The sequence below is a fragment of the Mesorhizobium sp. WSM4816 genome, from assembly GCF_055811535.1.
In genome coordinates this window covers 56130-111143 of record NZ_JBVVQR010000016.1, presented here as the reverse complement: position 1 = coordinate 111143, position 55014 = coordinate 56130, and the positions used below count along the sequence as shown (strand labels likewise).

Annotated in this window: 58 protein-coding genes (2 of these 58 running past the window's edge); 36 read left to right on the top strand and 22 right to left on the bottom strand. The window is 62.9% G+C overall.

Annotated features, from left to right (window positions below; genetic code table 11):
• Nucleotides 1-636: the 5' portion of a carbohydrate kinase family protein gene (locus AC0L3H_RS18585; RefSeq protein ID WP_473586420.1), read on the bottom strand. The gene continues 297 nt to the left of window position 1, outside the view; only the first 636 of its 933 coding nucleotides appear in the window; the start codon lies at nucleotides 634-636; its stop codon lies off the left edge, out of view.
• A 273-nt stretch (nucleotides 637-909) separates the two neighbouring features.
• Between AC0L3H_RS18585 and recA the strand changes: the two genes are divergently transcribed.
• Nucleotides 910-2007: a recombinase RecA gene (gene recA / locus AC0L3H_RS18580; protein WP_023798282.1), complete on the top strand. Its 1098-nt coding sequence runs from the start codon at nucleotides 910-912 to the stop codon at nucleotides 2005-2007.
• A 287-nt stretch (nucleotides 2008-2294) separates the two neighbouring features.
• Complete coding sequence (alaS, locus tag AC0L3H_RS18575) at nucleotides 2295-4961, top strand: alanine--tRNA ligase (protein WP_091591414.1); 2667 nt, start codon at nucleotides 2295-2297, stop codon at nucleotides 4959-4961.
• A 74-nt stretch (nucleotides 4962-5035) separates the two neighbouring features.
• Here the strand turns inward: alaS and AC0L3H_RS18570 are convergent, their stop codons facing one another.
• Nucleotides 5036-5662 carry a glutathione S-transferase family protein gene (locus tag AC0L3H_RS18570; protein ID WP_473586419.1) on the bottom strand — a complete coding sequence of 209 codons (627 nt, stop codon included), beginning with the start codon at nucleotides 5660-5662 and terminating at the stop codon, nucleotides 5036-5038.
• 8 nt (nucleotides 5663-5670) lie between these two features.
• The gene (locus AC0L3H_RS18565; protein WP_128168446.1) at nucleotides 5671-6882 is read right to left on the bottom strand and encodes an NADP-dependent isocitrate dehydrogenase; all 1212 of its coding nucleotides are present in this window, start codon (nucleotides 6880-6882) and stop codon (nucleotides 5671-5673) included.
• Nucleotides 6883-7099: 217 nt separating this feature from the next.
• Between AC0L3H_RS18565 and AC0L3H_RS18560 the strand changes: the two genes are divergently transcribed.
• The 6 genes from AC0L3H_RS18560 to AC0L3H_RS18535 all read left to right on the top strand — a co-directional run bounded on the left by AC0L3H_RS18560 (nucleotide 7100) and on the right by AC0L3H_RS18535 (nucleotide 11976).
• Nucleotides 7100-7948 carry an RNA methyltransferase gene (locus tag AC0L3H_RS18560; protein ID WP_287061876.1) on the top strand — a complete coding sequence of 283 codons (849 nt, stop codon included), beginning with the start codon at nucleotides 7100-7102 and terminating at the stop codon, nucleotides 7946-7948.
• A 147-nt stretch (nucleotides 7949-8095) separates the two neighbouring features.
• Entirely contained in the window at nucleotides 8096-8908 is an 813-nt protein-coding gene (gene murI / locus AC0L3H_RS18555) for a glutamate racemase (RefSeq protein WP_473586418.1), read from the top strand.
• 62 nt (nucleotides 8909-8970) lie between these two features.
• Complete coding sequence (locus tag AC0L3H_RS18550; protein ID WP_023717374.1) at nucleotides 8971-9159, top strand: DUF3008 family protein; 189 nt, start codon at nucleotides 8971-8973, stop codon at nucleotides 9157-9159.
• Nucleotides 9160-9517: 358 nt separating this feature from the next.
• The gene (gene rpsD, locus AC0L3H_RS18545; RefSeq protein ID WP_023798277.1) at nucleotides 9518-10135 is read left to right on the top strand and encodes a 30S ribosomal protein S4; all 618 of its coding nucleotides are present in this window, start codon (nucleotides 9518-9520) and stop codon (nucleotides 10133-10135) included.
• A 135-nt stretch (nucleotides 10136-10270) separates the two neighbouring features.
• A complete protein-coding gene (ttcA, locus tag AC0L3H_RS18540) occupies nucleotides 10271-11152 on the top strand; it encodes a tRNA 2-thiocytidine(32) synthetase TtcA (protein ID WP_473586417.1) in 882 nt (293 codons plus the stop codon).
• Nucleotides 11149-11976, top strand: a complete 828-nt coding sequence (locus AC0L3H_RS18535) for an inositol monophosphatase family protein (RefSeq protein WP_473586416.1) — start codon at nucleotides 11149-11151, stop codon at nucleotides 11974-11976. Before ttcA ends, AC0L3H_RS18535 begins: the two co-directional genes overlap by 4 nt.
• Before the next feature lie 72 nt (nucleotides 11977-12048).
• Here the strand turns inward: AC0L3H_RS18535 and AC0L3H_RS18530 are convergent, their stop codons facing one another.
• Both AC0L3H_RS18530 and AC0L3H_RS18525 read right to left on the bottom strand, forming a co-directional pair.
• The gene (locus AC0L3H_RS18530; protein WP_473586415.1) at nucleotides 12049-13593 is read right to left on the bottom strand and encodes a GMC family oxidoreductase; all 1545 of its coding nucleotides are present in this window, start codon (nucleotides 13591-13593) and stop codon (nucleotides 12049-12051) included.
• 46 nt (nucleotides 13594-13639) lie between these two features.
• Nucleotides 13640-14317 (bottom strand): FadR/GntR family transcriptional regulator, encoded by a 678-nt coding sequence (locus AC0L3H_RS18525; protein WP_473586414.1) that lies wholly within the window; start codon nucleotides 14315-14317, stop codon nucleotides 13640-13642.
• A 211-nt stretch (nucleotides 14318-14528) separates the two neighbouring features.
• Here AC0L3H_RS18525 and AC0L3H_RS18520 point away from each other — a divergent pair, with 211 nt between their 5' ends.
• The 9 genes from AC0L3H_RS18520 to AC0L3H_RS18480 all read left to right on the top strand — a co-directional run bounded on the left by AC0L3H_RS18520 (nucleotide 14529) and on the right by AC0L3H_RS18480 (nucleotide 23607).
• The gene (locus AC0L3H_RS18520; protein ID WP_473494232.1) at nucleotides 14529-16157 is read left to right on the top strand and encodes a GMC family oxidoreductase; all 1629 of its coding nucleotides are present in this window, start codon (nucleotides 14529-14531) and stop codon (nucleotides 16155-16157) included.
• 277 nt (nucleotides 16158-16434) lie between these two features.
• On the top strand, nucleotides 16435-17586 hold the full coding sequence (locus AC0L3H_RS18515; protein WP_287193486.1) for a cupin domain-containing protein: 1152 nt from the start codon (nucleotides 16435-16437) through the stop codon (nucleotides 17584-17586).
• 72 nt (nucleotides 17587-17658) lie between these two features.
• Nucleotides 17659-18792 (top strand): LVIVD repeat-containing protein, encoded by a 1134-nt coding sequence (locus AC0L3H_RS18510; protein WP_473586413.1) that lies wholly within the window; start codon nucleotides 17659-17661, stop codon nucleotides 18790-18792.
• 9 nt (nucleotides 18793-18801) lie between these two features.
• Entirely contained in the window at nucleotides 18802-19209 is a 408-nt protein-coding gene (locus AC0L3H_RS18505; RefSeq protein WP_027154168.1) for a RidA family protein, read from the top strand.
• 25 nt (nucleotides 19210-19234) lie between these two features.
• Complete coding sequence (locus AC0L3H_RS18500) at nucleotides 19235-19855, top strand: glutathione S-transferase family protein (RefSeq protein ID WP_473586412.1); 621 nt, start codon at nucleotides 19235-19237, stop codon at nucleotides 19853-19855.
• Nucleotides 19855-20784 carry a 5-formyl-3-hydroxy-2-methylpyridine 4-carboxylate 5-dehydrogenase gene (fhmpcd1, locus tag AC0L3H_RS18495; protein ID WP_473586438.1) on the top strand — a complete coding sequence of 310 codons (930 nt, stop codon included), beginning with the start codon at nucleotides 19855-19857 and terminating at the stop codon, nucleotides 20782-20784. The genes AC0L3H_RS18500 and fhmpcd1 overlap by 1 nt, the downstream gene beginning before the upstream one ends.
• Before the next feature lie 124 nt (nucleotides 20785-20908).
• The gene (locus AC0L3H_RS18490) at nucleotides 20909-21751 is read left to right on the top strand and encodes an ABC transporter ATP-binding protein (RefSeq protein ID WP_128182156.1); all 843 of its coding nucleotides are present in this window, start codon (nucleotides 20909-20911) and stop codon (nucleotides 21749-21751) included.
• A 14-nt stretch (nucleotides 21752-21765) separates the two neighbouring features.
• Nucleotides 21766-22563, top strand: a complete 798-nt coding sequence (locus AC0L3H_RS18485; RefSeq protein WP_473586411.1) for an ABC transporter permease — start codon at nucleotides 21766-21768, stop codon at nucleotides 22561-22563.
• Between the two features lie 33 nt (nucleotides 22564-22596).
• A complete protein-coding gene (locus tag AC0L3H_RS18480; protein WP_128168455.1) occupies nucleotides 22597-23607 on the top strand; it encodes an ABC transporter substrate-binding protein in 1011 nt (336 codons plus the stop codon).
• Nucleotides 23608-23646: 39 nt separating this feature from the next.
• On the opposite strand, the gene AC0L3H_RS18475 is transcribed toward AC0L3H_RS18480, so the two are convergent.
• A complete protein-coding gene (locus tag AC0L3H_RS18475) occupies nucleotides 23647-24066 on the bottom strand; it encodes a hypothetical protein (RefSeq protein WP_473586410.1) in 420 nt (139 codons plus the stop codon).
• A gap of 103 nt (nucleotides 24067-24169) precedes the next feature.
• Between AC0L3H_RS18475 and AC0L3H_RS18470 the strand changes: the two genes are divergently transcribed.
• The 8 genes from AC0L3H_RS18470 to AC0L3H_RS18435 all read left to right on the top strand — a co-directional run bounded on the left by AC0L3H_RS18470 (nucleotide 24170) and on the right by AC0L3H_RS18435 (nucleotide 32220).
• Entirely contained in the window at nucleotides 24170-25198 is a 1029-nt protein-coding gene (locus AC0L3H_RS18470; protein ID WP_473586409.1) for a putative B6 ABC transporter substrate-binding protein, read from the top strand.
• Nucleotides 25199-25277: 79 nt separating this feature from the next.
• Nucleotides 25278-26846, top strand: a complete 1569-nt coding sequence (locus tag AC0L3H_RS18465) for a putative B6 ABC transporter ATP-binding protein (protein ID WP_473586408.1) — start codon at nucleotides 25278-25280, stop codon at nucleotides 26844-26846.
• Nucleotides 26843-27940: a putative B6 ABC transporter permease subunit 2 gene (locus AC0L3H_RS18460; protein ID WP_473586407.1), complete on the top strand. Its 1098-nt coding sequence runs from the start codon at nucleotides 26843-26845 to the stop codon at nucleotides 27938-27940. The genes AC0L3H_RS18465 and AC0L3H_RS18460 overlap by 4 nt, the downstream gene beginning before the upstream one ends.
• Nucleotides 27941-27944: 4 nt before the next feature.
• Complete coding sequence (locus AC0L3H_RS18455; RefSeq protein WP_473586406.1) at nucleotides 27945-28880, top strand: putative B6 ABC transporter permease subunit 1; 936 nt, start codon at nucleotides 27945-27947, stop codon at nucleotides 28878-28880.
• 48 nt (nucleotides 28881-28928) lie between these two features.
• Entirely contained in the window at nucleotides 28929-29735 is an 807-nt protein-coding gene (gene pldA / locus AC0L3H_RS18450) for a 4-pyridoxolactonase (RefSeq protein WP_027154179.1), read from the top strand.
• 25 nt (nucleotides 29736-29760) lie between these two features.
• Nucleotides 29761-30939: a pyridoxamine--pyruvate transaminase gene (gene ppaT, locus AC0L3H_RS18445; RefSeq protein WP_473586405.1), complete on the top strand. Its 1179-nt coding sequence runs from the start codon at nucleotides 29761-29763 to the stop codon at nucleotides 30937-30939.
• A 31-nt stretch (nucleotides 30940-30970) separates the two neighbouring features.
• Entirely contained in the window at nucleotides 30971-31717 is a 747-nt protein-coding gene (pldH, locus tag AC0L3H_RS18440; RefSeq protein WP_023798256.1) for a pyridoxal 4-dehydrogenase, SDR-type, read from the top strand.
• Nucleotides 31718-31818: 101 nt separating this feature from the next.
• Entirely contained in the window at nucleotides 31819-32220 is a 402-nt protein-coding gene (locus AC0L3H_RS18435) for a hypothetical protein (protein ID WP_473519574.1), read from the top strand.
• 13 nt (nucleotides 32221-32233) lie between these two features.
• Here the strand turns inward: AC0L3H_RS18435 and AC0L3H_RS18430 are convergent, their stop codons facing one another.
• The 5 genes from AC0L3H_RS18430 to AC0L3H_RS18410 form a co-directional block, all read right to left on the bottom strand.
• Nucleotides 32234-33478, bottom strand: coding sequence for a multidrug effflux MFS transporter (locus AC0L3H_RS18430; RefSeq protein ID WP_473586404.1), 1245 nt, complete (start codon nucleotides 33476-33478; stop codon nucleotides 32234-32236).
• A 110-nt stretch (nucleotides 33479-33588) separates the two neighbouring features.
• A complete protein-coding gene (gene grxD / locus AC0L3H_RS18425) occupies nucleotides 33589-33924 on the bottom strand; it encodes a Grx4 family monothiol glutaredoxin (protein ID WP_023798253.1) in 336 nt (111 codons plus the stop codon).
• Between the two features lie 174 nt (nucleotides 33925-34098).
• Complete coding sequence (locus AC0L3H_RS18420; RefSeq protein WP_023798252.1) at nucleotides 34099-34332, bottom strand: BolA/IbaG family iron-sulfur metabolism protein; 234 nt, start codon at nucleotides 34330-34332, stop codon at nucleotides 34099-34101.
• Nucleotides 34333-34412: 80 nt separating this feature from the next.
• Complete coding sequence (gene purL / locus AC0L3H_RS18415; protein ID WP_473586403.1) at nucleotides 34413-36653, bottom strand: phosphoribosylformylglycinamidine synthase subunit PurL; 2241 nt, start codon at nucleotides 36651-36653, stop codon at nucleotides 34413-34415.
• A gap of 291 nt (nucleotides 36654-36944) precedes the next feature.
• Nucleotides 36945-38357, bottom strand: a complete 1413-nt coding sequence (locus tag AC0L3H_RS18410; RefSeq protein WP_473586402.1) for an aminotransferase-like domain-containing protein — start codon at nucleotides 38355-38357, stop codon at nucleotides 36945-36947.
• Between the two features lie 93 nt (nucleotides 38358-38450).
• Between AC0L3H_RS18410 and AC0L3H_RS18405 the strand changes: the two genes are divergently transcribed.
• Nucleotides 38451-38696: a DUF1127 domain-containing protein gene (locus AC0L3H_RS18405; RefSeq protein WP_287247473.1), complete on the top strand. Its 246-nt coding sequence runs from the start codon at nucleotides 38451-38453 to the stop codon at nucleotides 38694-38696.
• 39 nt (nucleotides 38697-38735) lie between these two features.
• Here AC0L3H_RS18405 and AC0L3H_RS18400 read toward each other — a convergent pair whose 3' ends face one another.
• The 5 genes from AC0L3H_RS18400 to purC are packed head-to-tail and all read right to left on the bottom strand — an operon-like array spanning nucleotide 38736 to nucleotide 41215.
• Nucleotides 38736-39152 (bottom strand): hypothetical protein, encoded by a 417-nt coding sequence (locus AC0L3H_RS18400; RefSeq protein ID WP_473586401.1) that lies wholly within the window; start codon nucleotides 39150-39152, stop codon nucleotides 38736-38738.
• Between the two features lie 45 nt (nucleotides 39153-39197).
• Entirely contained in the window at nucleotides 39198-39866 is a 669-nt protein-coding gene (gene purQ, locus AC0L3H_RS18395) for a phosphoribosylformylglycinamidine synthase subunit PurQ (RefSeq protein WP_023798248.1), read from the bottom strand.
• Complete coding sequence (locus tag AC0L3H_RS18390) at nucleotides 39863-40117, bottom strand: hypothetical protein (protein ID WP_091591367.1); 255 nt, start codon at nucleotides 40115-40117, stop codon at nucleotides 39863-39865. The genes purQ and AC0L3H_RS18390 overlap by 4 nt, the downstream gene beginning before the upstream one ends.
• Before the next feature lie 18 nt (nucleotides 40118-40135).
• Nucleotides 40136-40378 carry a phosphoribosylformylglycinamidine synthase subunit PurS gene (gene purS, locus AC0L3H_RS18385; RefSeq protein ID WP_023798246.1) on the bottom strand — a complete coding sequence of 81 codons (243 nt, stop codon included), beginning with the start codon at nucleotides 40376-40378 and terminating at the stop codon, nucleotides 40136-40138.
• Between the two features lie 42 nt (nucleotides 40379-40420).
• The gene (purC, locus tag AC0L3H_RS18380) at nucleotides 40421-41215 is read right to left on the bottom strand and encodes a phosphoribosylaminoimidazolesuccinocarboxamide synthase (protein WP_023798245.1); all 795 of its coding nucleotides are present in this window, start codon (nucleotides 41213-41215) and stop codon (nucleotides 40421-40423) included.
• 277 nt (nucleotides 41216-41492) lie between these two features.
• Between purC and AC0L3H_RS18375 the strand changes: the two genes are divergently transcribed.
• Entirely contained in the window at nucleotides 41493-41813 is a 321-nt protein-coding gene (locus tag AC0L3H_RS18375; RefSeq protein ID WP_091591813.1) for a DUF1476 domain-containing protein, read from the top strand.
• A 212-nt stretch (nucleotides 41814-42025) separates the two neighbouring features.
• Entirely contained in the window at nucleotides 42026-42799 is a 774-nt protein-coding gene (locus AC0L3H_RS18370) for an HpcH/HpaI aldolase family protein (RefSeq protein ID WP_473586400.1), read from the top strand.
• Here the strand turns inward: AC0L3H_RS18370 and AC0L3H_RS18365 are convergent.
• Nucleotides 42796-43344 carry an RBBP9/YdeN family alpha/beta hydrolase gene (locus AC0L3H_RS18365; RefSeq protein WP_023798242.1) on the bottom strand — a complete coding sequence of 183 codons (549 nt, stop codon included), beginning with the start codon at nucleotides 43342-43344 and terminating at the stop codon, nucleotides 42796-42798. The two genes, AC0L3H_RS18370 and AC0L3H_RS18365, sit on opposite strands and share 4 nt — an antisense overlap.
• Nucleotides 43345-43650: 306 nt before the next feature.
• Here AC0L3H_RS18365 and AC0L3H_RS18360 point away from each other — a divergent pair, with 306 nt between their 5' ends.
• A complete protein-coding gene (locus AC0L3H_RS18360; RefSeq protein WP_473586399.1) occupies nucleotides 43651-44463 on the top strand; it encodes a VOC family protein in 813 nt (270 codons plus the stop codon).
• A 177-nt stretch (nucleotides 44464-44640) separates the two neighbouring features.
• Here the strand turns inward: AC0L3H_RS18360 and purB are convergent, their stop codons facing one another.
• From purB to AC0L3H_RS18345, 3 genes are read right to left on the bottom strand one after another with little or no spacing between them, the layout of a single operon-like run.
• A complete protein-coding gene (gene purB / locus AC0L3H_RS18355; RefSeq protein ID WP_473586398.1) occupies nucleotides 44641-45948 on the bottom strand; it encodes an adenylosuccinate lyase in 1308 nt (435 codons plus the stop codon).
• A gap of 59 nt (nucleotides 45949-46007) precedes the next feature.
• A complete protein-coding gene (locus AC0L3H_RS18350) occupies nucleotides 46008-46526 on the bottom strand; it encodes a hypothetical protein (protein WP_287120352.1) in 519 nt (172 codons plus the stop codon).
• Nucleotides 46523-47248 (bottom strand): DUF2259 domain-containing protein, encoded by a 726-nt coding sequence (locus tag AC0L3H_RS18345; protein ID WP_473586397.1) that lies wholly within the window; start codon nucleotides 47246-47248, stop codon nucleotides 46523-46525. Before AC0L3H_RS18345 ends, AC0L3H_RS18350 begins: the two co-directional genes overlap by 4 nt.
• A 243-nt stretch (nucleotides 47249-47491) precedes the next feature.
• Here AC0L3H_RS18345 and AC0L3H_RS18340 point away from each other — a divergent pair, with 243 nt between their 5' ends.
• The gene (locus tag AC0L3H_RS18340) at nucleotides 47492-47746 is read left to right on the top strand and encodes a DUF2171 domain-containing protein (protein ID WP_473586396.1); all 255 of its coding nucleotides are present in this window, start codon (nucleotides 47492-47494) and stop codon (nucleotides 47744-47746) included.
• A gap of 23 nt (nucleotides 47747-47769) precedes the next feature.
• On the opposite strand, the gene AC0L3H_RS18335 is transcribed toward AC0L3H_RS18340, so the two are convergent.
• Together AC0L3H_RS18335 and AC0L3H_RS18330 are read right to left on the bottom strand one after the other, a co-directional pair.
• Nucleotides 47770-48771 carry a P1 family peptidase gene (locus AC0L3H_RS18335; protein ID WP_473494275.1) on the bottom strand — a complete coding sequence of 334 codons (1002 nt, stop codon included), beginning with the start codon at nucleotides 48769-48771 and terminating at the stop codon, nucleotides 47770-47772.
• Nucleotides 48771-49850, bottom strand: a complete 1080-nt coding sequence (locus AC0L3H_RS18330) for a branched-chain amino acid ABC transporter substrate-binding protein (RefSeq protein ID WP_473586395.1) — start codon at nucleotides 49848-49850, stop codon at nucleotides 48771-48773. Before AC0L3H_RS18330 ends, AC0L3H_RS18335 begins: the two co-directional genes overlap by 1 nt.
• Nucleotides 49851-50041: 191 nt before the next feature.
• On the opposite strand from AC0L3H_RS18330, the gene AC0L3H_RS18325 reads away from it, so the two are divergent.
• The 6 genes in view from AC0L3H_RS18325 to AC0L3H_RS18300 are tightly spaced (at most 33 nt apart) and all read left to right on the top strand, a layout consistent with a single transcriptional unit that may run on beyond the window.
• On the top strand, nucleotides 50042-50536 hold the full coding sequence (locus AC0L3H_RS18325; RefSeq protein WP_023798233.1) for a flavin reductase: 495 nt from the start codon (nucleotides 50042-50044) through the stop codon (nucleotides 50534-50536).
• A gap of 33 nt (nucleotides 50537-50569) precedes the next feature.
• Nucleotides 50570-51499 carry an AAA family ATPase gene (locus AC0L3H_RS18320; protein WP_473586394.1) on the top strand — a complete coding sequence of 310 codons (930 nt, stop codon included), beginning with the start codon at nucleotides 50570-50572 and terminating at the stop codon, nucleotides 51497-51499.
• A gap of 4 nt (nucleotides 51500-51503) precedes the next feature.
• Nucleotides 51504-52754 carry a vWA domain-containing protein gene (locus AC0L3H_RS18315; protein ID WP_473586393.1) on the top strand — a complete coding sequence of 417 codons (1251 nt, stop codon included), beginning with the start codon at nucleotides 51504-51506 and terminating at the stop codon, nucleotides 52752-52754.
• Nucleotides 52755-52782: 28 nt separating this feature from the next.
• Nucleotides 52783-53121, top strand: coding sequence for an XdhC family protein (locus AC0L3H_RS18310; RefSeq protein WP_027154201.1), 339 nt, complete (start codon nucleotides 52783-52785; stop codon nucleotides 53119-53121).
• A 9-nt stretch (nucleotides 53122-53130) separates the two neighbouring features.
• A complete protein-coding gene (locus AC0L3H_RS18305; protein WP_128173195.1) occupies nucleotides 53131-53835 on the top strand; it encodes an XdhC family protein in 705 nt (234 codons plus the stop codon).
• Nucleotides 53832-55014, top strand: partial view of an NTP transferase domain-containing protein gene (locus AC0L3H_RS18300; protein WP_473586392.1) — the 5' portion only. The gene runs 440 nt beyond the window's last position; the window shows 1183 of its 1623 coding nt (coding positions 1-1183); the start codon lies at nucleotides 53832-53834; its stop codon lies off the right edge, out of view. Before AC0L3H_RS18305 ends, AC0L3H_RS18300 begins: the two co-directional genes overlap by 4 nt.

The following is a 55014-nucleotide window of genomic DNA, read 5'->3' as shown; positions in this document are numbered from 1 at the left end:
CCTCAGGCCGTCGATGATATCTTGCTCCGCAGCGTCGATACCGACAGCGGCGAGCGCGCCGGCCTCGCGCCGGTCCATGAAGGCCAGCGCCAGACTGCCCAGCACCGGCGCGAGCCGCGCCGCCTTGTCTGGTGAAGCGGCGAGGGCGAAGACAGGCTTGCCGGCGGCAAGCTCCACCAGCCGCTCGAGCGCCGCCGACGGCAGGTTTGCGTCGCAAAGGACTGCATCGGCGGTGCTGATTGCCTCGCGCACCTTGGCACGGCGGATCTGCTTGGCAAGCGCCAGGTCGCAGAGCGCCATGTCGGCAAGACCGACGATCAGCGCGCCGTCGCCGTCGAATATCGTCGTGTTGCTCGGCGTCGTGCGATCTAGGAACACCACCGACAGATCGGCAATCCCCGCCACAGCAATGGCGCGTGAAACCGTATCGGCCAGAACATCGCCGCCGCGAACCGAAAGCAGCGAGCCGGAGACGCCGCGGCGCACGGCGCAGCGCAGCGCATTGAAGACGGCGCCGCCGACTTCCTCGCGCATCGTGCCGGGGTTCGACGCCGCCGGCACGAAGGCGCCCGAAACCTGGCCGCGCCGCTCGATATAGACGCCGCCTACTGCCAGGATCGTCGGCGACTTCATCATGCCGATGAGATGACCTTTGCTGTTCCCGGTGAGACTAGGTTGCCAGGCGGAACCCGGCAACCCGAAGCGCGATTCGGAAGATGCCCAGCAGAATCCTGCGGGGGAAACGGGATACATCCTGGGGTGAAAGCGCGAAACAAAAAAAGAACAAATCCGGATATTGTTGGTTTTTCAATCGGTTGTATCCCCTTGCCAATCGAGAACAAAAAAGGTACAAATTGATAGGGATTACGGATTGTCCGGCCTTCATTGACGACCAAGGGGTGATGTATCATGGCTCAGAATTCTTTGCGGCTTGTAGAGGACAAAACGGTGGACAAATCAAAGGCTCTGGATGCGGCGCTGTCGCAAATCGAGCGTGCCTTCGGCAAGGGCTCGATCATGCGGCTCGGCGCAAACGAGCAGGTCGTCGAGATCGAAACGGTGCCGACCGGTTCGCTTGGCCTCGACATCGCGCTCGGCGTCGGCGGCCTGCCGCGCGGCCGCATCATCGAGATCTACGGGCCGGAAAGCTCGGGCAAGACGACGCTGGCGCTGCACACTGTGGCGGAGGCCCAGAAGAAGGGCGGCATCTGCGCCTTCGTCGATGCCGAGCACGCGCTCGACCCGGTCTATGCCCGCAAGCTCGGCGTCGACCTCGAAAACCTCTTGATCTCGCAGCCCGATACCGGCGAGCAGGCGCTGGAGATCTGCGACACGCTGGTGCGTTCCGGCGCCATCGACGTGCTGGTGGTCGATTCGGTCGCGGCGCTGACGCCGCGCGCCGAAATCGAAGGCGAGATGGGCGATTCGCTGCCCGGCCTGCAGGCCCGCCTGATGAGCCAGGCGCTGCGCAAGCTGACCGCCTCGATCTCGCGCTCCAACACCATGGTCATCTTCATCAACCAGATCCGCATGAAGATCGGCGTCATGTTCGGTTCGCCCGAGACCACGACCGGCGGCAACGCGCTGAAATTCTACGCTTCGGTGCGCCTCGACATTCGCCGCATCGGCTCGGTCAAGGACCGCGACGAGGTCGTCGGCAACCAGACCCGCGTCAAGGTGGTCAAGAACAAGCTGGCGCCGCCCTTCAAGGTGGTCGAGTTCGATATCATGTATGGCGAGGGCGTGTCCAAGACCGGCGAGCTGGTCGACCTTGGCGTCAAGGCTGGCGTGGTCGAAAAGTCGGGCGCCTGGTTCTCCTACAATTCGCAGCGTCTCGGCCAGGGCCGCGAGAATGCAAAACTGTTCCTGCGCGACAATCCCGATACGGCGCGCGAAATCGAATTGGCACTACGGCAGAATGCCGGGCTGATTGCGGAAAAGTTCCTCGAGAATGGTGGTTCCGAAGGCGGAGATGATGGTTTCGAGGACGAAGCCGGCGCCATGTAGGCTTCGGCAGTGGCCGGAGTTTGGCCATGATTCCCGCGCATCAGCTCCAGCCTGTGTAATCGAGTCCTGTATTGTTGCGTTCGAACCGCCGGCCTAGCGCCGGCGGTTTGCGTTTCAGCGGTGGGCGCCGAGATGACCGGCAAGCCGGCAACGAGATGACCGGCAAGCCCCGCAAATTGGCCCAATTCCGTGTTTCTGGACAGGGTGCAACGCGGCGGCTAAAAGGCCATGTCCATTTGCCGTCGGCCGCGCCGGCGGCTCTCTCTAAAAGCTAAAAGGCAGTATTCATGAGTGGCGTGAACGAGATCCGGTCGACATTCCTCGACTATTTCCGCAAGGAGGGTCACGAGGTCGTCGCGTCGAGCCCGCTGGTGCCGCGCAATGACCCGACACTGATGTTCACCAATGCCGGCATGGTGCAGTTCAAGAACGTTTTCACCGGCCTGGAAAAGCGACCCTATTCGCGTGCCACGACGGCTCAGAAGAGTGTTCGCGCCGGCGGCAAGCACAACGACCTCGACAATGTCGGCTACACCGCGCGCCACCTGACCTTCTTCGAGATGCTCGGTAATTTCTCGTTCGGCGACTATTTCAAGGAGCGCGCCATCGAGCTTGCCTGGAACCTGATCACCAGGGAGTTCGGGCTGAAGAAGGACAAGCTGCTGGTCACGGTCTATCACACCGACGACGAGGCTGCCGGCTACTGGAAGAAGATCGCCGGCTTTTCCGACGATCGCATCATCCGCATTCCGACCTCGGACAATTTCTGGGCGATGGGCGACACCGGACCTTGCGGTCCGTGCTCGGAGATCTTCATCGACCGTGGCGAGCACATCTGGGGCGGCCCTCCCGGCAGCCCCGAGGAGGATGGCGACCGTTTCCTCGAATTCTGGAACCTGGTGTTCATGCAGTATGAACAGGTGACGAAGGATGAGCGCATCGACCTGCCGCGCCCGTCGATCGACACCGGCATGGGCCTGGAGCGCATGGCCTCCATTCTGCAAGGGGTCGAGAGCGTCTTCGAGACCGACCTGTTCCGTCACCTGATCGAGGCCGCGTCATCCGCGCTCGGCCGCGGTCCGGATGCCGACACCGTCGGATCGTTCCGCGTCATCGCCGACCATCTGCGTTCGTCCTGCTTTCTGGTGGCTGACGGCGTGCTGCCGTCCAATGAGGGCCGCGGCTACGTGCTGCGTCGCATCATGCGCCGCGCCATGCGCCACGCGCAGCTTTTGGGCGCCGGTGATCCGCTGATGTGGCAGTTGGTGCCGGCGCTGGTGCGCGAGATGGGCCAGGCCTATCCGGAACTGGTGCGCGGCGAACAGATGATCACCGAGACGCTTAAGCTTGAAGAAACCCGTTTCCGCAAGACGCTGGTGCGCGGCTTGGGCCTGCTTTCGGAGGCGACGGAAAAGCTGGGTGCCGGCGACATGCTGGATGGCGAGACCGCCTTCAAGCTCTACGACACCTATGGCTTTCCGCTCGATCTGACGCAGGACGCGTTGCGTCAGCGCAACATCTCGGTCGATCTTGCCGGCTTCACCAATGCGATGGAGCAGCAGAAGGCCGAGGCGCGCAAGAGCTGGGCTGGTTCCGGCGAGGCGGCGACCGAAACAGTGTGGTTCCCGGTGCGCGAGAAGCATGGCGCCACCGAGTTCCTCGGCTACGAGACCGAGCAGGCGGAAGGCCTCATCCAGGCGCTGGTCAGGGACGGCAAGATCGTCGACAGCGCCGCCAACGGCGAGGCGGTTGCCGTGGTCGTCAACCAGACGCCGTTCTATGGCGAATCCGGCGGCCAGGTGGGTGATACCGGCGTCATTTCAGGCGAAGGGTTCTCAATCGAGATCTCCGATACGCAGAAGAAGGCCGACGGGCTTTTCGTGCATCTCGGCAAGGTGGCCGACGGCACGGTCGACACGGGCGCGACCGTCGAACTGAAGGTCGACCATGCGCGCCGCTCCAGGCTGCGCGCGAACCATTCCGCGACGCATCTGATCCACGAAGCGCTGCGCGAGGTGCTAGGCACCCATGTCGCGCAGAAGGGCTCACTGGTCGCGCCCGAGCGTCTGCGCTTCGACATTTCGCACAACAAGCCGATCTCGCCTGACGAGATCGAAGAGGTCGAGCGGATGGCGAACGAGATCGTCGTCCAGAACAGTCCGGTCACCACGCGGCTGATGTCGGTTGACGATGCCATCGCCGAAGGCGCCATGGCGCTGTTCGGCGAAAAGTATGGCGACGAGGTGCGCGTCGTTTCGATGGGCACGGGCTTGCATGGCGCCAGGGCCAACCGGCCTTATTCGGTCGAGCTATGCGGCGGCACGCATGTCAGGGCGACCGGCGACATCGGTCTGGTGCGCATCGTGTCGGACAGTGCAGTCGCCGCCGGCGTGCGCCGCATCGAGGCCTTGACCGGAGAGGCGGCCAGAAAGCATCTCGACGAGCAGGACAAACGGCTGAAGGCCACTGCGGCGGCGTTGAAGATCTCGCCGGCCGACGTGCCGGCGCGCGTCGAAGCGCTGTTGGACGAGCGCAAGAAGCTCGAGAAAGAACTGACCGAAGCGCGCAAGAAACTGGCGCTGGGCGACCGCTCGCCAGCCGGCGTGCCTGCCGAGAACGAGACCATTGCCGGTGTCGGCTTCCTCGGCAAGGCGGTATCGGGCGTCGCGCCGAAGGATTTGAAGCCGTTGGCCGATGCCGGCAAGAAGTCGCTCGGCTCCGGCGTCGTCGTCTTCGTCGGCGCCGGCGAGGACAACAAGGCCAGCGTCGTGGTCGGCGTCACCGACGACCTGACCGGCCGCTTCAGCGCTGTCGATCTGGTCCGCGTAGCGTCCGCGGCATTGGGCGGGCAGGGCGGCGGCGGTCGGCCTGACATGGCCCAGGCCGGCGGCCCGGACGCCTCGAGGGCCGAAGACGCGATCGCTGCGGTGAAGGCGGCTCTGGAGGCGGCCTGATCGGTTGCTGGGAGGCACCCCCCTCTGTCCTGCCGGACAGAGGGGGGTGCTGTCCCTCGGCCTTTCGGACTTTGTCACCCGGCCTTTTCAGTACGGGCAAAACTCTCCCGTCCGGCGATGCGAGCCCACCAGTCCCGAATATCGGCGAACTCGGCCAGCAGGTTTTGCCCCTCAGTGACCTTGACGAAATAGCCGATGATGGGTGCTGCATGCAGGTCGGCCAGCGTCAGTTGCTCGCCCAGCAGCCACGGCCCGGCGGCTTTCAGTGAGGTGAGTGCGCGAAGCACTGTCGCCGCCTGCAGAAGCCCATTGGCGATCAAAGCCTCGTCGGGCGCTGTTTTCTCCAGTCGCTCGACGGCGACATCCCAGACCATGGCCCGATAGGCATAGGCGTCGAGCATGCCGATGATCTGGTTCATACGTGCGCGAGATCGGGCTTCGGCCGGTTGCAACGTGGGGCCTTCGAAGGCTTCGTCGACATAGCGGGCGATCGCGCCGGTCTCGTGGAGGCGGAACCCGTCATGCTCGAAGGCCGGGATGCGGCCGAACGGCTGATGGTCGAGATACCAGCCCGGAATGCCGTCCGCCGCAAAGATGTCGACCGGCACGAGTTCGTAGCCGATGCCTTTTTCCTCGAGTGCGAGGCGGACGATGCGCACATAGACGCTGTAGTCCGCCCCGTAGACGACGGGCCTGCTCACAACGCTGGTCAGGCCATCGCCTTCTGCAGATTCTCGTCGATCTTGTCGAGGAAGCCGGTGGTCGAAAGCCATGGCTGGTCGGGACCGATCAGCAGCGACAGGTCCTTGGTCATGAAGCCGGCTTCGACGGTCTGGATGCAGACTTTTTCCAGCGTCTCGGCAAAACGCATCAGCTCGGCATTGTCGTCGAGTTTGGCGCGGTGCGCCAGGCCGCGTGTCCAGGCGAAGATCGAGGCGATCGAATTGGTCGAGGTTTCCTCGCCCTTCTGGTGCTGCCGATAATGACGGGTGACGGTGCCGTGCGCGGCCTCCGCCTCCACCGTCTTGCCGTCCGGCGTCATCAACACCGAGGTCATCAGGCCGAGCGACCCAAAACCTTGCGCCACCGTGTCCGACTGCACGTCGCCATCATAGTTCTTGCAGGCCCAGATATAGCCGCCCGACCATTTCAGGCTGGAGGCAACCATGTCGTCGATCAACCGGTGCTCGTACCAGAGCTTCTTGGCTTTGAACTCGGCTTCGAACTCTGCCTCGTAGACTTCCTGGAAAATGTCCTTGAAGCGGCCGTCATAGGCCTTGAGGATGGTGTTCTTGGTCGAGAGGTAGACCGGGTAGTTGCGCAGCAGGCCGTAATTGAGCGAGGCGCGGGCGAATTCGCGGATCGAGTCGTCGAGATTGTACATGGCCATGGCGACGCCGGCGGCCGGCGCCTCGAACACGTCATGCTCGATCACCTGGCCGTCCTCGCCGACGAACTTGATCGTCAGCTTGCCCTTGCCGGGGAAGCGGAAGTCGGTGGCGCGGTACTGGTCGCCGAAGGCATGACGGCCGACGATGATCGGCTTGGTCCAGCCGGGCACCAGCCGCGGCACGTTCTTCATGATGATCGGCTCGCGAAAGATGGTGCCGCCGAGGATGTTGCGGATGGTGCCGTTCGGCGACTTCCACATCTTCTTCAGCCCGAATTCCTCGACACGCTGCTCGTCGGGCGTGATCGTCGCGCATTTCACGCCGACGCCATGCTTCTTGATCGCATTGGCCGAATCGATGGTCACCTGGTCGTTGGTGGCGTCGCGGTGCTCAACGCTGAGGTCGTAATATTCAAGCTTGAGGTCGAGATAGGGGTGGATCAGCTTGTCCTTGATGAACTGCCAGATGATGCGGGTCATCTCGTCGCCGTCGAGTTCGACGACCGGGTTCGCCACCTTGATCTTCGCCATGGAAAGAATGCCTCATTGTTGGGGATCGGAACGGCCTTGCCCGCATGGCTTTGGCCGGGGATGCGGCCCGTATATCAAAGCATTTTTGGCCGCGCAAACGGCGATCCGCGCCAGCGGGCTCGCCCCTGGCATCGGGCGTTGCCTGCCAAAGCTTCATTTTCGCGGCCGGATATGGCAGGGGACGCTGAAATGCCGCAAACAGCAGTTCATTGAGACAATGCAAGCCAGCAACGACATCCTTCCTGCCACCGGCCCGGCGATCATCCTGGTCGAGCCGCAGCTCGGCGAGAATATCGGCATGGTCGCGCGCGCCATGGCGAATTTCGGTCTGTCCGAACTGCGCCTCGTCAATCCGCGCGACGGCTGGCCGAGCGAAAAGGCGCGCGCTGCCGCGAGCCGCGCCGACCACGTCATCGATGCCGCTGGAGTGTATGACGATCTGGCCTCGGCGGTCGCCGACCTGAACTTCGTCTTCGCCACCACGGCGCGCGCGCGCGATAATTTCAAACCGGTGCGCGGACCGGTCGAGGCGGGCAGGGCGCTGAGAGCGCGGCAGCGATCCGGACAGCGCACCGGCATTCTGTTCGGCCGCGAGCGGTTCGGGCTCTACAATGACGAGGTCGGCCTCGCCGACGAGATCGTCACCTTCCCGGTCGATCCCGCCTTCTCCTCGCTCAACATCGCCCAGGCCGCCTTGCTGATGTCCTATGAGTGGATGAAGTCGGGCCTGGAAGACGAGACCAAAACCAATTTCTCCAGTCCCGACATGATGCCGGCGACCAAGGAACAGTTGCACGGCCTGTTCGCCTATCTGGAAGGCGCGCTCGAAGCGCGCGGCTATTTCCGCCCGGCGGCGAAGAAGCCGAAAATGGTCGACAACCTGCGCGCGGTGCTGACGCGCGCCGGCTTCGCCGAACCGGAGCTCAAGGTGCTGCGCGGCATAATATCATCGCTGGACAGGTTTTCGCCGGCCATGCCGCGCGGCGACGGATCGCCGGGCGATGATCCAAGGCGGCTTCCGGCAGCGGCCCGCGCCGCCAAAGCGACAGACAAGGACCAGGCCTGAGAGACAGGCTCTAGCCGTAACCGAATGTTATTTGCTGTGGTCCATCATCCCAAAAATGATGGATCAGGCCTAAAATGATGAATAGAGATTTGTGATCATCTTCCCGGGGCCCGCAGCCTTCTCCGCCTTCTCCTGTAGACGATGACAATGACCGATCCTTCAAGCACCCGCCCGATCCTGATGTTCGATTCCGGCATCGGCGGCCTGACGGTGCTGCGCGAAGCGCGGGTGCTGATGCCCGACCGCCGCTTCGTCTATGTCGCCGACGATGCGGCTTTCCCCTACGGGGCATGGGAGGAAGCGGCACTGAGGGCACATGTGCTGGAGCTGTTCGGCAAGCTGCTCGATCGTTTTTCGCCGGCCATTTCGGTCATCGCCTGCAATACCGCCTCGACTCTGGTCATCGATGCGCTGCGCGAAAGATTTCCCGGTCATCCTTTCGTCGGCACGGTGCCGGCGATCAAGCCGGCGGCGGAACGCACGCGCTCGGGGCTGGTGTCGGTGCTGGCGACGCCCGGCACCGTCAAACGCCAGTATACCCGCGACCTGATCGGCAAATGGGCGCAGAAATGCCATGTCCGCCTGGTTGGCAGCGACAGTCTGGCGGGACTGGCCGAGGTCTATATGCGCGATGGCTTTGTCGATGAAGAGGCGGTGCGTACCGAGATCGCGCCGTGCTTCGTCGAACGTGACGAATTGCGGACCGACATCGTCGTGCTTGCCTGCACCCACTATCCCTTTCTGGCCAATCGCATGCGCAAGACGGCACCCTGGCCGGTCGATTGGCTCGATCCCGCCGAGGCGATCGCGCGACGGGCGCTCTCGCTGCTCGCGCATGCCGAGGCCAGCCACCGCGGCGAGACGTTGCCGGAAGGCGCCGACCTTGCTGTCTTCACCTCGAAGCGGGTCGATTTCCCGACCCGCCGCCTGATGCAGGGGTTCGGGCTGGCGATTTCCTGATATCTGGGAACATCACCCCGACCGGTGCGTTTTTCCCGCATCGCAAGACGGGAGAAACGATCATGCCAGCCACTTCAAAAGCCCAGCAGAAAGCCGCCGGCGCGGCATTGTCCGCCAAGCGTGGCGAGACCAAGAAGAGCGAGCTGAAAGGCGCTTCGAAGGGAATGTACAAGTCGATGAGCGAAAAGCAGCTCGAGGAGTTCGCCGAGACCAAGCGCAAGGGCCTGCCGGAGAAGAAATCGAAACACTAGCCGCTCGTCCGCAGCCGAGGTCCGGTCCCATGGTTGGATAGCCGCGATCAGCACGTCCGCGCGGGGGAACTGCGGCTGTTATCACTGACGCCAGTGGCGAGCTTGACACCAGTTGAATCTCCGTCTAATCAGCCCACCAACACCGGGCCGCAATGTCCGGTGGTCCTTTATGTGTGCAAGACATTTGGGAAGCCGCTATATTCTTCCGGAGTCTTGTCTAGAATGACGTGTCCCGTGGGTTTTCCGCCGCGTTGCGTGGGAGAACCCTGTCAGGTCTCGAAAACGGGGGCCAGAGGAGGGCGCGTTTCCTTCACCCGGACCATGAGGTGCCGGGTGTGTCTTTTTGAAAGGGAATGCGATGAGCAAGCGCGAATCCGCGAAATACAAGATCGACCGCCGTCTCGGCGAAAACATCTGGGGCCGCCCAAAATCCCCGGTCAACAAGCGCGAATACGGTCCCGGCCAGCACGGCCAGCGCCGCAAGGGCAAGCTTTCCGATTTCGGGCTGCAGCTGCGTGCCAAGCAGAAGCTGAAGGGTCACTACGGCGACGTGTCGGAAAAGCAGTTCCGCAAGGTCTATGAAGAGGCGAACCGCCGCAAGGGCGACACCTCGGAGAACCTGATCGGCCTGCTCGAGTCGCGTCTCGACGCGGTCGTCTACCGCGCCAAGTTCGTGCCGACCATTTTTGCCGCTCGCCAGTTCGTCAATCACGGCCACATCAATGTCAACGGCAAGCGCGTCAACATCGGCTCGTACCGCTGCAAGCCGGGCGATGTCATCGAAGTGCGCGAAAAGTCGAAGCAGCTGGTGATCGTCCTGGAATCGGTAGGCCTGGCTGAGCGCGACGTGCCTGATTACATCGAGGTCGATCATAACAAGATGACGGCGTCCTTCGGGCGCATCCCCGGCCTATCGGATGTTCCCTTCGCCGTGCAGATGGAACCGAACCTGGTCGTCGAATTCTATTCGCGCTGATCGATTTTTTCATCTGTGACATCATCGAAGGCCGCCCTCGAGGCGGCCTTTTCTTTGCGGTTCCGAAAATCGATTTCGATTTTCGGGCCGATGCGCTACTCCGGGCAGCAACAAGGATTTTGGGGCCGCCGCGCCATGAACATGCTGCCAGAAACAATCGAACCGATCACTGACGCCGCACGCGGCTTTCATCCGCTGTTTGCCAATGTGCCGTCCTCCGTCGAATTCAACAAGCTGCGCAAGCGGCTGCTGCGTCTCGCCCGTCAGGCGATCGACGATTTTTCGATGGTCAGGCCCGGCGATCGCTGGCTGGTCGCGTTGTCCGGCGGCAAGGATTCCTATGGCCTGCTTGCGTTGCTGCTCGACCTCAAATGGCGCGGGCTGCTGCCGGTCGACCTGCTGGCCTGCAATCTCGACCAAGGCCAGCCGAACTTTCCAAAGCACATTCTGCCCGATTATCTCAACACATACGCCATTGCGCACCGCATCGAATATCAGGACACCTATTCGGTGGTGACGGACAAGCTTCCCCAGGGCAGCACCTATTGTTCGCTGTGCTCGCGGCTCAGGCGCGGCCATCTCTACCGCATCGCGCGCGAGGAGGGCTGCTCGGCTTTGGTGCTCGGTCACCACCGCGAAGACATTCTCGAAACCTTTTTCATGAACTTGTTGCATGGCGGGCGCCTCGCCGCCATGCCGCCAAAGCTGCTCAACGACGACGGCGACGTCATGGTGCTGCGGCCGCTCGCCTATTGCGCCGAGGCCGATCTCGAAAAATTCGCCAGCGCCATGAAGTTCCCGATCATCCCGTGCGATCTGTGCGGCAGCCAGGACGGCTTGCAGCGCAATGCGATGAAGGCGATGCTCGACGACCTGGAAAAGCGCATGCCCGGCCGCAAGGAGACGATGATCCACGCCATGACCAATGTGCGGCCCTCGCATCTGCTCGACAGAAAGCTGTTCGATTTCGCCGCACTCAACGAAACCCTGACCGCAAGGCAAGACAATTCCCGATGACATTTGACGATACCGCGATCGACTGGCTCGCCACGCTTCTGTCCGACGCTGCCATTGCCGAGATCATGCCGCGCTTTCGCCGGCTGGATGAGGGCGACGTCCGCCAGAAGACCTCGGCAGCCGACCTGGTGACGGAGGCCGATGTGAGTGCCGAGCGGCTCATCACCGTCAGGCTGCGTGAGCGCTACCCGCAGGCGATGATCGTCGGCGAGGAAGCCTGCTCCGACGACCCGGCGCTGCTCCAGGGCCTCGGCGAAGCCGATCTCGCCTTCGTCATCGATCCCGTCGACGGCACTTTCAATTTCGCCTCGGGCGTGCCGCTGTTCGGCGTCATGCTCGGCGTCGTCGTGAAGGGCGAGACCGTCGCCGGCATCATTCACGATCCCATCGGCAAGGACTGGCTGATTGGCGCCCGGGGTGCTGGCAGCCACATACGGCATGCGCATGGCACTTTGGAGAAGGTGCATGTCGCCGAGCCTGCGCCGATCTCGCAAATGACCGGCGCGGTTTCCTGGCAATACATGCCCGAGCCGGAACGGTCACGGCTGGCGCGCAACCAGACGAAATGCCTGTCGCAATTCGGCTATCGCTGCGCGGCCCACGAATACCGCCTGCTGGCGAGCGGCCACGCCCACTTCGTCGTCTACAACAAGCTGATGCCGTGGGATCATCTGGCCGGTGTGCTGATCCATGCCGAGGCAGGTGGCTACGCGGCGCGTTTCGACGGCAGCACCTATCGGCCGTCGCATGTCGGCGGTGGCCTTCTTGTCGCACCGGACGAAGCAAGCTGGCGCGAACTGCGCCGGGAACTGTGGGCGGAATAGGCCGTTTGGCATCGGTCCGATTCGGCCATGCCCGGCCGATCCGATTTTTGGGATCATGCGCTAATGCGGCGGTCAAACACGACGCGCTTTAGGCGGAGCTGACGCCCAGGTTTCCGCGATGGCGACTACCGCGGCATTGATCGGTCCGCTCGGGATCGTCGGCATCACCGACGCGTCGACGATGAAGACGTTGTCGAAGCCGTTCAGCCGCAACTCCGGGTCGACGACTGCGTCGGCATCCCCGCCCATCCTGCACGTGCCGGCAGGATGATGATGTGTGGAGGCAGCGCTGGCGATGAAAGCATCAAGCTCGTCGTCCGACTGCACCTGTGATCCCGGCAGGACTTCCACATCGCGCCACTCGTCGAGCGCTCGATGATGGCCAATCGCGCGCGCCGTCTTCAGCGCTATCCGGAAAACCGCCCGGTCATGTTCGGTTTCGAGATAATGCGGATCGATGATCGGTGCATCGTTCCGGCCCGGCCCGCCCGGTGCGATGCACCCACGACTGGTCGGCTTGGTGACGCCGCATAGTATCGTGAAAGCCGAGCCGTAGGGCGGCGCATTCAAGCCCACTGCGGCCGATGGAGCAACGACGCAGGCGAGTACGATATCGGGGCTTCCCGTCGAACGGGTCGGGTCGCTGCCGTGCAGGTACATCAGCGATTCCGAGTGTTGCAGGCGCGACGGCGGCAGCGGCTTTTTCGTGCTGTAGACGTTGCCAAGGGCCAGCAGATGGTCCTGCAGATTGCGGCCGACATTGCGCCGGTCGGCACGACAGCGGATCCCCGCCCGCTTCAGCGTATCCGGATCGCCGATGCCCGATCGCATGAGGATGAGCGGCGACGACACCGCGCCGGCACAAAGAATGATCCTGTCGGCGGAGATCGTCATGCTCTCCCCATCGCACACGACAGCCACACCCGTGGCCCGCTGGCCTTCCAGCACGAGGTGCTCGACTTCGTGAGCGGTGAGCAGAGCAAGGTTCGGTCGCACCATGACCTCCGGCGGCAGGTAGGCGTCGGCGACGCTCAGGCGCTTGCCGGCGCGGATGTTCAGCGAATTAGGGCTCGTGCCAGCGAGCTCGCCGCTGTTGTGGTCGGTCAGGACGGGGATCCCCATGGCCTGTCCAGCGGTTATATAGGCGCGGACGACGGGGCTGACCTCCGCTTCCGGCAGATAGACGTCCAACGGTCCGCAGCGGCCGCGCGACGGCGCGTCGAAGGCAGTGAAAGCTTCGCTGCGGACGAAGCCGGGCAACAAGCCCGAAAACGACCAGCGCTCGCCGCCTGCTACTGCCCAGGGCTGGAAATCATCGGGATGGCCACGCACATAGGCCATGGCATGCAGGCAGCTAGAACCGCCGACGATCTTCCCGCGCGGCCATTCGTGGACGCGGTTTGCGGTAAAGGGTTGCGGCACCGTCCGATAAGCCCAGTCATAGGCGCGGCCCTGCAGCATCGTCCATTTCAACGGGTCGGCGATATCGGGATCGGACGGCATGACCCCGGCTTCGATCAGGCCGACCTGGCACGCGCTGTCCTCGCTTAACCGGCTAGCCACCACCGAGCCGGCAGATCCGGCGCCGACGACCAGCACGTCGAAATGACGCATCAATTTGAAAGTTCCCGCGCGCAGGCTGTCTGGCTAGAATGCGAGACGCTCATGCCGCAAAAGCGCCGGCATTCGACCGCTCCGTGATTCGTCTTTGCACGGATAGCAAATGCGCGCGCATGGCCGCTTCGGCTGCTTCGGGGTCGCGTTTCGAGATCGCTTCGGCGATCAGACGATGTTCGCCGTCGCGCTCGGCGATCCGCTTAGGGCAGGTGGGTGCTGCGGTCCGTGCGACCTTGACCCGCGCATCGACCCCGACCTGGCGCAGCATCTTGTAGAATTCGGCGGCAAGATGGTTGCGGGCGGCAGCGACGATGGCGGAATGAAAAGCGAAATCGACCGCGCCAGACGAGGCATTCTCTGGCGTGGTTGCCGCATCGATGATCCGGGCCGTCTCGAACGAGGAGGCGCGCAGCGATGCCAGCCGGGCGAGGCCCGGTTCCATGAGCAGGCGCAACTCCAGAACCTCGATGGGGTTGGTTACCCTGACAAGTTCTTCGCCATATCGGGGCAGGGCGGTCGGCGCACGCCTGGCGCGCGTCGGTTTCAAATCACCTGATTGGCGCAGCATCTCAAGCGCCTTGCGAAGCTGATGACGTTTCACGTTGAATTGTTCGGCAAGGTCACGCTCGGAAGGAAGCTTGCCGCCGCCCTGCTGCAACTGGCGGACCGCCGCGATGATGTCGTCGAGGTCCGAAGATACGACCTGCGGCTCGAATGCGCTCAAAACCAAATCTCCTGTCTGATCGGCAGCGGTCGACTCGACGTCCCGATATCAAGTTGTGACACGGAATCGATGAGAACGGCACTCAACCAACTCAACCAATCTACATCTGCGTCCGGTGGTTGACAACACCAGTTGCGCGATGGTTGAGTACCGCAGTTGTTTCTTTGACGGCTCATATCTCGGCGGGGCCGTCTTCTCCCGAGGACAGTGCATGCCGTTTGGGGAAACTTTCGACTATGTCATTGTCGGAGCCGGGTCGGCCGGCTGCGTCCTTGCAAACCGCCTGAGCGAAGATCCTGATGTTTCCGTGCTGCTCCTGGAAGCTGGCGACTGGGATCGCGATCCGATGATCCACATCCCGCTCGGGTGGGGTAAGATCCTGACCGAACGCCGTCACGACTGGATGTATTTCTGCGAGCCCGAGGCCAATGTCGGCGGACGCAAGGTCGAATGTGCGCGCGGCAAGGTCATCGGCGGCTCCTCCTCCACCAACGCCATGGCCTATGTGCGCGGCAATCGCGGCGATTACGATCGCTGGGCGGCCAGCGGTCTCACCGATTGGTCATTCGACAAGGTGCTGCCCTATTTCAAGAAGCAGGAGCGCTGGGAAAAGGGCGAGAGCGACTATCGCGGCGGCAGCGGGCCGTTGAACACGCAGTTCTGCCGCTACAAGGACGAACTGATCGATGCCTTCGCTACGGCGAGCCGGGATGCCGGATATCCCCAGACCGACGATTACAATGGCCCGGTGCAGGAAGGCTTTGGCCGCCTGCAGATGACGATCGCAAACGGTCGCCGCTGCTCGACCGCGTCGGCTTATCTGCGTCCCGCCATGCGCCGCAGCAATGTCAAGGTGCTGACCGGCGCGATGGCGACGCGGATCGTGCTGAAGGATGGGCGAGCGACCGGCATCGCCTATACCAGGGGCGGCGCGACCCACCAGGTGCTGGCGCGGCTTGAGGTCGTGCTTGCCGGCGGCGTCATCAACACGCCGCAGTTGCTGATGCTGTCGGGGATCGGCGATAGCGGCGAGCTCGCCGCGCATGGCATCGAGACGAAAGTAGATCGTCCGCAGGTCGGCAAGAACCTGCAGGACCATGTCTCGGTCATTCTGATGTATCGGCGCAAGCAGCCGGGGCCATTCCACAAGATGATGCGGGCCGATCGTATCGGGCTGGATTTCGTCAAGACCTATTTTACCGGAAAGGGCTTTTCGGGAGATGTGCCCGGCGGGGTCGTGGCGTTTCTGAAAAGCGATGCAAGCCGGCCGTTGCCGGATGTTCAGCTGCTTTTCACGGCTGCGCCGCTTGCCGCATGGCCTTACATGCCGCCATTCAAAGCTTCCTTCGCCGATGGCTTTGCGACCCGCATCGTCGCCGTCCAGCCGAAGAGCAGGGGGAGCGTGGAACTGGCGTCGAACGACCCGTTGGCCGCGCCGCTGATCCACCAGAATTTCCTGTCATCGCCGCACGACTGGCAGTCGCTTCGCGCCGGCTTCCGCGTCGCGCGCAACCTCGCTGCACAACCGTCGATGACGCCGTTCATCGCCTCGGAATTCTTTCCGGGCTCGCAATGCCAGAGCGACGACGAGATCGATGAGCATATTCGCAAAACCTCGATTACTGTGCATCATCCGGCCGGCACCTGCCGCATGGGTGTCGACGCGGGCTCGGTGGTCGACCCGCAACTACGGGTGCGCGGCGTTGCCGGCCTTCGCGCGGTGGATGCTTCCGTGATGCCGGATCTCGTTTGCGGCAACATCAATGCGGCGGTCATCATGATCGCCGAAAAGGCCTCGGACCTGATCCGCGGCCGTGCTGAACAAAGCATGGCCGCCTGATTGCTGTCACCCGGGTTCAACCAAGTTCCTTTGGTTGAAAACAAAATTCGAGTTGGTTGGGCTGCCGAGCGATTGCCACGGCCGCAATGGTACGATCCGCCGGCCATTTTCTCGCATCTTTTCGACTTTCTTGCCCCCTTTTGGGGCCATTCGGCCTCCATAGGAGCGCTCAACCAAAAATTCTTAAAATTCTCAGTTTTGGGATTGTCCAGAAAAACCAATCCGAATACGGTTGAGTTGGTTAAACGCATTTTCCTCGTGAAGAGAGGTGTCAGAGATGTCCTTGGCGCAACCGGCAGACCTTACCGTCACCAACAAAAAGGCAGCGCTGAAGGGCCTTTATGACGCCCTCTACGAAAAGAATATGTTCCCGTTCTGGGCGACGTCGGAAGGCGTCGATCACGACGAGATCAAGCAGCTCATGGCGACCTCGAAGGCGATCCCCTTCGTCTGGTCCTATGCCGATATCGAGCCGCTGCTGCAGCGCGCCGCCGAACTGGTGACCATGGACGACAGCGAGCGCCGGTCGCTGATCCTGGTCAATCCGGGGCTCGCGCCCAAGCGCGCCTCGGTCAGCACCATGTACACCGCCTATCGCCTGAATGATCCGGACGAGATCATGCCGCCGCACAAGCATTCGCCGAGCGCCATACGTTTTGGCCTGACCGGCAAGGGCAATTTTACCGGCGTCGAGGGCGAGGACGTGGTTTTCGGCCCCGGCGACATGGTGCTGACGCCGAACGACGCCTGGCACAATCACGGCACGGTCGGCGGCGAACAGGCGGTCAACCTTTCGGTCCTCGACCTGCCGCTGGTCGAGACGCTGCACGCCGTGCATTTCGATCACAAATACACCGAGATGGTCGACGGCAAGGAAGTCGAGAAGAAGGTGCAGACCGCACGTTTTCCGAGCGATTATTCGCAGCGAATCTATGGCGAGGGCGGCCTGATGCCGCGCTTCGTCGACCACAAGCGCGGCGGCGGCCTGTCGTCGCCGATGTATGTCTATCGCTGGGAAAAGATGGAAGCGATCCTCGACGCGCACAAGGATTGGGACGGCGATCCGCATGAAGGCATCGTCATCGACTATGTCGACCCCACCACCGGCGGCCCGGTCTTCCGCACGATCAACTTCTACGTGCAGATGTTGCGGCCGGGCGAAAAGACGCTGCCGCAGCGCGAGACCGCCAGCCTGCTGTTGGCGCCGTTCCGCGGCAATGGTCATTCGATGATCGACGGCAAGCGCTACGACTGGAACCAATTCGACACGATCGCCATACCGGGCGGTTGCTGGGTCGAGCATGTCAATGGCTCCTCAACCGAGCCGGTCATCTTCTTCGGCGCGACCGATGCGCCGACACAGAAGGCGCTGCTGCTCTACAAGCGCTGGGGCCGCAACCAGGCCGGCGATCTGCTCCGCATCGTCTAGTTTGCAGCGGAAACCGTCCGCGCCGCCATAATGGCGCGGACATCGAACGAGACGGTTCAGCAGCAAGGGCGGATGCATTTGGTTTCGGCGTTCAACACAAAGCAGATCGGCCATGTCGACTGCCCGGGTGGTGGTCAGGTCTGGGTCGACGGCAACATTCTCTATATCGGCCACATGCGCCCGCCGAGCGGCACGACGCTTGTCGACATTTCCGATCCGCGCAATCCCAGGAAGGTCGCGACGATCGACGTTCCGCCCGGCTGGCACTCGCACAAGGTGCGCGCCCAGGACGGTCTGATGATCATCAACCACGAGCGTTTCGGCAATGCGGGCCCGGCCGATTTCGGCGGTGGCCTGGCGCTCTATGACACGACCCGACCGGCGGAGCCGAGGCTGATCTCGAAGTGGATAACCGGCGGCCATGGCGTGCATCGCTACGACTATGACGGCCGCTACGCCTATATCTCGCCAACTGCCGACGGCTATGTCGGCAACATCGTGATGATCCTCGACCTGATCGATCCGGTAAATCCGGTCGAAATCGGGCGCTGGTGGATACCGGGGCAATGGACCGGCGGCGGCGAAGAGTACCCGTGGCATGATTACGTCACGCCGCGCTGCCACCATCCGTTACGCATGGGCGACCGGCTCTATGTCAGCTACTGGCATCACGGCCTGTTCATCCTCGACATTTCCGACATTTCGAAGCCGAAGCTTGTCTCGCATGTCAATTCGAGCCCGAGCTTCCCGCATCCCACGCACACATGCCTGCCGATCCCGCAGCCGCTCAAGGGCCGCAACATCATGGTGGTGGCGGACGAGGATGTCGCCAAGCTCCGACCTTCGCCGCCGGCCTTCACCTGGATCTACGACATCACCGACGAAACGAACCCGCTGCCGATCTCGACCTTCCAGGTGCCTGGCCTCGACCCGGATGGCGAACCACAACCGCCAATGACCGGCTGCCATCAGCCTTCCGAGCGGTTCAAGGGCACCATCATTCCGTTTGCATGGTTCGCCCAGGGGCTGCGGCTGGTCGACATCGCCGACCCGTTCGCACCCAAGGAGGTCGGCCATTTCGTGCCCGATGCGCCTGAGGGCGCCGAGCGATCGTCTTCCAACGACGTCACCATCGACGATCGCGGCATCGTCTACCTTATCGACCGCGTCCGTGGCGTCGATATCATCGAAACCAGCGTTCTCTAGGGGGATAGGTTGAGCGACAGCACGCGAAAATCCGCCAGCCACTACGCCATTGGCAAGAAGAATCCGAACCTGCCGTTTCATCCGGCGGTGCGTGCCGGCGATTTCATTTTCGTCTCCGGCCAGGTGCCGAAGGACGAGAACAATAACATGATCAGCGGCACGATCGAGGAAGAGACGCTGGCGACGCTGAGGACCATCGCGCGCGTCATTGCCGATGAGGGCGCAACGCTCTCCGATGTCGTGCGGATCACCACCTATCTCGAGGATACGCGCGACTTCGGCCGCTACAACAAGGCGTTTCTCGAAGGGATCGGCGACGCGGTGCTGGCGCGCACAACGGTGGAGGCAAAGGCCGTCATCAACACCAAGATCGAAATGGACGCTATCGTCTACAAGCCGCTGCCGGCCGGCAAGTAGGCAACGACACAATCGAGGAGATGATATGTACAAGCTCTTAGGCCGCCAGACATCGGGCAACGTTCAAAAGGTGCTCTTCATGCTCGAAGAGCTTGGCACGCCATACAAGCGCGAAGATTACGGCCGCCAGTTCGAAAACACCCAGACGGCCGAATACAAGGCGCTTAATCCGACGTCGAAAGTCCCGACGCTGGTCGACGGCGACACCGTGATCTGGGAGTCCAACACCATCCTGCGCTATCTCGCGGCATCCGGCGGTGAGCGGCTGAATGGCGCCACCCCTGCGGAAAAGACCGAGGTCGAGCGCTGGATGGATTTTCTGCTGGCGGCGGTCAATCCTGGCTATATGGCTGCCTTCAAGGGCGCCAAGCTGACGCCAGAGGAACAGACCGCCGAATACAAGGAACAGGTCAAGGACCTGGTGGCGCAGCTCAAGATCGTCGACGGGCATCTGGCCGGCAAGGAATTCCTGGCGCTGGGAAAGCTGACCATTGCCGACATCGCCTGCGCACCGATCCTGAAACGCTGCATCGACTTCAAGATTGACCGGCCGTCGCTGCCCAATCTCGAGCGCTGGGTCGCCGCAATCGCCGCGCGCCCGGCCTTCAAAACGGCAACCGCTGCGGCTCCCGCAAAGGCCGCATGATGATCAAGCGCGCCGCTCTCATCGGACTGGGAACGATGGGTCCGGGCATCGCCGCGCGGCTTTCGCGCGGCGGGCTCGACGTGGCGGCGTACGATGTTTCCGATGTCGCGGTCGAACGCGCCCGTGGCACGCTCGACATCGCCGGCGGGGTTCTGGACCGTCTCGACATCAAGGTGCCGGCAAAGGGCGCCGGCACGGTGCGCTTCGTCCCCACCATCGACGAGGCCGTCGATGGGGCGGAACTGGTCATCGAAAATGTGCCTGAGAATATCGACACCAAGGCCGAAACCTATCGCGCCATCGACCCGCTGATCGGCTCTTCGGTGATCGTCGCCTCGGACACGTCGGGTATTCCGATCACCAAGCTGCAGGCCCATATCTCGCACCCCGAGAGGATGGTCGGCATGCATTGGTCGAACCCGCCGCACATCATCCCGATGATCGAGGTGATCGGCGGCGAGAAGACCGCGCCCGAAACGGTGGCGACGATACGCGACCTGATCCGCTCGATCGGGCTGTTGCCGGTGGTCGTGAAGAAGGACGTTCCCGGCTTCGTCGAAAATCGCGTGCTTTATGCGCTGCTGCGTGAAGCGGTGGATCTGGTCGAGCGCGGCGTCATCGAACCGGAGGATCTCGACACCTGCGTATCCTGGGGCATCGGCTACAAGATCGCCGTCATCGGGCCAATGGCACTGCTCGATATGGCCGGCCTCGATATCTACAAATCCGTCTCTTCGTTCCTGAACGCCGATCTCTCCAATCGGGATGATGTGGCGCCGATGGTGCTGGAGAAGACCGGTGCATCGAGGTTCGGCATCAAGTCGGGCGAGGGCATGTTCTCCTACACGCCCGAACAGATAAGGGCGCTGCAAGGCGAACGGGCGCGCAAGCTGGTCGCGGTGCGCCGCATCCTCGAGGGCCGGGAGTAGCCGATGGCACGCGTTAGGCATGAGGCTGGCCATGCCGGGGACTTCACCCGGTTGGCCGTTCATGCGGACTGTGCCGTCAAGACAGCGCAGCTGCGGCCAATCACGATGCATGGGGTGATCGACCATGCAGGTTGAAACCATTCGACCCGCCGGCGGCCGACCGACCCACATGCGCCACGACGACCTCATTTCCGCCAAAGGCGTTTCGGTGGTCATGGGCACGGATCGGAACCGCCAGCTGATCCTCAGGGATATAGACCTTGCAGTTCCGCAAGGCTCGTTCGTTTCCCTGATCGGTCCTTCGGGTTGCGGCAAGAGTACGCTGCTCAAAGTGCTGGCTGGGTTGGTAAATCCGAGCAGCGGAAGCGTCTCGGTTGCCGGCGTTTCGCCAGGCGAAGCGGCGCGCAAGCGGATGATCGGTCTGGTCTTTCAGGATGCCAATCTGCTGCCGTGGAAAAACGCCGTCGACAATGCCTCGATGCTGCTCGGCATCGCCGACAAATCGATGTCGCGCTCGGCGCTGCGGGCGCGTGGACAGGAAATGCTGGAACTGGTGGGACTTGGCGATGCCGCCCACAAGCGCCCAAACGAACTGTCTGGCGGCATGCGGCAGCGGGTTGCCATCGCCCGGGCTCTGGCGCTCGATCCGGCGGTCTTGCTGATGGACGAGCCGTTTGGCGCCCTTGACGCGATCACCCGCGACTCGATGGGCCAGTCGCTGCTGGAGATCTGGCAGCGGACCGGCAAGACGATCGTCTTCGTGACGCATTCGATCGACGAAGCCATTCAGTTGTCGCGCCAGGTCCATGTGCTGGGAATCAAACCGGGACGCATTACCCAGAGCCTGGACATTCCGCTGCCTTATCCGCGCGACGCTTCCGTGACCGAAGTCCCCGAATTCGTCAGGCTGGTGCTTCAGCTTCGAACGATGCTGCGCTCCAGTCATCAGCCGGGAGGCGCGACGTGAGCAGGCAACCCCTCATGAATCTCTCATCGCCGCAACCGGTTTCCGGCTGGGACGCGGCAACAAGCAGCTGGCTTCCGGCGGCTATCCTTCTGCTGGTGACGATCGTGTTGTGGGAAGCGGCGGTGCGGATATTCTCGATATCTTCCTTTATCGTTCCTGCCCCATCCGAGATTGCGAAATCGCTGGTCGCGCAGTGGGGCACTCTCATGCAGGCGACGGTGGTCACGGCAGGCGAAATCCTGTTTGGCTTTGTTGTCTCTGTCATAGTCGGCATTGCGCTTGCTCTCGTCATCGTGCGCTTCGATTGGCTGGGCCGCGCACTCTACCCGCTCGTCGTGCTGTTCCAGAATGTGCCGAAGGTCGCGCTGGCGCCGATCTTCATCCTCTGGTTCGGTTATGGGCTCGCTCCCAAAATCGGTCTGATTCTGGTCATCGCCTTCTTCCCGGTGACGCTGTCGATGCTGGCCGGCATGCAATCGGTCGACCGTTCGCTTCTGTCGCTGATGAATTCGGTCGGCGCCAGCCCGACCCAGATCCTGTTCAGGATCCGTGTCCCCCACTCGCTTCCGAGCCTGATGGCCGGGACCAAGATAGCCGCGACCCTGAGTGTGATCGGCGCCATCGTCGGCGAATTTGCCGGAGCCTCGGACGGGCTCGGCTACGTCATCCAATTCGCGTCGACCCAACTCGACACGGCCCTTGTCTTTGCGGCGCTGCTGCTGGTTTCAGTGCTCGGCATCGCCTTCTACTACGCAGCCGAAATTCTTGAACGTGTCGTGGTGCCGTGGGCGCCGAAATTCAGCCAGGCCTAGGATCTTTCGAACAACCAAACAAGGGAACAGACAATGCTGAGACGCTCTCTTATCAAGGCAGCCACCTTTGCGGCGTTTGTCGGCGCGCTTGGCTTCTCGAACGCGGCGCTGGCGGCGGACACGGTCAACGTCCAGCTCGACTGGGTGGTGCGCGGCAATCACGCCATGTTCTTTGTCGGCAAGGAAAAAGGCTTCTTCGCCAAGAACGACATCGATGTGAGCGAGGTCCGCAAAGGATCCGGCTCGCCTGACGCCATGCGGCTGGTGGGCAACGGCAACGCTGAATTCGGCTTCGGCGATCTTCCCACGCTTGCCGTGGCAAGGTCGCAGAATGTTCCCGTCGTGGCGCTGGCGGCGGTCAACCAGCAGTCGCCGCTGGGCATTATTTCGCTCGCCAAGACGCTCAAGCTGACCAAGCCTTCAGACCTCAAGGGCCTGACCATCGGCATCCACCCGGCGGGCTCCACCTACATTTTCTTCAGGGGCTTCCTGGCTGCCAACGGCATGAGCGAGAAGGACATGACGCTCAACAGCGTCTCGCCGCCGTACGAAAGCTACCTGCTGCTCGGACGGGTGCAGACGGTCGTAGGTTATCTCGACGCCGAAGTGCCGGAACTTGAAGCCAAGGCTGGCGGCCCAGGGTCGCTGAGCATCATGCTCGGCGCGGATCACGGCTGGAAGGCCTATGGCTCGGGGCTGTTCACCTCTGAAGCGATGATCAAGGACAATGCCGATGTCGTGCGCCGCTTCGTGAAGGCCTACAGGGAGGCTTTCGACTATGTCGCGGCCCATCCGGAAGAAGCCGCCGAGATCACCGCCAAGGCCGTTCCTGGCTATGCGGAGAAGAAGGATGTGCTGCTGGCCCAGCTCAAGGCCGACATCGCTTCGACGTTCAACAGCCCGGCGACGAAGGAACACGGCCTCGGCTGGATGACGAAGACCCAATGGGAAGAGACCCTGAAGACGCTGACGGATCAGGGCGTGCTCAAAACGGCCCTGTCGGCCGACGACGTCTTCACCGACAAATTCCTGGCGGCAGAGTGAAGGTCGGGGGCGGTGTCTGACCTGGCAAAAAGCGAGCGTCTACCGGCAGACCAGCCTGTCGTCCGCTCTGCTGCAGGTCACGGCCATTTGCCCCTTTCTTGCACTGGTCCGGTCGAGCACGATTTGCACGCGCGTGGCGTATGCCTGTCTGGCAAGGCCGCACCACAGCCGCTCGACGGGCAGGTTTTCGCGCTTGTCGTTGAGGATCGCAAATGTCCCGGTTTCTGGATCGAACCACAGCTCGACACGGGCGCGCTTGCCAGGCGCCGCGGTGGCGATCGTGGCCGAATACCAGTGGGCGAAGTCTGCATTGCAGGAAAGCGCCTCACGCCCCGCATTCGAGATCGTCAGCGGCACCGGATCGAGCCCTTCGGTGCCGGTTCGCACAGTGATGTGCCGCAATTCAACCGCGTTGGCGAACGATGTGAACGCCAGAATTATCGGAAGAATGTATCGCACAACCACCTTGCCTGAACTCCGTGTGGAATTGTTCAGGCAGTCTACCTCGCCTTTGCGCAATAACAATAAGAATATCTTGGGTCAACCGAACAGAGAGGGTAACATGTCTAAGTTCCTGAAGGGCAGCGCAAGCGCTGTTATATTAAGCGGCCTCTTGCTGGGAAATGCACTTGCCGCCGAAGTCAAGTCCATTGCCATCCTGACGCCGGAAGAAGGCACCGATTATGGCTGGAACCAGCAAGGCATCGACGCTGCCAAGGCAGCGGCGAAAGCTGCCGGTGTCGAGATAGTGACGGCGCAGGGGCTCGGCTATGGCGACGTGCGCCCGACATTGCGCGAACTGGCGGCCGACGGCGCCAGCCTGTTGATCGCCCATGCCAGCGGGTACAACACCGCGGCTCCCGAAATCGCCAAGGAAACCAAGGTGCCAGTGGCGATCGTCGACACGCCGACCGGCCTGGAGGCTGGGCTCGTCGCAGACTACACGCTGAGCGGTCACGAAGGTGCGTACCTTGCCGGCCGTCTCGCCGCCAAGATGTCGCGTTCCAAGTCGGTCGGCATCGTCGTGTCCGGCGAGCCTCCGTCGTGGAACTCGCAGTCGGCGGCGTTCGCGCAAGGTGTGAAGGCCGAGAACCCGGACGTCAAGGTCACCTATGCGGTGATCGGACCCGCCGCCTACAGCGATGCGGCCGGCGGCAAGCGCGTTACCGAAAGCGTGATCGCATCGGGCGCGGACATCATCTTCGGCCAGGGCAACGGCTCGAGCTTCGGCATGCTGCAGGCGGTCGAGACGACCAAGGCCGGCGATGGCGGCAAGGTCTATTTCATCGACGTCATCGGCGACAAGACGCCGATCGACAAAGGCTTCCTGCTGTCGTCGGTGGTTTGGAACATCGAGCCGGTCTATGCGGCGATGATCGCCGACCTCAAGGCCGACACGTTCGGCACCAAGAGCTACTCGATCGGCCTCAAGGACGATTCGGTCAAGCTTCTGAAAACCGCTGCGATCCCGGACAATGTATGGGCGGAGATCCAGGCGCTGCGCGAGGACATCGTTTCCGGCAAGACCAAGGTCGATCCGGTCTATGATGCAGCAGCCGTCAGGGCGCTGATGACCAGCGTTGCCCAGTAAGGCGCTTCAATGCACGCTTCCGGAGGGGTGACAATTCACCCCTCCGGACCGATTTCATGTTTTCAAGGCCTTGGCTTTCATGAGTAGTGGATCCTCATTGTCGGTCGACAAGCACGACATCGTCGCGCTTGAAGGCGTGACCAAACGGTTTCCCGGCGTCGTGGCCAACGACAGCGTCGATCTGGCGATCCGTCCGGGTGAAGTGCATGTGCTGCTCGGTGAAAACGGCGCCGGAAAATCCACCTTGATCGGCATGCTGTCCGGCCTGCAGCAGCCGGACGGGGGCCGCATACTGGTCGACGGCGAGCCTATCGCGATCACCTCGCCGCGCCATGCGCTGGCGCTCGGCATCGGAACCGTATTCCAGCACATGATGCTGGTGCCGACGCTGACGGTCGCGCAAAACCTGTTGCTCGGCGGCCCGTGGTGGCAGCGGCCGAAGACCGAGGAACTGGAAGCGCGCGTCGCCGAAATCACCAGGGCGCTCGGTATCACGGTCAAGCTGCATGCCAAGGTGTCGGAACTCTCGCTCGGCGAACAGCAGCATGTCGAGATCCTGCGCGCGATGGTGCGCAACAGCCGGCTTCTGATCCTCGACGAGTCGACCTCGATGCTGACGCCGAAGGGGATCGATGAGCTGGGCGCGCTGATGCGCCGCCTTGTCGAGCAGGGGCTGGCGATCGTCTTCATCACCCATAAGCTCAAGGAGGCGGCGGCTTTTGGCGATCGAATCTCGGTGCTGAAACTCGGCCGCAAGGTCGGCGAAATTCCTCCCGAGCGGTTTCGCGCGCTAGGCGAGCAGGCGATCGTTTCGGAGATCGTCGAATTGATGTTCGGCAAGCAGAAGGACGACCCGGAAGCGTCCGAGCGTCCGGTTCGCACCATTCACGCCGGAGCGGCTCCGCTGCTTCAGGTCCATGAACTCGCGGTCGCACCGACAGACGACGCGCCGGGCCTGTTATCGATTTCGTTCGACATCCGTCCAGGCGAGCTGCTGGGCATCGCTGGTATCGACGGCAATGGCCAGAAGCAACTGGCGGAAGCGCTGGCCGGCCAGCGGGCGACGGTGAGCGGTTCGGTGCGGCTGCAGGGCGCGCCCATCGAGGCGCTGAGCGTCGGAGAACGCCGTGAGCGAGGCCTTCGCTATCTGACCGACGACCGGCTCGGCGAGGGCACGGTCGGGACTTTTCCGGTCTCGATCAACTTCTTCCTCAAGCAGGTCGGCGCCGCTCCCTTCTGGCGCAACGGCGTCGAGCAGCGCGCTGAAATCGACAAGCGCGCCGCTCAGCTGATCCGCGAATACGACGTGCGCACGCCCAGCCTGAAAACGCCGGTCGCCCGACTCTCCGGCGGCAACATCCAGAAGGTGCTGCTGGCGCGCGAACTCGCCGAAGGCGCAAAAGCGGTGATCTTCAACAAGCCGACCTATGGCCTCGATCTCGCCAATACATTGGCTTCGCGCCAGCGAATCCGCGATACGGCGGCACGCGGCCTTGCCGTGCTGCTCATCTCCACCGACCTGGAGGAGTTGCTCAGCATGTGCGACCGCATCGCCGTCATCTCGAACGGCTCGCTGGTCGGCACGGTCGAGAATGTCGGCGATGCCCGCTCCAAGATCGGTCGCTTGATGATCGGACTTGCCGCATGAGCATCGACACCGTCCCAGCCGCCGGCGCAACCGCACTCGATGCCACGGCCGCTGTGGTCACGCGCCGCGATATCCAGCATCGGCTGCTGATGACCCTCGGCCCGATACTGGCCGCGCTTATCATCGCCGGCTGCATCCTGCTTGCCGTCGGCGTCGACCCGATTGCCTATTATGGGTTTGTGCTCGAGAGAGGGCTTTTGTCGCCGCTCGGCATCCAGCAGACGCTGACGCGCATGGCGCCGCTGCTGTTTCTTGCGGCCGGCCTGATCGTGGCCTTTCGCGCCGGCATGTGGAATCTCGGCGGCGATGGCCAGTTCCTGCTCGGCGCGGTAACGGCCGCCGCCAGCGCGCCGCTCTTCGTGGAAGTCATGCCTGCCTGGCTGGCGCTGATTTGCTCGTTTGTCATCGCCATGGCGGTTGCGATGCTCTGGTCGCTGGTACCGGCCCTTTTGCGGGCCTATCAGGGCGTCAACGAGATCATCACCACGCTGATGATGACGTTCCTGGGCACCTCGCTCGCCAATGTGCTGGTCAAGCTGGTGTTTCGCGATCCGGGCACGACCGTGCCGCAGACCCGCACCTTGCCGGTCGAGGACCGGCTGCCGCGCCTGCTCGACACGACCATCACCAGCGGCCTGCTTCTGGGACTGGCGGCGATAATCACCGTACATCTGGTGATGACGCGCACGGCCTTCGGCCTGAAGCTGAGGATCGTCGGGGCTAACCCACGCGCGGCCATCCATGCGGGGCTCGGCGTGCCGAAGCTCACCATTGCCGTCTTCGCCATTTCGGCCGGGCTGGCCGGACTTGCCGGCGCTGTCGATATCCTCGGCGTCCAGGGTAACGTCCGCGCCGACTGGAACCCCGCTTATGGGCTGGCGGTCATTCCCGTCGTGTTCCTCGCCCGCATGAACGGCTTTGCCGCCATCGGTTTCGTGTTCCTGCTTTCGGTGCTGTCGATCGGCGGCGAGAGCGCGGCCCGCCGCCTCGGCGTGCCCAATCATTTCACGCTGGTGCTGGTCTCCATCGTGCTGATCGTGCTCGCGCTCGCCGAATACATCGATCACCGCTACAATCAGTCGCGGAGGGCCTGAAGTTATGACCGGGCTGTCCAGCGAAGTCTTTCTCAGCGCGCTTTTGTTTGGCGCCGTCACCGCGGCGATCCCGCTGCTGCTGGCTGGCCTCGGCGAACAGATGTCCGAAAGGGCCGGCGTGCTCAACATCGGCATCGAAGGCATGATGCTGGCCGGCGCCTATCTCGGCTTCGTCGGCGCCTTCTATTCCGGATCGCTATGGCTGGGCTTTCTCACCGGCGCCGGCGGCGGTATCGCCGTGGCGCTGGTCATGGCGCTGCTTTGCGTGCGCATCGGGTTGAACCAGATCGTCATCGGCATAGCGCTGACATTGGGACTTGAAGGCCTGACGGCGCTGCTCCACCATTTCCAGTTTTCGCGCAGCTATCCCCGCCTGCCAGCGGTGGATGTGACCGTCATTCCGTTGCTGTCGGACATTCCGGTGATCGGGCCGGCGTTGTTCAGGCAGCATCTGATCGTCTACCTGGCGGTCGCACTGGTTTTCGCCATGGGCTACATCTATCGGCGCACGCAGCTCGGCCTGAACCTGCAGGCGGCGGGCGACAAGCCGGCCGCGCTTGACGTCGCCGGCATCGACGTCGCACGAACCCGCACCATCGCCGTGCTGACGACTGGAGCGCTGGCAGGGCTTGGCGGCGCCTTTCTCGCCAATGTCGGCGCCGGCCTGTTCATTCCCTTCATCACCAATGGCGCGGGCTTTCTCGGAATCGTGCTGGCCATGCTGGCGCGTGGCCGCCCGGTCTGGGTGCTGTTCGGTGCCTTGTTGTTCGGCGTGTGCCTGTCGCTGACGACAGCCATGCAGGTGGCCGGCATCAACATACCAACCGACGTCATCCAGATGCTGCCGTTCCTGGCGGTGATGATCATGCTGGTTCTGTTCGGCCGGCGGGCCAGCCTGCCGGCAGCGCTCGGCATTCCATACGAGCGCGGCGTGCGCTGATCAGGTTCAGGCGCGGACGGGACCCGCGTCAACAGAGGAGAGAACAAAATGTCGGATACCAAGGTCTACCTGCTCGATGGTGGCTCGCTCGTTCTCGACGGCTATCACGTGTTCTGGAATCGCGGCCCCGGCGGCGAAGTGCGCTTTCCCGTCTATTCGATCCTGATCGAGCATGCCGAGGGCCGCTTTCTCATCGACACCGGCTACGACTACGATCACGTCATGAAGGTGCTGCCTTTCGAAAAGCCGATCCAGGAAAAGCACCAGACCATTCCCGGCGCCCTGGCGCTGCTCGGCCTCGAGCCGAAGGATATCGACGTCGTCGTCAATTCGCATTTCCACTTCGACCATTGCGGCGGCAACAAGTATTTTCCGCATGCCAAGAAGATCTGTCATCGCACCGAGGTGCCGCAGGCTTGCAATCCCCAGCCTTTCGAGCACCTCGGCTATTCGGATCTGAGCTTTTCGGCGGAGGCTGCCGAAGCGCGTGACGCGACCGCGCAATTGCTGGAGGGCACGACGCGGGCCAACTCGACCTTCGAGGGCATTGACGGCGATGTCGAGCTTGCAAGGGGTGTCAAATTGATCTCGACGCCCGGTCATTCGATCGGCCATTACAGCTTGCTGGTCGAATTTCCCAAGCGCAAGCCGATCATGTTCACCATCGATGCGGCCTACACGCAGAAGAGCCTTGAAACGCTGTGCCAGGCGGCCTTCCACATCGACCCGGTGGCGGGTGTCAACTCGATGCGCAAGGTGAAGAAGCTCGCCGAGGATTATGGGGCCGAGCTGATGTATTCGCACGACATGGAAAACTTCAAGACCTATCGGACCGGCACGCAATTCTACGGCTGACCGCCGCCAACGCGGAGAAAAGACCATGCGCTATCTCGAACACGCCGAACCGGTCATCACACTTACTGCCGGGCCGGTGAACGCCTATCCCGACGTGCTGCGCGGCCTCGGCCGCACCGTGCTCTACGATTACGACCCGGCGTTCCAGCTCTTATACGAGCGTGTGGTCGACAAGGCGCAGAAGGCGATGCGGCTGTCCAACAAGCCGGTCATTCTGCATGGCGAGCCGGTGCTTGGCCTGGAGGCCGCGGCAGCCTCCCTGATCACGCCCGACGACGTCGTGCTCAACCTTGCCTCGGGCGTCTACGGCAAGGGGTTTGGTTATTGGGCGAAGCGCTATTCGCCGCATCTGCTCGAAATCGAGGTGCCCTATAACGAGGCGATCGACCCGCAGGCGGTTGCGGCAATGCTGGAAGCGCATCCGGAAATCAGCATCGTTTCCGTCTGCCACCACGACACGCCGTCGGGCACCATCAACCCGATCGATGCCATCGGCGCGCTGGTTTCGGCGCATGGCGCCTATCTGATCGTCGACGCCGTTTCGTCCTTCGGCGGCATGAAAACGCATCCGGAGGACTGCAAGGCCGACATTTATGTCACCGGCCCGAACAAATGCCTCGGCGCGCCTCCCGGGCTGACGATGATGGGCGTCAGCGAGCGGGCCTGGGCCAAGATGAAGGCCAACGAGGCAGCACCACGCGGATCGATGCTCAGCATCGTCGATTGGGAGCATGCGTGGTCGAAGGACAAGCCGTTTCCGTTCACGCCGTCCGTCGCGGAAGTGAACGGGCTCGACGTCGCGCTCGACCTCTACCTCAATGAGGGACCGGCGGCGGTGTGGGCGCGCCACGCGCTCACCGCCAAGGCCATGCGCGCCGGCATCGCCGCGATGGGTCTGTCGATCTGGGCGGCCAGCGACATCATCGCATCGCCGACCACGACTGCCGTCCAAACGCCCGAAGGCATCGACGAGGAGGCGCTTCGCCAGGCTGCGCGCGCCCGTTACGGCGTGGTGTTTTCGTCGGGCCGGGGCGAGACATTGGGCAAGTTGACGCGCATCGGCCATATGGGCCCGACCGCCCAGCCGATCTATGCGATCGCGGCGCTGACGGCACTTGGCGGCGCGATGAATGCTTTGGGCGAAAAGCTCGCGGTCGGCAAAGGCATCGACGCGGCGCTCGCCGTTATCGACGCCGACGCCTGAGATGAAGTCACAGATCACATGGAGCACGGAAATGACTGAACGGCTTGCGGGAAAGACCGCCCTGGTTACCGGGGCCGCACAAGGCATCGGCAAGGCGATCGCCGCGCGCTTGGCCGCCGATGGCGCGACCGTCATCGTCAGCGACATCAATGCGGAAGGCGCCGAAGCGGCGGCGGCGGCGATCGGCGCAAAAGCGAAGGCGATCGCCGCTGACATCTCCGATCCGGCATCCGTCAAGGCGCTGTTCGCCGAGATCCAGGCACTGACCGGTGGCATCGATATCCTGGTCAACAACGCCAGCATCGTGCCCTTCGTAGCCTGGGACGATGTCGACCTCGACCATTGGCGCAAGATCATCGACGTCAATCTGACCGGAACCTTCATCGTCAGCCGCGCGGCAACGGACCAGATGCGTGCCGCCGGCAAGGCCGGCCGGGTGATCAGCATCGCCTCCAACAGCTTCTTTGCCGGCACGCCGAACATGGCGGCCTATGTCGCGGCCAAGGGCGGCGTCATCGGCTTCACCAGGGCGCTCGCCACAGAACTCGGCAAATACAACATCACCGCCAACGCGGTGACGCCGGGCCTGATCGAGAGCGATGGGGTCAAGGCGAGCCCGCACAACGAGGCGTTCGGCTTCGTCGAGATGCTGCAGGCTATGAAAGGCAAAGGGCAGCCGGAACATATCGCCGATGTGGTGTCGTTCCTGGCCTCGGATGACGCACGCTGGATCACCGGCCAGACGCTGAACGTCGACGCCGGCATGGTGCGCCACTAAAGCGCCGACGTCTGAAAGGATCCATCCGCAGCGCTGATACTCGATGGAAGCTTTCGTCGATAAATTCGATTACATTTATCGCGCGAAACCGGAGACCCGAGATGAAACCTCGGTCCGCAATTGTCGCCCTTACCCTTGCCCTGGTTGCCGGTCCTGACGCGGCAACATCGCAGGAGCGCGGCTGTCGCAGTCCCGATCCCGTCGACACCATAAACGAGATGTTCTCCGCGATCGTCGCCTGCTGGGAGCCGCCGCCCGGAACCGCGGGCATGACCCTGACGCTGCAGTTCTCAATTCGCCGAAACGGCACACTTATCGGCAAGCCTCGCGCCACCTACTCCCGTCTGGGGGATGATGGCAGCCTCAACCGGGCTTTCGTCGCCTCCGTCCTCGAGGCCCTCGACAAGGCTCTGCCACTGCCGGTTTCGGACAGGATGGGTGGGGCGATCGCAGGGCGTTTGCTGTTCCCTCGCTTCACCGCAGCGAGCGGGGATGAATCCTGAAACGCGCCCGGCCTTAAACCGGCGGGTTCTGCGGCTGGAAGAATTTGCCGCGCTCGGCGATCAGCACCATCACCAATGCGCCAAGCGAAACGCTGCAGAATCCGGCGGCCAAGGGCGTCACCGTGCCGTTGAAGGCTTGGCCGATCAGCGTGCCGAGCACGCCGCCGAGGAAGGTCTGCATGAAGCCCAGAATGGACGACGCCGTCCCGGCCAATTGGCCGAGCGGCTCCATTGCGAGTGCGTTGAAATTCGCGCCGAGTGCGCCGAATGGGACCATCGTGCCGGCAAAGAAGGTGATGAAAAGCCAGAGCGGCATCTTTATCTGGATGGAAACGACCAGCCAGGCGAGGCTGATGGCCAGAAACAAGAGCAGCGCGCTTTGCGACAGGCGGCGCATACCGATGCGGCCGACAAGGCGCGAATTCAGATAGCTCGAAAAGGAGAGCACGCCGGCGATCCCTGCAAAAATCACCGGGAACATCTCGCCGACGCCGAAGACGTCGACATAGATCTGCTGCGCCGAGTTGATGAAGCCGAACATCGCACCGAAAGCAAAAGTGCTGGCGAAGGCATAGCATAGCGCGATGCGATTGGTCAGCACGATGCGGAAACCGCCAAGGACGGATGATGCCGTCAGCGGCCGGCGATATTCGGGATGCAGCGTTTCGGGCAGCCGCAGCAGCGACCAGGCTGAGACGACCAGTGCGCCTGCCGCCATGGTGATGAAGATCCAGTGCCAGGAGGCAAACAGCATGATGAACTGGCCGATGCCTGGCGCCACCACCGGAATGGCCATGAACACCATGAAGATCAGCGACATGACTTCGGCCATGCGCCGGCCGTCGAACGTGTCGCGCACGATCGAGACGGCGATGACGCGTGTGGCCGCGGCGCCGATGCCTTGCACCACCCGGCACAGGATAAGCGTGGCGAATGTCGGGGCGATCGCCGCCGCACTCGCCGCGGCGACGTAGATAACCAGTCCGACGACGAGCGGAGCGCGGCGTCCGAAGCGGTCCGAGATCGGTCCGAAGAAGAGCTGTCCGCCGCCAAAGCCGAGAATATAGGCGGCAATCACATATTGGCGGTGGTTTTCATTTTCCACGCCCAGCGAGGCGCCGATCTGCTGCAGCGCCGGCAGCATGATGTCGATGGCCAGCGAGTTGAGCGCCATCAACGCCGCGCACAGCGCGATGAATTCCCAGCGCGGAATAGGCAAGGTGCTTGCCTGTTGCTGCGCTTCTGCATGCTGATCCACGGCAAAGTCCGATCTTCAAACGAAAAAGCGCCGGCGCACCGGCGCATTCATTCGTCTTGTGCCCCGATACCGGGGAGATAATCAGCTTGGCAAAGTGCCCTAAATGTTCGTCAGGCGGCGCCTTTGACGCTGACGCCCTTTTCGACGAGGAACGTCTGCAGTTCGCCAGCCTGGAACATCTCACGGACGATGTCGCAACCGCCGACGAATTCACCCTTGACGTAGAGCTGAGGGATTGTCGGCCAGTTGGAGTATTCCTTGATACCTTGCCGCAGCTCGGCCGAGGTCAGCACGTCGACGCCCTTGTAGTCGGCCCCGATATAGTCGAGGATCTGCACGACCTGACCGGAAAATCCGCATTGCGGAAAACCGGGCGTGCCCTTCATGAAGAGAACGACGTCGTTGGCCTTCACTTCGCTGTCGATGTAGTCGTTGATACCGCTCATAGAAAATCCTTTCATGCCCGCGGGAGTCGGGCTCGAAACATTCCCTTTCAAATAAACCCATAGGTTGCCTGAAACAAGACGTTTGCCGCCCTCGTCACGCAAATGGCGCAAAGGATGGCCTGGGCCAAGAGCATCGGACGGCTATCTTCCCAAGCCAGCAAGCCCTAAAAAAGCTTATTCCGGCACGCTGGTCTGCAGTGCGAGCGCGTGCAGCACGCCGCCCATATTGCCCTTCAGCGCGTCATAGACCATCTGATGCTGCTGGACGCGGCTTTTGCCGCGAAAGCTTTCGGCCACCACTTCGGCCGCATAATGGTCGCCGTCGCCGGCCAGGTCGCGAATCGTCACCTTGGCGTCCGGAATGCCTTCCTTGATCAACCGTTCGATGTCGTGCGCGTCCATTGCCATGCGAGGATTCCTTGTTCAGATCTCATAGATATGATCGAAATGGCGGATGAACCACACCGAAACGGGCCCGCTCGATCAAATCAAGGGTCCACGACCTCATTTGCCATGAAGCGAGGAAACCAGGATTCGTGGGCAGCGGTCAATTCGCCGACAGCGATCGCCCGTGCCTCGCCAAGTTTCAACTCACGGCCGCCGGTCGAGCCGATCCACGGTGCGAAGATGCCGAGCTTGCTCTGCTGTTCGCGAATGGCGTCCCATTCCTTGCTTTGCGGATCGATCGACAGCGTCAAGAGGTAGCGGCCCTGATCCTCGCCGAACCAGACCGGGATCGGGTCGGTCCCGACCAGGCCGGGGACGGTTGCGCCGATGCCGGACGCCATCGCCATTTCGGCCAGCGCGACGGCAATGCCGCCATCGGAAACGTCATGCGCTGATGTGACGACGCCGGAGGCGATCAGGGCGCGCACATGGTCGCCGACGCGCTTTTCGTGGTCGAGGTCGACCGGCGGCGGCGGGCCATCGGTGCGGCCATGGATGTCGCGCATATAGGCCGACTGGGCGAGATGCGTTCCCCACATCGACGGCGCGCCGACCAGCAGGATCATCTGGCCCTCGGCGGCAAAGCCGATCCGCGCCATCTGGGACCAGTCGGCGATCAGTCCGACGCCGCCGATGGTCGGCGTCGGCAAGATGCCTTGCCCGTTGGTTTCGTTGTAGAGCGAGACATTGCCGGAGACGATCGGAAAGCCGAGCGCGCGGCAGGCGTCGCCGATGCCTTTCACGGCGCCGACCAACTGGCCCATGATCTCGGGTCGTTCCGGATTACCAAAATTGAGGTTGTCGGTGGCCGCGAGCGGCAGCGCGCCGGTGGCGGTAAGATTGCGCCAGCATTCGGCCACCGCCTGCTTGCCGCCCTCGTAAGGGTCGGCCTCGCAATAGCGCGGCGTCACGTCGGAGGAGAAGGCGAGCGCCTTGGTCGGATGGCCCTCGACGCGCACCACGCCGGCATCGCCGCCGGGAAGCTGCAGCGAATTGCCCTGGATCAGCGTGTCGTATTGTTCCCATACCCAGCGGCGCGAGGACAGGTCGGGCCCGCCAAGCAGTTTCAGCAGCGCCTCGGCGACATCCGCTTGCGGTGCATCGCCGGCCGCCAGCGGCGCCGGCTTCTTCGGCTCGGTCCAGGGACGGTCATATTCCGGCGCCTGGTCGCCAAGGTCCTTGATCGGCAGATTGGCGACTTCGTCGCCCTGGTGCAGCACGCGAAAGCGCAGATCGTCGGTTGTCTTGCCGACGATGGCGAAGTCGAGACCCCATTTGTGGAAGATCGCCTCGGCTTGCTTTTCCTTTTCGGGGCGCAGCACCATCAGCATGCGCTCCTGGCTCTCCGACAGCATCATCTCATAGGCGCTCATGCGCTCCTCGCGCACCGGCACCTTGTCGAGGTCGAGCTCGATGCCGAGGTCGCCCTTGGCGCCCATCTCGACCGCCGAGCAGGTGAGGCCGGCAGCACCCATGTCCTGGATGGCGATGACAGCGCCGGACGCCATCAGTTCGAGGCAGGCTTCGAGCAGGCATTTTTCGGTGAACGGGTCGCCGACCTGAACGGTGGGCCGCTTCTCGTCGATCCTGTCGTCGAATTCGGCCGAGGCCATGGTGGCGCCGCCGACACCGTCGCGGCCGGTCTTGGCGCCGAGATAGACGACCGGCAGGCCGACGCCCTTGGCTTCCGACAAGAAGATCGCATCGGTCTTGGCCAGCCCCGCCGCAAAGGCGTTGACCAGGATGTTGCCATTGTAGCGCGCGTCGAAATTGACTTCGCCGCCGACCGTCGGCACGCCGAAGGAATTGCCGTAGCCGCCGACGCCGGCAACGACGCCGGCAACCAGGTGCCTGGTCTTGGGATGGTTCGGCGCGCCGAAGCGCAGCGCGTTCATTGCCGCGATCGGCCGGGCGCCCATGGTGAAGACATCGCGCAGGATGCCGCCGACGCCGGTCGCCGCACCCTGATAGGGCTCGATGAAGGAGGGGTGGTTGTGGCTCTCCATCTTGAAGACGACGCAGTCGCCGTCGCCGATATCGACCACGCCGGCATTCTCGCCCGGGCCCTGGATGACCTGCGGCCCGGTGATGGGCAGCGTGCGCAGCCACTTTTTTGAGGATTTATACGAGCAGTGCTCGTTCCACATCGCCGAAAAGATGCCGAGCTCGGTAAAGCTCGGCTCGCGCCCGACCAGATCGAGGATGCGCTGATATTCGTCGGGCTTCAGCCCGTGCGCGGCAATGAGTTCCGGAGTGATCGGCACGGAATTGGAAATGGTCATGGGCGGCAATTTATGTCCTTGGGATCGAGTCCCGTCTTATCGCAAGCTTTGCAGCCGATACACCCATCAAGCGACGAAAAACGATGGAAAGCGGTAAGACTGTTTTCGAAATTCGCTCTGGCGAGTCATATGGTGGTGGTTTCGAGAACCGGCGCGCAGCGGACATTTAGGTCCGTGAGCACCGGAAGCGCAGAAAACGCCGCCAGATGGCCGCCAGAGTAGAGTTTCCAAACGGTCTCGGTGCAGCAAGTAGCGAAAGATCGCCATTCGGCCCGCCGGTTTCAAGCCGGTTCAGGAGAAACTGTCGTAGCCGGCGCGGCCCTCGTCCAGCAGCCGCCGGATCACGCCGACGCCGCCCGCGATGTCCTCTCGTCGCTCCGGCTGTGAAACGCCAAACCGCACGCCGTGAAAAACCTGCTCGGAACGCCCGGCCTTGAACTCGTCCTCATCGTCGATGAGCACGCCATGTTCGAGACAGGCGTTCTTGAAGGTGCCGGAAAGCCATGGATCGGGCAGGGTGAGCCAGACGAAGGGCACATTGTCTAGTGCGTTGAAGTCGAACCCGGCTAGTGTCTCGCGCACGATCGCCACGCGCGCGTTGATCTCGACGATGCTGCGCTTGCGCATCTCGCTGGCCTGGCCGGACAGAACCAGTCGGCTACACACTTCCGCCAGCAGGAAGGGGAGGCCACCCGTCAGCATCTTGTGAGCGACCCGGATCCGGTGGCGATAGGCCGGCGGACAAGCGAGCCAGCCGCCGCGAACGCCGGCCGCAACCGATTTCGACAGGCCGCCGGCAACGATGGTCCGTTCGGGGGCATATTCGGCCAGGAGCGGCGTCGGGTCGTCGGTCAGATCGCCATAGAGATCGTCCTCGATCAGGATGACATTGTATTCGCGCGCGACGCGCGCGATGGCCTCGCGGCGCGTCGCCGACAGCGTCACCAGTGTGGGGTTCTGTGCCGTCGGCATCAGGAACATCATTTTCGGGTGTTTTTGCGCGCAGACGCGCTCGAAATCCTCTGGATCGAGCCCTTCCGCGTCCGACGTCACCAGCGCGGTGCGGCGGCCGATCAGGCCGGCGCTGCGAGAAATCTGCGAATAGGTGAGGTGCTCGAAGACGATATAGTCGCCGGGCGTGGTCAGCGCGGCAATCGCCGCCATAACCGCGGCATGGGTGCCGAGCGTCGGAACGATGCCATCGGGGCTTGGGCGAAACGAATTTCGCGACAGCCAGCTGCAGCCGGCCTCGACCCAGCGGTTGGGAAAATCCCGCGTATAGCTTGAAATCTCGTACGGATGCTCCTGCGCCGTGCGCGAAAGCACATCGGCGACAATGGCGCCCTGGCCGGTATCAGGCGCAGCCGTGCTGTCGAAGCGCAGTTTGCCGCGAGGCGCATCGATATAGCGCGTGCCTTCCACCTGCGGGTCGGGCGCCAGCAGATCGGTCTTGGTGTCATGCCGGCCAAGCACATAGGTTCCGCGTCCGACTTCGCCGCTCACCAGGCCCCGCTCGCGCAACAATTGGTAGGCCCTGCCGACCGTGCCGACGGTCGTGTCGATGTCATATGCCAGATCGCGCTGCGGCGGCAGTTTTGCCCCGGCGGCAATTACGCCACGGTCGATATCCGTTTCGATGGAATCTGCAAGCCGCTGATAGAGCGGCCCGGAGCTGGCGGAAAGGTCGGGAAGCCAATTTGTCATGGTGACAATTTTCTATATTGCACCGTTTTGAGAGTCAATACATATGTGACCGCGCAACAAATAGATACAATCTCGAATTCTGGTAGCAAGAAAATGGCTGCAATCGATACAATCCGTTACATGAGAGCTGGGTTGCCCGGAGCCCGCCCGTCAGGCCGGCAAGGCTATGTCCGTCGCCTGGTGCGAATGGTCAATTCACTCGCAAACCGGATCGGCAACCTGCTGGACCGCCGGCGCAGCCGGCTGGTCTTGCTGGAGATGACCGACGATCAGCTTAGGGATATCGGCATCTCGCGTGCCGACGCCCATCGTGAGGGTCTGAGGCCGTTCTGGGACTGAGAATACGCCGGCTTCGACTGCAGGCAGCGGCTCACTTCCCTATGCAGCCGCACCGCAGGCCGGATTGCCAGCCTGCCAGCGGGCAATGTCAGAACTGATGCGTGCGCCGAGCGGTTCGGCCATCAGCGGACCGTACACGTCCACCCGGCGTGAATTGCCCTGTGCCTGCACGACCAGCAACGGCTTTCCGCCATAATGCTTGACCGGGACCAGCAGGAAGCGCGGCGTGCCGGTGAACGAATTCAGCTCGTTGGCCATCTGATAGGGCTTGAAGGCGGGATCCTTGCTGGCGATCCAGCATTTGTGGGCGGCGATCGCCACCTGTTCCATGGCAAGCAGCGCCGCGCTCTTGCCAGAAGGCGCCGGCGCGCTCTTCGGCTTCGACTGGCAGGAGGCGAGCACAAGGCCGGCGGCGGCGACAAGAGCGAGGCGGGCGATCGTCTGTCTCGGGCTCATGCGGCGCCTATTTCGAATTCGGAAAAAAGATGAACGCTGAAGATATCAAGCGGCGATGCCAAGCGCGCTTTCGAACAGCGCCCGGCCGTCGCTGCCGCCATGCGCCGCTTCGATCAGGTTCTCGGGATGCGGCATCAGGCCGAGCACATTGCCCTGGCCGTTGATGATGCCGGCAATGTCGTTGATCGAGCCGTTGGGATTGGTGCCTTCGGCATAGCGGAACACGACTTGGCCTTCGCCTTCGAGCCTGCGCAGCGTCTCGGCGTCGGCAAAGTAATTGCCGTCATGATGCGCCACCGGCGAGCGGATGATCTGGCCCGGCTGGTAGCGGCGGGTGAACATTGTGTTGGCGTTGGCGATCTGCAGCTTGACCTGTCGGCAGACGAATTTCAGCGACGTGTTGCGCATCAAGGCGCCCGGCAAGAGGCCGGCCTCGACCAGGATCTGGAAGCCGTTGCAGACGCCGATGACCATCACGCCCTTGGCCGCCTTTTCGGCGACCGCCCGCATCACCGGCATGCGCGCGGCAATGGCGCCGCAGCGCAGGTAATCGCCGAAGGAGAAGCCGCCGGGAATGGCGATCAGATCGACATCGGGGATTTCGGTGTCGGTCTGCCAGACGGTGACCGGCGGCGTTCCCGAAATTTTGGTCAGCGCCGCGATCATGTCGCGGTCACGGTTGAGGCCCGGGAGAAGAACAACGGCTGATTTCATTTCGGTTCGTAAGGCCTCTGGGCTTCGGCAAGCTCGCGCAGGTCTAAGCGGCGTTCAATATGTTCCAGGCGCTCGTCCTGGCGAGCCAGCACGCCATAAATGTTCTTCACGTCGCCCTCGGTGGCGATGAGATGGCCGCGGATAGAGCCAAGCTCGGACTTTACCTCCCCGAGCGTCAAATCCATCCTGTCCAGACGCGACTGAATGGACTTGAGGACTTCAAATATCAAGCTTCCATCAATCTCGGCCATCTGCCCTCCGGCACAACCTCAGGTAATGGCCACACTATAGTTCTCAATCACCGTATTCGCCAGAAGCTTGTCGCACATGGCTTTGAGATCGGCTTCGGCCTTGGCCTTGTCGCTCTCAGCAAGCTCGACGTCGAAAACCTTGCCCTGCCGAACCTGGCCGACGCCGTCAAAGCCCATCCCGGACAATGCGTGTTCGATCGCCTTGCCTTGCGGGTCGAGCACGCCGTTCTTGAGAGTGACGGTAATGCGGGCCTTGATCACGCTGGACATGCTCCTGTTCGACGTGTTGAGCGGCAAGAAATCTCAGTGCGGCTTGCCTTTGAGGCCATCGGTCGAGGCGACGAGCACCGGCCCGGCGGGACGCGGCGGCTCGTTCTCGTTCATGATGCCGAGGCGGCGGGCGACTTCCTGATAGGCTTCGACCAGACCGCCCATGTCGCGGCGGAATCGATCCTTGTCGAGCTTGTCCTGGGTCGCCACGTCCCACAGACGGCACGAGTCCGGCGAGATCTCGTCGGCAACGACGATGCGCATCATGTCGCCTTCGAACAGCCGGCCACATTCGATCTTGAAGTCGACAAGCTGGATGCCGACGCCCATGAACAAGCCGGAGAGGAAGTCGTTGACGCGGATGGCCAGCGCCATGACGTCGTCGATCTCCTGCGGGCTTGCCCAGCCGAAAGCGGTGATGTGCTCTTCAGACACCATTGGGTCGTCGAGCGCATCGGCCTTGTAATAGAATTCGATGATCGAGCGCGGCAGCACGGTGCCTTCCTCGATGCCGAGACGCTTGGCTAGCGAGCCGGCGGCGACATTGCGCACGACCACCTCGAGCGGGATGATCTCGACTTCCTTGATCAGCTGCTCGCGCATGTTGAGCCGGCGGATGAAATGGGTCGGAATGCCCATCCGGTTGAGATGGTTGAAGATGTGCTCGGAAATGCGGTTGTTGAGCACGCCCTTGCCATCGACGATTTCGTGCTTCTTCTTGTTGAAAGCGGTCGCGTCGTCCTTGAAGAACTGGATCAGTGTTCCCGGCTCAGGGCCCTCATAGAGGATCTTGGCCTTGCCTTCATAAATGCGGCGGCGATTTTTCATCTGATCTTTTCTCTGGATTTCCGGGCAGGCGGCAAGCGACCAGTTCCTGTCCGTACGCCTAAATTAGTGCGGCAACGGTAGGGGTTCAATGCCGGTGTCTATCCCAATCGCAGTGTTTGCTCAATCGGCAAATCCTTTCAATCACCGCTTTCCGGAATGAAATGCCGCAGCGCAGCAAGTGATGTAGCATATTGACCGGCCCGCGGCCTTTTGGTTTGTGCTGGGCAAGACACATATTTCGACTGCCAACCAAATCGGATTTGACCGGAGGGATGCCATGAGCAGCATGAAAGATCGCGAGGAGGGCTTCGAGCGCAAGTTCGTAATCGACGAGGAACTCCGGTTCAAGGCTGCGGCCCGCCGCAACAAGGCGCTCGGCCTGTGGGCCGCCGAAAAGCTCGGCAAGGCCGGGGCCGACGCCGAAGCCTATGCCAGCCAGGTCGTCCTCGCCGATATCGAGGAAGCCGGCGACCACGACGTTTTCCGCAAGATCCGCAAGGATTTCGACGAAGCCGGGGTCGTCCAGTCGGACCACCAGATTCGCCGCACCATGGACGATCTGATGGCGCAGGCAATCGAGCAGATCAAGAACACCTGACCCTTTGCTCTTAGCCAATCGACACGCTGGACCAATCGACCGCCTCGCCCCTCCGGGCGGTTTTTCTTTGCCTTTGCAGCTGTTTCCGGCTGAACTGCATTAGAGCGACGTGCATCCATTCGGAAAGTACGCTCTAAAACTTTGACTCCTCGCGTCGGGCCGACTTTGTCGGCGATTTTGGGCCGATGCGAGGTCGAATAAGGAAGGCGCCCATGTCCCTCAAGTCACGCCTTGCGGCCGATGAAACCTTGTGCACCGCATGGTCCGGCGTGCCTGATGCCCTGACGGTCGAGATTCTTGCCAGACAGGGGTTCGATGCCGTCACGCTCGACATGCAGCATGGCGGACATCATGAGGACAGCGTGCTGCGCGGCCTTGGGCCGGTGCTGGCCGCCAACAAACCGGCGCTGGTGCGCATTCCGGTTGGCCGCTTCGACATGGCCAGCCGCGCGCTCGATTTCGGCGCCGAGGCGGTGATTGCGCCGATGGTGAATTCGGTGGCGGATGCCAGGCTGTTCGCTGCCGCCATGAAGTATCCGCCGCTCGGCGAGCGCTCCTGGGGCCCGACTTATGCCTTTCCGCGTCATGGCAAGGGCGACTATGCCGACTGGCTGCGCGACAGCAACGCGCGCACCATGGCCTTCGCCATGGTCGAGACGCGCGCCGCGCTCGATGCACTCGACGGCATCCTCGACACGCCGGGTATCGACGGCATCTTCCTAGGCCCATCGGATTTTTCGATTGCCTGGTCGAACGGCGCCGCCGTCAACTCGACGCTCGAAAGCATGATGGAAACAGTCGCCTCGATCGCCGAGCGGACGCGCAAGGCCGGCAAGCATGCCGCGATCTACGTCATCGAGCCGGCCATCGCCGGCCGTGTGGTGTCGATGGGCTACCGGCTGCTGGCGATGGGCTCCGAGCATGCGCTGATCGGCCTGGGGGCAAAGACCCTGCTGAAGAGCGTGAGGGACTCGATAGGCCCCTAAAGGTCGGTCAGGAATTTCGCAAAAGTCATCGAGCCTTCCGGCCACGGGCCGAAGCCGGCATCGGCGTTGAGATGTCCGGCCTCGCCGGCGTCGATGAACAGCGAGCCCCAGGCGCCGGCAATGTCCTCGGCCACCTCGAAGGTGCAGAACGGGTCGTTGCGGCTGGCGATCACCACCGAGGGAAATGCCAGCGGCTCGCGCGGATAAGGTCCGAAGGTCATCAGGTGCCTGGGTTTTATCTCTGGGTTGGCGACGTCGGGCGGCGCCACGAAGAAGGCTCCGGCGACCGGACGCTGGAACTGCGGCATTGCCTGGATCACGGCAGCGACGCCGAGTGAGTGCGCGACGATGACGACCGGTCGCTCGGCCTCGTTGACCGCCTTCGCCACGCTCGCCGTCCAGTCTTCGCGCACTGGCTTCGACCATTCCGCCTGCTCGACGCGCCGCGCCGTCGACAATTTCGATTGCCAGCGGCTCTGCCAATGGTCGGGACCGGAATTGGTGTAGCCCGGCACGATGAGAATGTCTGCATCCCTGACTTTCATGGCGCGCATGTAGCGAGGGACACGGTTTCGTGCAACCGCGCATGATCCCAAAAGGTGTGAAGCGGTTTTTGGACAAGATCATGCGCAAAACTGGGTCTGACCCGTGCAATACTCACAAATAGTGAACACCATGTTCGCTTCTTGCCGTCTTGTGTGAACGATCGCGATCGACGATCTGTCATCGGGAGAGGAAACTGCCGTGTACATGAGACCCGGGATTTGGAACTGACACGACGAACAATGGTAGGTAGCGCCGGGCTCCTGGTTTTGGGGATTTCGTCGAAGGCCGCCCAAACGGAGACTTTCATGAGCGAACTGCCCTTTGCCGCCACGACCCCGGTCAGTGTTGCCCGAGTCGGGTTGCGCGCGCGCGATGCCGAAAATCTCGCTGCCTATTATCGCAACGTCGTCGGTCTGCGGGAACTGAGCCGCGCCGGGGGCACTATCACGCTGGGCGCCGCCAATCGTCCCTTGCTCGACATCGAAGCGGATGCAGCGGCGAAGCCTGACGATCCGCGCAGCGCCGGCCTGTTTCATACTGCCTTCCTGCTGCCCAGCCGGGCCGACCTCGGGCGCTGGATCAACCACGCCATCGCCAACAATATCGGCATCGACGGCGCTTCCGACCATCTGGTCAGCGAGGCGCTCTACCTGAACGATCCCGAAGGCAACGGCATCGAGATCTATTCCGACCGCCGCCATGAGGACTGGAAGTGGAATGGTGACAAGATAGCGATGGCGACCGAACGGCTCAACATTTCGTCGGTCGTCGCCGACGTGCCGGCCGGCGATGCCGCCTGGCAGGGCATGCCGGACAACAGCATCATCGGCCATGTCCATCTGCGCGTCGGACGGCCGGAAGACGCCGAGGCCTGGTGGCACCAGGAATTCGGCTTCGATACCATGGCGAAATATGGTGGCGCGGCGGTGTTCCTGTCATCAGGCGGCTACCACCACCACATCGGCGCCAATTCGTGGCAGAGCGCCGGCGCCGGCCGTCGCGATCCTTCCCGGTCCGGCCTCGCCTGGGTCGAAATGCGGTCCGACAATGTGACTGATGCAGCGACGCGCGAGGACCCGTGGGGAACGGTGATCAGGACCGTTCCCGGCAAGGCTTGATTATTCGAACCTGACGGTGCGGCGAGGTCGAGGCCGTCTTACCTTCTCCCCTTGTTTGTGGGAGAAGGTGGCCGCCACGGGTCTTGCCTTCGGAAAGCCCGAGGACAGGCTCCGCGGTCCGATGAGGGGTGCTCCAGCTTGGAACCGCCGGCTGGGACCGGTCAAAACCGCGTGGCCTCACGCTTCTCCGAACACCCGTTTGAAGATCGTGTCGACATGCTTGGTATGATAGCCAAGGTCGAATTTTTCACGAATTTCGGCCTCGGGCAAGGCTGCGGTGACCTCCTTGTCGGCCAAAAGTTCATCAAGGAAATCAGCGCCTTGCTCCCATACCTTCATGGCGTTTCGCTGCACCAGCCGGTAGGCGTCCTCACGGCTGACGCCGGCCTGGGTCAGAGCCAGCAGCACACGCTGCGAATGCACGAGGCCGCGGAACTTGTTCATGTTCTTCAGCATGTTGTCGGGATAGACGAGCAATCTGTCGATGACACTGGTCAGCCGCGATAGCGCGAAATCGAGCGTCACAGTCGCATCCGGGCCAATCATGCGCTCGACCGACGAATGCGAAATGTCGCGCTCATGCCAGAGCGCCACGTTCTCCATCGCCGGCAGCGCGAACGAACGCACCATGCGCGCAAGCCCGGTGAGGTTTTCGGTCAGCACCGGGTTACGCTTGTGCGGCATCGCTGACGAGCCCTTTTGCCCGGGCGAAAAATACTCTTCGGCCTCCAGCACCTCGGTGCGCTGCAGATGGCGGATTTCCGTCGCCAGCCGTTCGATCGACGAGGCGATGACAGCGAGCGTCGCAAAGAACATCGCATGGCGGTCGCGCGGGATCACCTGCGTCGACACCGGCTCCGGCTTCAATCCGAGTTGCTTCGCCACATGTTCTTCGACATAGGGATCGATATTGGCGAAGCTGCCGACTGCACCTGATATGGCGCATGTCCCAATATCCTCGCGCGCGTGCACCAGCCGCTCGCGGCAGCGCGAGAATTCGGCATAAGCCTGCGCCAGCTTCACGCCGAAGGTGGTCGGCTCGGCATGGATGCCGTGACTGCGACCGATGGTGACGGTGTCCTTGTGTTCGAAGGCGCGGTGCTTGAGCGCCGCAAGCAGGCCGTCGATGTCGGCCAGAAGGATGTCGCTGGCGCGGGTGAGCTGCACGGCAAAGCAGGTGTCGAGAACGTCCGAGGAGGTCATGCCCTGATGAATGAAGCGGGCGTCCGGACCGACGAATTCGCCGAGGTGGGTGAGGAAGGCGATGACGTCGTGCTTGGTGACGCGCTCGATCTCGTCGATCGCCTCGACGTCGAACCTGGCGGCTCCGCCTTTTTCCCAGATCGTTTTGGCGGCCTCCTTCGGGATCACGCCGAGCTCGGCCAGCGCGTCGCAAGCGTAGGCCTCGATCTCGAACCAGATGCGGAACCGGGTTTCGGGCGACCAGATGGCCACCATTTCCGGCCGGGAGTAGCGAGGGATCATCGGTCAGTCCTGACTTGCGAGGGCGTTCGCCCGCGTCGTAACAGAGGCAGACAAAATGCTCAACGCTGCTGCCGCGCAAACCAGATGCTGGCGAGAGCAAGCGCGATGAAACCGAGCGGAAAATAAAGCCGGATACCCAGCACGATGAATTGATAGAACGCCGTTGCCATGGTGTGCACGAACTGGATGGACCAGCCAATGGTCAGTGCAGGTTCATGCCACTGGGCATAGTAGGAACGGTATTGCAGCGCAAAGAGCCCACCGGTGAAGCCGATCGTGGTGGCAAGAAGGCAGACAAACGCGGCCGCCAAGGCCACTTGCCAATGCCGCCCGAGCGAGACGAGCCGCGCCAGGAACAGGCCAACCGGAAAGGCCAGCGCACCGCCCGCCGCATAGAGCAACGAGACGAAGCGGATATTTGCCGGGGTCACCCAGTCATCCAGCAGCAGATTGACAAGTGCGCTGGCGCCCATCGCGGCGGCCCACAGCAGGGCGCCGCAAACTGCGGCGGACGGCGACGGCAAGGCCTTGCGGATGCGAACCAGGACGCCGTTGCGTATGGCGGGGAGCGACGTCACAGCCGGCCGGTCACGGCGATCCAGCGATAGTCAGGCCCTTCGAAGCCGTACTGGCGCACCGCGATCAGCACGGCATAGGCGCTGAGGCCCTGCATGGAAAATGTCTGCACCGCGCCGATTCGATAGCCTTTCGGGCAGCCTCTGCTTTTGGGGATCGACTTGTCTTCGTGCAGGAGTTCAGTCTTGCCGCCGCCTTTCGCCTCGATGCGCAACAGCCGAAAGCCGTTGATCTCGCCAAGGTTTTGGCAGGTTTCGGTATCGTTCATGCCGATCTCGTCGAGTCGGAACTCGAGCGGATCATCGACCGGCGAAAAGATCGGCCGCGGGTTGACCACCATGCGGAACGGATCGGCCGAAAGCTCGGTCACCGGGTTGGAGCCGGCGGTGATGCCGCGATTCGCCGTCAATTCCGCCTGTTTGATGATAGCTTCACCTTTCTGCCGGGCTGCAAGACGCGCCGCGTCGAGCGTTGCGTTCTCGTCGTCAAGCCGCACCCTGATCGGTGTGCCCTTGAGAAAACTGTCGTCGGCGGTGTTGATGTAATAGCGATTGGCATAGGGAAACCCCGACCCGTCCTGGACACCGTACTCCTCGAAGGCGAAGGCGCCGCCATCCCCGGTGAAGCCGAGGATTTCAAGCTCGGCAACATCGCCGGCATGCGCGGCGAGCGAAGTTGCAAACTGGGCAAGGAAGGACACAGCAAACAGGACGAGAATTCGCATCGGATTTCCGTTTGAGCAGCCAGCGTTGTTTCGATCACTATCACGACATCGTCAAAACGTCGTGCCCTCTGAGACGCAATCCGATGCATCCAATCGTGCCGTCATTTGTTTATGTTGGCAGCTTCACCGCATCGACCCGAAAATCGGAATCGATTTTCGGAAAGTACGATGCGTTGATTTAAAGTGTTAGGGCGTCCTTTGCGCGTCCAAAAGGACGCGCGGCGCTCTAATGGAGAACCCACAATGACCGATGCAGCCACCATTCGCGAACATATGGAAGTGATCGGCGCCGACGGCGTCCATGTCGGCACTGTCGACAAAGTTGAGGGACAACGAATCAAGCTGACCAAGCGCGACAGCGGCGAGGGCGCCCACAGGGGGCATCACCACTTCATTCCGCTCAGCCTCGTCGCCGAAGTCGAGGGCCAGAAAGTGCGGCTGTCGGCAAATTCGGATGTCGCGGTCACGTTCGAGGAGGAAAAATCCGACCCCACCTGATGACGGGCCACGGCAGCCCGCATTCAGCGCGACGACCAAACCGGAAACAGATCGCCATCGGCGGGCGTTGCGGCAAAGACGCCGCGGCTGATGGCGCGCGCCATGGTGGCGCCGGCCGCGGCGTAAAGCTCGATGGCGTCGTTGGGCGCGAGCTCGATGCCGCTCTTGCCGGTCGCCAGCGCGAAAACCAGATCGCCGTCGGCCGGCGTATGTGTCGGCCAAATGGCGCGCACGAAGCCGTCATGCGCTGATATCGCCAGGCGTTTTGCGGCGGCCTTGGTGAGAAGGGCGTCCGTGGCGATGACGGCGATGGTCGTGTTGCCTCCGACGTGCTTGTCGCGAAATTTCAGCAGGATCCTTTTCGCGTCCGCCGGCATCGGCGCGGGATAACCAAGCCCGCCGAACTCGTCGCCGATCTCGAAGGGCGCTGCCCAGAAGTGCCTGCTTCGGGCGATCGTCACCGAGCCGGTCGGATTGACGGCGGCGAGTGCGCCGATGGTGACGCCGCTGTCGAGCATCGTCGAGGCCGATCCGAGGCCGCCCTTGAGGCCGGAACTCAGGGCACCGGTGCCCGCGCCGACCGTGCCGAGCGGAAAATCGATGCCGACTGCCTGTGCCGCCTCATAGCCGAGATCGCGGTAGGGCGGATAGCGGCCCCAGTCCTTGTCGCCGCCGTTGCGCAGGTCGAACAAGATCGCCGCCGGCACGATCGGCACGCGAAAGCCGCCGACCTCCACGCCGATGCCGTTTTCGCGCAGTGCCGCCTGCACGCCGGAGGCGGCATCGAGACCGAACGCCGAGCCGCCCGAAAGCACCACGGCATGGATCGCCTCGATTGAATTGTGCGGCTCGAGCAGGTCGGTCTCGCGGGTGCCCGGCGCACCGCCCAGGATCTGCACACCGGCCACTGCCGGCTCGTCGCAGACGATGGTGGTCACCCCGGACTTCAGCCTCGCATCGGAAGCGTTGCCGACACGCAGTCCGGCGACATCGGTGATGAGATTGCGCGGCCCGGTGCGAAACATCATTTGGCCTCCGCCGGCACGAAATTTGCGCCGTTGAAACGGAAGACCCGATAAAGGTTTTCGGTCAAGTCGCCCTTGCCGTCAAAGCGGATCGGCCCGATCGCGGTACTGAAGTCATGCGCGGCGAGCGCATCGGCCAGTGGCTTGCCGGAGGTTTCGGCCGTCGCCGCCTTGGCGATCTCGACCGCCGCATAGGCCGGCAGCGTGTAGCCCTCCGGCACGATCTTTTGTGCGGCAAAGCTTTCGAGCACCTCGGAGTCGGCGACATCGGCCCATTCGGGCGGCGCAAACATCAGCGTGCCCGTGGCGTAAGGCACGTCGCCGGGCGCTGTGCGCAGCGCTTCGCCGCCGGCAAAAATGATGCCGGCGTCGAGCTGGCCGGCGTCGCGGCCCATGATGGCGATGTCTTCGCCGTCGCCGCCGGCGAAGACATGCGTTGCGCCGGCCTTCCTCAGCCGCCCGATCAGCCCGATCTGGTTGCCGAGCTGCGGCCTGAATGTGTCGACGAACACCGGTTTCAGCGCCGCCTGCTCGGCTGCCGCCCGAAGCGTCTCGGCGATTTCGCGGCCGTAAATCGTGCCGTCGTCGATGATGGCGAACAGCTCGTTCTGCCATTGGCGGGTGAGATTGATGGCGACGGCGTTGCGCTCGTCATCGCCACGCGGCCCAAGCCGAAAGATCGGCCAGCCGGTCTTGGCGCGCCGGTCGGTCAGGCTTTCGGTGCGCACGCCGACGGTGATGACCGGTATGTTGGCGTCTTTCAGGATCGGCAGTGCCGCCTCGATCGCCTCGGTGCAGAGGAAGCCGACGACCACGCCGACTTTCGACGCAACGAATTCCCTCGCCGCGGCAGCCCCGCCATCGGCCGTGCAGGCGTCGTCAACAACCTTGAGTTGAGCACCGTTCGCCGCTGCCGCCAGGCCGGCGCCCGCCTCGATCTGCTTGCCGAGGGTCGCCGACGGCCCGGACAGTGGTGCCGCGACACCGACCAGCAGCGTCTCAGCGTTCGCGTTACCGGCGAGAGACAGCCAGGCCAGCACCGCTATTGTCGTTGTCGTGCCTTTTGTCCGGGGTCGCATGCGAGCGAAGAATTCCTCCGCGCCGGTCGCGTGTTTGCCGGCGCCACTTCCTGCCAAGACCTAAAGGCTGGTCAGCTTTCACGCAACACGCGAAATTCAGGATGCATGTCAACCACTTCGCTTGTGGCATGCAATATGCCGCCATATATAACGGTTGGGTTCATCTCGCTTCAAACCAATGGAAATCGCCGGTGCTGAAGAAGAACGACATAGGGCCGCAGGCCTATCGCGACGCGATGGCCCATTTTGCCGGCCACGTCCATGTGGTCACCACCGATGGTTCCGCCGGCAGGCGCGGTGCGACTGTCATTGCAGCCTGTTCGGTGTCGGACACGCCGCCGACCATCCTGGTCTGCCTCAATCGCGAAAATCCCAAGAACGAGCCGTTCGTGAAGAATGGCAGGTTCGCCTTGAACGCGCTGGCTTCGGACCAGGAGGCGCTGTCGGTCGGCTTTTCCGGCCTCACCGGCCTGCCCGTCGAGGAACGCTTCGCGCTCGGCGAGTGGGATATGATCTCGACCGGCGCGCCGACACTGAAGGGCGCGCTTGCCGTGTTCGACTGCGAACTGATCGATACCAAGGATCTGGCCACCCACCGTGTGCTTTTTGGCAAGGTGACAGGCCTGCGTATCGGCGATAATTTGCGGCCGCTGATCTATCACGACCGCGGCTATCACGCTCTGTAGAGGCTCTGGATGGGCCGCACGCACGGAGAGAGAATGACCGGGTTGAAACCACCCCCTACGCCGCGGACGATCGATGAGACGCTCGATCTCCTGACCGGCGCGGACTATGTGGCGGACCGGTCGCTGGCGACCGTGCTGTTCTTGTCGCTGCGCATGAAACGGCCGCTGTTCCTCGAGGGCGAGGCCGGCGTCGGCAAGACCGAGATCGCCAAGGTGCTGGCGCAAGCGCTCGGCCGCCGGCTGATCCGCCTGCAATGCTATGAAGGCCTTGATGTCTCTTCGGCCGTCTACGAGTGGAATTATGCCGCGCAGATGATCGAGATCCGCATGGAGGAGGCGGCCGGCAAGGTTGACCGCTCCGACATGGAGCGCAACGTCTTTTCCGAAAAATACCTGATCCGCCGCCCGGTGCTCGACGCGCTGACCGGCAAGGCGGGCGCCGCCCCGGTCTTCCTGATCGACGAGCTCGACCGCACCGATGAGGCCTTCGAGGCGTTCCTGCTCGAAATCCTCTCCGACTTCCAGGTCACGGTGCCCGAGCTCGGCACGATCAAGGCGGAGGAGCCGCCGATCGTCATCATCACCACCAACCGCACCCGCGAGATCCACGACGCGCTGAAGCGGCGCTGTCTCTATCACTGGGTCGACTATCCGAATGCCGAGCGCGAGCTGGAAATCGTGCGCCGGAAAGTGCCGCAGGCCAACAGCCGGCTGTCGGCCGAGGTGGTTTCGTTCATCCAGAAGCTGCGCCAGATCGAACTGTTCAAGGTGCCAGGTGTGGCCGAGACCATCGACTGGGCCGGCGCGCTGACCGAACTCGACAAGGTGGCGCTCGATCCGGAAACCGTTTCCGACACGATCGGCGTGCTGCTGAAATACCAGGACGACATTGCCCGTATCGAGCAGGGCGAAAGCCGGCGCATCCTCAACGAGGTGAAGGCCGAGCTTTCGGCGGCGGAGTAGGGCGATGGCAACGCTGCGTCCCGAACCGAAAGAGGCAACGCCGGACGGGCGGATCGCCGATAACATCGTCTATTTCGCCCGCACCTTGCGCAAGGCCGGCATGCGGGTCGGCCCGGCCTCGGTCAAGGATGCCATCGAGGCGGTGCTGGCCGCCGGCATCGGTTCCCGCGACGATTTCTACTGGACGCTGCATGCCGTGCTGGTATCGCGGCACGAAGATCACCCCACCTTCGACGAAACCTTCCGGCTGTTCTGGAAATCGCACGAACTGATCGAAAAGTTGCTGGCGATGTTTTCGCCGGTGGCGCCTGATGTCAGAGAGAAGCAAAAGCCGCGGGCTGCGGAAAACCGCGTCAGCCAGGCGATGTTCGAAGGCCACCAGAAGAACCAGCCGGTGCAGGAAATCCCCGAGATCGAGGTCGACGCCCGCTTCACATTTTCCGGCAACGAGGTGCTGAGGGGCAAGGATTTTGCCCAGATGAACGCCGCCGAGATGATCGACGCCAAGAAGGCGATCGCCGAGTTGCGGCTGCCCTTCGACATGGTCAGGACACGCCGCTTCAAGTCCAATGCGCATGGTCGCCGTATCGATCCGCGCGCCATGATGCGTTCCGCTGCGCGCACCGGCGGCGAATTGATCCTGCCGAAATTCCGTTCAGCCCGCGAGGTTCACCCGCCGCTGGTCGTGCTTGCCGATATTTCCGGTTCGATGAGCCAGTACACGCGCATCTTCCTGCATTTTCTGCATGCGCTGACCGAAAAGCGCCGGCGCGTGCACGCCTTCGTTTTCGGCACCAGGCTGACAAATCTGACGCGGCAGATGCGCCATCGCGATCCAGACGCAGCACTCGCCGACTGTTCGGCGGCGGTGATGGACTGGTCGGGCGGCACCCGCATCGGCGATACGATGGGCGAATTCAACCGGCTGTGGTCGCGGCGTGTGCTGGGGCAGGGTGCGGTGGTTCTCCTGATCACCGACGGGCTGGAGCGCGACGACGTTGCCGGCCTGTCGGAGGAAATGGAGCGCCTGCGCAAGTCCTGCCGGCGGCTGATCTGGCTGAACCCGCTGCTGCGCTTCGACGGCTTCGAGGCGCGCGCCCGCGGCGTCAAGGCGATGCTGCCGCATGTCGACGAATTTCGCTCGGTGCACAATCTCGATGCGCTCGCCGACCTGTGCGCATCGCTGGACAAGACTTCGGCGCGCTCCGTCGACCCACGCAGATGGATTGAGGGTGGCGCGAGAGACGCCGCATAGTCATATGTTTTCTCCGGGAGAAACGGTGATGGAAAACAGCATTTATCTCGATGAGGCCCGCGATCCGCTGATCATCGCGGAAGGCTGGATGAAAGACGGCAAGGATGTCGCGATTGCCACCGTGGTCGAGACCTGGGGCTCGGCGCCGCGCCCGGTCGGTAGCCACCTTGTCATCGACGCGGACGGCAATTTCCACGGCTCCGTCTCTGGTGGCTGCGTCGAAGGCGCGGTGGTCACCGAGGCGGTCGACGTCATCGACAGCGGCAAGGCCAAGATGCTGGAGTTCGGCGTCGCCGACGAAACCGCCTGGCAGGTCGGCCTGTCCTGCGGTGGCCGCATCAAGGTCTATGTCGAGCGATTGGGTTAGGCCAGCACTATGGATCCGTATGCGCTGAAAACACTCAACGCCGAACGCCGCGCCCGCCGCGCGGTGATCCTGGTCACCGATCTCGGCGATGGCCGCGATCGCATCGTGCGGGAGGGCGATCAGGTGGCCGGCGAATTGGGCGCTGCGATCGCCAAGGCGTTTCGATCAGGCAATTCCGGGTCGGTCGAGGCGGAAGGGCGAACCTTCTTCCTCAACGCCTACCTGCCGCAGCCGCGCCTGGTGGTGATCGGCGCAGTCCATATCAGCCAGGCACTGGCGCCGATGGCCAGGATCGCCGGCTACCCGGTGGAGATCGTCGATCCGCGCACGGCCTTTGCCACCGCAGACCGCTTTCCCGATGTCGCGCTGCATGCCGAATGGCCGGAGGATATCCTGAAGCGCCAGCCGCTCGACAGCTTTACGGCGCTGGCCGCCGTCACCCATGATCCGAAGATCGACGATTTCGCGCTGAAGGCGGCGCTCGACGCCAACTGCTTCTATGTCGGGGCGCTCGGCAGCCGCAAGACCCATGCGAAGCGGGTCGAACGCCTGCTGGCATTGGGCGCGACCGCCGACCAGATCGCGCGCATCCACGCGCCGATCGGTCTCGATATCGGTGCGGCGAGCCCGGCCGAAATAGCTGTGGCGGTGTTGGCGCAAGCGATCCAGGCGTTTCGTTCACGCGGCCTCGAATCCAAGGACGCGGTGGCGTGAAGTTTGGGCCAATCCCCGTAGATACGGCCGAAGGCGCAGTGCTGGCGCATGCCACCACGGCCGGAGAACGGCGCTTGCGCAAGGCACACAGGCTGAGCGCCGAGGATGTGTCTTTGCTCAAGTCAGCAGGGATTTCGGAGGTTGTCGCGGCTATTCTTGCTCCCGATGATTTGAGCGAGGACGCTGCCGCCGAAAAGATCGCCGAAAGCATGATCCATCGCAATGTCGAGGCGAAGCCCGCCGCGACCGGCCGGGTTAATCTACACGCCCGGGCGGCCGGTATCTTCACGGTCGATGCCGCGATGATCAACGCCATCAACGCCGTCGATCCGACCATCACCATCGCCACGCTGGCGCAGCACGCACCGGTCGAAAACGGCCAGATGGTCGCAACCGTGAAGATCATTCCCTTCGCCGTTGCTTCCGCCCTGGTCGATGCGGTGGCAAGGATCTGCGCCAGCGGCGAGATCTTTGCCGTCAATGCCTATCAGCCGGTGCGTGTCGGCGTCATCCAGACGGTTCTGCCCGGCATCAAGCCGAGTGTGCTCGACAAGACATTGCGGGTCACCGAAGCCCGTCTTGCGCGCTCGGGTGGCCGGCTGGCGGCCGAGCGCCGCACGCCGCACGAAATTGGCGCCGTTGCGGAGGCTGCGGGCTCGCTGGCGCGCGACAACGATATTGTGGTGATCTTCGGCGCATCGGCGATGAGCGATTTTGGCGACGTCATCCCGGCAGCGATCGAGAAGGCCGGCGGCACCGTCACTCGCGCCGGCATGCCGGTCGATCCCGGAAATCTCCTGGTGCTCGGCGCGCTTGCCGGCAAGCGCGTCATCGGCGCGCCGGGCTGCGCCCGCAGCCCCAAGGAGAACGGCTTCGACTGGGTTCTCGACAGGTTGATCGCCGGTCTCGACGTGACGGCCAAGGATATTGCCGGCATGGGTGTCGGCGGTCTGTTGATGGAAATCCCGACCCGGCCACAGCCGCGCGAGCCGCTGCCGGCGCCAAAGTCTGAGAGTGCCGAGTTGAAGGTCGATATCGTGCTGCTGGCCGCCGGCCGCTCCAGCCGCATGGGCGGCCCGAACAAGCTGCTGGCACTGTTCGACGGCCAGCCGCTGGTGCGCCGCAGCGCCGAGCGCGCGCTCGGCTCCAAAGCTTCGGGCACCGTCGTCGTCACCGGCC

What these genes read in the sequence shown, in the direction of transcription:
- AC0L3H_RS18515 (WP_287193486.1), top strand. Translation starts at nt 16,435, where the DNA reads ATGTCCTTGGCGCAACCGGCAGACCTTACCGTCACCAACAAAAAGGCA.
- AC0L3H_RS18535 (WP_473586416.1), top strand. Translation starts at nt 11,149, where the DNA reads ATGACATTTGACGATACCGCGATCGACTGGCTCGCCACGCTTCTGTCC.
- AC0L3H_RS18340 (WP_473586396.1), top strand. Translation starts at nt 47,492, where the DNA reads ATGACCGATGCAGCCACCATTCGCGAACATATGGAAGTGATCGGCGCC.
- AC0L3H_RS18345 (WP_473586397.1), bottom strand. Translation starts at nt 47,248, where the DNA reads ATGCGAATTCTCGTCCTGTTTGCTGTGTCCTTCCTTGCCCAGTTTGCA.
- AC0L3H_RS18370 (WP_473586400.1), top strand. Translation starts at nt 42,026, where the DNA reads ATGTCCCTCAAGTCACGCCTTGCGGCCGATGAAACCTTGTGCACCGCA.
- pldA (WP_027154179.1), top strand. Translation starts at nt 28,929, where the DNA reads ATGTCGGATACCAAGGTCTACCTGCTCGATGGTGGCTCGCTCGTTCTC.
- purC (WP_023798245.1), bottom strand. Translation starts at nt 41,215, where the DNA reads ATGAAAAATCGCCGCCGCATTTATGAAGGCAAGGCCAAGATCCTCTAT.
- AC0L3H_RS18375 (WP_091591813.1), top strand. Translation starts at nt 41,493, where the DNA reads ATGAGCAGCATGAAAGATCGCGAGGAGGGCTTCGAGCGCAAGTTCGTA.
- AC0L3H_RS18460 (WP_473586407.1), top strand. Translation starts at nt 26,843, where the DNA reads ATGAGCATCGACACCGTCCCAGCCGCCGGCGCAACCGCACTCGATGCC.
- ttcA (WP_473586417.1), top strand. Translation starts at nt 10,271, where the DNA reads ATGAACATGCTGCCAGAAACAATCGAACCGATCACTGACGCCGCACGC.
- purB (WP_473586398.1), bottom strand. Translation starts at nt 45,948, where the DNA reads ATGATCCCTCGCTACTCCCGGCCGGAAATGGTGGCCATCTGGTCGCCC.
- ppaT (WP_473586405.1), top strand. Translation starts at nt 29,761, where the DNA reads ATGCGCTATCTCGAACACGCCGAACCGGTCATCACACTTACTGCCGGG.
- recA (WP_023798282.1), top strand. Translation starts at nt 910, where the DNA reads ATGGCTCAGAATTCTTTGCGGCTTGTAGAGGACAAAACGGTGGACAAA.
- AC0L3H_RS18560 (WP_287061876.1), top strand. Translation starts at nt 7,100, where the DNA reads ATGCAAGCCAGCAACGACATCCTTCCTGCCACCGGCCCGGCGATCATC.
- AC0L3H_RS18520 (WP_473494232.1), top strand. Translation starts at nt 14,529, where the DNA reads ATGCCGTTTGGGGAAACTTTCGACTATGTCATTGTCGGAGCCGGGTCG.
- AC0L3H_RS18390 (WP_091591367.1), bottom strand. Translation starts at nt 40,117, where the DNA reads ATGGCCGAGATTGATGGAAGCTTGATATTTGAAGTCCTCAAGTCCATT.
- AC0L3H_RS18400 (WP_473586401.1), bottom strand. Translation starts at nt 39,152, where the DNA reads ATGAGCCCGAGACAGACGATCGCCCGCCTCGCTCTTGTCGCCGCCGCC.
- AC0L3H_RS18435 (WP_473519574.1), top strand. Translation starts at nt 31,819, where the DNA reads ATGAAACCTCGGTCCGCAATTGTCGCCCTTACCCTTGCCCTGGTTGCC.
- AC0L3H_RS18565 (WP_128168446.1), bottom strand. Translation starts at nt 6,882, where the DNA reads ATGGCGAAGATCAAGGTGGCGAACCCGGTCGTCGAACTCGACGGCGAC.
- AC0L3H_RS18360 (WP_473586399.1), top strand. Translation starts at nt 43,651, where the DNA reads ATGAGCGAACTGCCCTTTGCCGCCACGACCCCGGTCAGTGTTGCCCGA.
- AC0L3H_RS18470 (WP_473586409.1), top strand. Translation starts at nt 24,170, where the DNA reads ATGTCTAAGTTCCTGAAGGGCAGCGCAAGCGCTGTTATATTAAGCGGC.
- AC0L3H_RS18335 (WP_473494275.1), bottom strand. Translation starts at nt 48,771, where the DNA reads ATGTTTCGCACCGGGCCGCGCAATCTCATCACCGATGTCGCCGGACTG.
- AC0L3H_RS18500 (WP_473586412.1), top strand. Translation starts at nt 19,235, where the DNA reads ATGTACAAGCTCTTAGGCCGCCAGACATCGGGCAACGTTCAAAAGGTG.
- AC0L3H_RS18330 (WP_473586395.1), bottom strand. Translation starts at nt 49,850, where the DNA reads ATGCGACCCCGGACAAAAGGCACGACAACGACAATAGCGGTGCTGGCC.
- AC0L3H_RS18510 (WP_473586413.1), top strand. Translation starts at nt 17,659, where the DNA reads ATGCATTTGGTTTCGGCGTTCAACACAAAGCAGATCGGCCATGTCGAC.
- AC0L3H_RS18320 (WP_473586394.1), top strand. Translation starts at nt 50,570, where the DNA reads ATGACCGGGTTGAAACCACCCCCTACGCCGCGGACGATCGATGAGACG.
- AC0L3H_RS18365 (WP_023798242.1), bottom strand. Translation starts at nt 43,344, where the DNA reads ATGAAAGTCAGGGATGCAGACATTCTCATCGTGCCGGGCTACACCAAT.
- grxD (WP_023798253.1), bottom strand. Translation starts at nt 33,924, where the DNA reads ATGAGCGGTATCAACGACTACATCGACAGCGAAGTGAAGGCCAACGAC.
- rpsD (WP_023798277.1), top strand. Translation starts at nt 9,518, where the DNA reads ATGAGCAAGCGCGAATCCGCGAAATACAAGATCGACCGCCGTCTCGGC.
- alaS (WP_091591414.1), top strand. Translation starts at nt 2,295, where the DNA reads ATGAGTGGCGTGAACGAGATCCGGTCGACATTCCTCGACTATTTCCGC.
- AC0L3H_RS18310 (WP_027154201.1), top strand. Translation starts at nt 52,783, where the DNA reads ATGGAAAACAGCATTTATCTCGATGAGGCCCGCGATCCGCTGATCATC.
- pldH (WP_023798256.1), top strand. Translation starts at nt 30,971, where the DNA reads ATGACTGAACGGCTTGCGGGAAAGACCGCCCTGGTTACCGGGGCCGCA.
- AC0L3H_RS18550 (WP_023717374.1), top strand. Translation starts at nt 8,971, where the DNA reads ATGCCAGCCACTTCAAAAGCCCAGCAGAAAGCCGCCGGCGCGGCATTG.
- AC0L3H_RS18315 (WP_473586393.1), top strand. Translation starts at nt 51,504, where the DNA reads ATGGCAACGCTGCGTCCCGAACCGAAAGAGGCAACGCCGGACGGGCGG.
- purL (WP_473586403.1), bottom strand. Translation starts at nt 36,653, where the DNA reads ATGACCATTTCCAATTCCGTGCCGATCACTCCGGAACTCATTGCCGCG.
- fhmpcd1 (WP_473586438.1), top strand. Translation starts at nt 19,855, where the DNA reads ATGATCAAGCGCGCCGCTCTCATCGGACTGGGAACGATGGGTCCGGGC.
- AC0L3H_RS18455 (WP_473586406.1), top strand. Translation starts at nt 27,945, where the DNA reads ATGACCGGGCTGTCCAGCGAAGTCTTTCTCAGCGCGCTTTTGTTTGGC.
- murI (WP_473586418.1), top strand. Translation starts at nt 8,096, where the DNA reads ATGACCGATCCTTCAAGCACCCGCCCGATCCTGATGTTCGATTCCGGC.
- AC0L3H_RS18480 (WP_128168455.1), top strand. Translation starts at nt 22,597, where the DNA reads ATGCTGAGACGCTCTCTTATCAAGGCAGCCACCTTTGCGGCGTTTGTC.
- AC0L3H_RS18305 (WP_128173195.1), top strand. Translation starts at nt 53,131, where the DNA reads ATGGATCCGTATGCGCTGAAAACACTCAACGCCGAACGCCGCGCCCGC.
- AC0L3H_RS18485 (WP_473586411.1), top strand. Translation starts at nt 21,766, where the DNA reads ATGAATCTCTCATCGCCGCAACCGGTTTCCGGCTGGGACGCGGCAACA.
- AC0L3H_RS18405 (WP_287247473.1), top strand. Translation starts at nt 38,451, where the DNA reads ATGGCTGCAATCGATACAATCCGTTACATGAGAGCTGGGTTGCCCGGA.
- AC0L3H_RS18490 (WP_128182156.1), top strand. Translation starts at nt 20,909, where the DNA reads ATGCAGGTTGAAACCATTCGACCCGCCGGCGGCCGACCGACCCACATG.
- AC0L3H_RS18410 (WP_473586402.1), bottom strand. Translation starts at nt 38,357, where the DNA reads ATGACAAATTGGCTTCCCGACCTTTCCGCCAGCTCCGGGCCGCTCTAT.
- purQ (WP_023798248.1), bottom strand. Translation starts at nt 39,866, where the DNA reads ATGAAATCAGCCGTTGTTCTTCTCCCGGGCCTCAACCGTGACCGCGAC.
- AC0L3H_RS18465 (WP_473586408.1), top strand. Translation starts at nt 25,278, where the DNA reads ATGAGTAGTGGATCCTCATTGTCGGTCGACAAGCACGACATCGTCGCG.
- AC0L3H_RS18420 (WP_023798252.1), bottom strand. Translation starts at nt 34,332, where the DNA reads ATGGCAATGGACGCGCACGACATCGAACGGTTGATCAAGGAAGGCATT.